At 55.7% G+C, this 56,843-nt stretch carries 53 protein-coding genes and 1 pseudogene (1 of these 54 running past the window's edge); 26 read left to right on the top strand and 28 right to left on the bottom strand.

Annotated features, from left to right (window positions below):
- Positions 1–240 (top strand): annotated as a pseudogene (locus G462_RS24750) (IS4 family transposase); the annotation flags it as partial.
- 149 nt (positions 241–389) lie between these two features.
- Complete coding sequence (locus tag G462_RS23860; protein WP_051326613.1) at positions 390–1,211, top strand: SDR family NAD(P)-dependent oxidoreductase; 822 nt, start codon at positions 390–392, stop codon at positions 1,209–1,211.
- A 61-nt stretch (positions 1,212–1,272) separates the two neighbouring features.
- On the opposite strand, the gene G462_RS0108105 is transcribed toward G462_RS23860, so the two are convergent.
- Positions 1,273–1,866 (bottom strand): NADPH-dependent FMN reductase, encoded by a 594-nt coding sequence (locus tag G462_RS0108105; RefSeq protein WP_026958558.1) that lies wholly within the window; start codon positions 1,864–1,866, stop codon positions 1,273–1,275.
- Positions 1,863–2,780 carry an EamA family transporter gene (locus G462_RS0108110; protein ID WP_026958559.1) on the bottom strand — a complete coding sequence of 306 codons (918 nt, stop codon included), beginning with the start codon at positions 2,778–2,780 and terminating at the stop codon, positions 1,863–1,865. The genes G462_RS0108105 and G462_RS0108110 overlap by 4 nt, the downstream gene beginning before the upstream one ends.
- Before the next feature lie 136 nt (positions 2,781–2,916).
- Here G462_RS0108110 and G462_RS0108115 point away from each other — a divergent pair, with 136 nt between their 5' ends.
- Entirely contained in the window at positions 2,917–3,399 is a 483-nt protein-coding gene (locus G462_RS0108115) for a MarR family winged helix-turn-helix transcriptional regulator (RefSeq protein ID WP_026958560.1), read from the top strand.
- Between the two features lie 87 nt (positions 3,400–3,486).
- Here the strand turns inward: G462_RS0108115 and G462_RS22110 are convergent, their stop codons facing one another.
- The gene (locus G462_RS22110; RefSeq protein ID WP_051326614.1) at positions 3,487–4,800 is read right to left on the bottom strand and encodes an MATE family efflux transporter; all 1,314 of its coding nucleotides are present in this window, start codon (positions 4,798–4,800) and stop codon (positions 3,487–3,489) included.
- 97 nt (positions 4,801–4,897) lie between these two features.
- Between G462_RS22110 and G462_RS0108125 the strand changes: the two genes are divergently transcribed.
- Positions 4,898–5,725 carry a MerR family transcriptional regulator gene (locus G462_RS0108125; protein ID WP_026958561.1) on the top strand — a complete coding sequence of 276 codons (828 nt, stop codon included), beginning with the start codon at positions 4,898–4,900 and terminating at the stop codon, positions 5,723–5,725.
- Positions 5,726–5,826: 101 nt separating this feature from the next.
- A complete protein-coding gene (locus G462_RS0108130; protein ID WP_026958562.1) occupies positions 5,827–6,609 on the top strand; it encodes a GNAT family N-acetyltransferase in 783 nt (260 codons plus the stop codon).
- On the opposite strand, the gene G462_RS0108135 is transcribed toward G462_RS0108130, so the two are convergent.
- Complete coding sequence (locus tag G462_RS0108135; protein ID WP_026958563.1) at positions 6,573–7,523, bottom strand: ankyrin repeat domain-containing protein; 951 nt, start codon at positions 7,521–7,523, stop codon at positions 6,573–6,575. The two genes, G462_RS0108130 and G462_RS0108135, sit on opposite strands and share 37 nt — an antisense overlap.
- 204 nt (positions 7,524–7,727) lie before the next feature.
- On the opposite strand from G462_RS0108135, the gene G462_RS22115 reads away from it, so the two are divergent.
- Together G462_RS22115 and G462_RS0108145 are read left to right on the top strand one after the other, a co-directional pair.
- Positions 7,728–10,058, top strand: a complete 2,331-nt coding sequence (locus tag G462_RS22115) for a marine proteobacterial sortase target protein (protein ID WP_051326615.1) — start codon at positions 7,728–7,730, stop codon at positions 10,056–10,058.
- Positions 10,059–10,069: 11 nt separating this feature from the next.
- Entirely contained in the window at positions 10,070–10,627 is a 558-nt protein-coding gene (locus tag G462_RS0108145) for a class GN sortase (protein ID WP_245579542.1), read from the top strand.
- Between the two features lie 89 nt (positions 10,628–10,716).
- Here the strand turns inward: G462_RS0108145 and G462_RS0108150 are convergent, their stop codons facing one another.
- Complete coding sequence (locus G462_RS0108150; RefSeq protein ID WP_026958565.1) at positions 10,717–11,541, bottom strand: pirin family protein; 825 nt, start codon at positions 11,539–11,541, stop codon at positions 10,717–10,719.
- A 295-nt stretch (positions 11,542–11,836) separates the two neighbouring features.
- On the opposite strand from G462_RS0108150, the gene G462_RS0108155 reads away from it, so the two are divergent.
- The 3 genes from G462_RS0108155 to G462_RS0108165 all read left to right on the top strand — a co-directional run bounded on the left by G462_RS0108155 (position 11,837) and on the right by G462_RS0108165 (position 13,377).
- Positions 11,837–12,244, top strand: coding sequence for a hypothetical protein (locus G462_RS0108155; RefSeq protein ID WP_026958566.1), 408 nt, complete (start codon positions 11,837–11,839; stop codon positions 12,242–12,244).
- Between the two features lie 21 nt (positions 12,245–12,265).
- Positions 12,266–12,937 (top strand): class I SAM-dependent methyltransferase, encoded by a 672-nt coding sequence (locus tag G462_RS0108160; RefSeq protein WP_026958567.1) that lies wholly within the window; start codon positions 12,266–12,268, stop codon positions 12,935–12,937.
- A gap of 116 nt (positions 12,938–13,053) precedes the next feature.
- Positions 13,054–13,377 (top strand): hypothetical protein, encoded by a 324-nt coding sequence (locus G462_RS0108165; protein ID WP_026958568.1) that lies wholly within the window; start codon positions 13,054–13,056, stop codon positions 13,375–13,377.
- 46 nt (positions 13,378–13,423) lie between these two features.
- Here G462_RS0108165 and G462_RS0108170 read toward each other — a convergent pair whose 3' ends face one another.
- Positions 13,424–13,978, bottom strand: a complete 555-nt coding sequence (locus tag G462_RS0108170) for a cytochrome b (RefSeq protein ID WP_026958569.1) — start codon at positions 13,976–13,978, stop codon at positions 13,424–13,426.
- 97 nt (positions 13,979–14,075) lie between these two features.
- Here G462_RS0108170 and G462_RS25110 point away from each other — a divergent pair, with 97 nt between their 5' ends.
- The 4 genes from G462_RS25110 to G462_RS0108185 all read left to right on the top strand — a co-directional run bounded on the left by G462_RS25110 (position 14,076) and on the right by G462_RS0108185 (position 15,686).
- Positions 14,076–14,189, top strand: coding sequence for a DUF2798 domain-containing protein (locus G462_RS25110; protein ID WP_169720152.1), 114 nt, complete (start codon positions 14,076–14,078; stop codon positions 14,187–14,189).
- Between the two features lie 166 nt (positions 14,190–14,355).
- Positions 14,356–14,916 carry a DJ-1/PfpI family protein gene (locus tag G462_RS0108175; protein ID WP_026958570.1) on the top strand — a complete coding sequence of 187 codons (561 nt, stop codon included), beginning with the start codon at positions 14,356–14,358 and terminating at the stop codon, positions 14,914–14,916.
- Between the two features lie 70 nt (positions 14,917–14,986).
- Positions 14,987–15,310, top strand: coding sequence for a ribbon-helix-helix domain-containing protein (locus tag G462_RS0108180; protein ID WP_026958571.1), 324 nt, complete (start codon positions 14,987–14,989; stop codon positions 15,308–15,310).
- 133 nt (positions 15,311–15,443) lie between these two features.
- Complete coding sequence (locus G462_RS0108185; protein WP_026958572.1) at positions 15,444–15,686, top strand: TIGR02647 family protein; 243 nt, start codon at positions 15,444–15,446, stop codon at positions 15,684–15,686.
- Here the strand turns inward: G462_RS0108185 and sfsA are convergent.
- Entirely contained in the window at positions 15,683–16,402 is a 720-nt protein-coding gene (gene sfsA / locus G462_RS0108190; RefSeq protein ID WP_026958573.1) for a DNA/RNA nuclease SfsA, read from the bottom strand. The two genes, G462_RS0108185 and sfsA, sit on opposite strands and share 4 nt — an antisense overlap.
- Before the next feature lie 39 nt (positions 16,403–16,441).
- Entirely contained in the window at positions 16,442–17,017 is a 576-nt protein-coding gene (gene thpR, locus G462_RS0108195) for an RNA 2',3'-cyclic phosphodiesterase (protein ID WP_026958574.1), read from the bottom strand.
- Positions 17,018–17,064: 47 nt separating this feature from the next.
- On the opposite strand from thpR, the gene hrpB reads away from it, so the two are divergent.
- The gene (gene hrpB / locus G462_RS0108200; protein ID WP_026958575.1) at positions 17,065–19,542 is read left to right on the top strand and encodes an ATP-dependent helicase HrpB; all 2,478 of its coding nucleotides are present in this window, start codon (positions 17,065–17,067) and stop codon (positions 19,540–19,542) included.
- Here hrpB and G462_RS0108205 read toward each other — a convergent pair.
- A complete protein-coding gene (locus G462_RS0108205) occupies positions 19,520–20,032 on the bottom strand; it encodes a transglutaminase-like domain-containing protein (protein WP_026958576.1) in 513 nt (170 codons plus the stop codon). The genes hrpB and G462_RS0108205 overlap by 23 nt on opposite strands.
- Positions 20,033–20,108: 76 nt before the next feature.
- Positions 20,109–20,891 carry a glutathione S-transferase family protein gene (locus tag G462_RS22120; protein ID WP_051326616.1) on the bottom strand — a complete coding sequence of 261 codons (783 nt, stop codon included), beginning with the start codon at positions 20,889–20,891 and terminating at the stop codon, positions 20,109–20,111.
- 179 nt (positions 20,892–21,070) lie between these two features.
- Here G462_RS22120 and mrcB point away from each other — a divergent pair, with 179 nt between their 5' ends.
- Complete coding sequence (gene mrcB / locus G462_RS22125) at positions 21,071–23,446, top strand: penicillin-binding protein 1B (RefSeq protein WP_084404984.1); 2,376 nt, start codon at positions 21,071–21,073, stop codon at positions 23,444–23,446.
- A 73-nt stretch (positions 23,447–23,519) separates the two neighbouring features.
- Here the strand turns inward: mrcB and G462_RS0108220 are convergent, their stop codons facing one another.
- Complete coding sequence (locus tag G462_RS0108220) at positions 23,520–23,960, bottom strand: DUF4870 family protein (protein ID WP_342664476.1); 441 nt, start codon at positions 23,958–23,960, stop codon at positions 23,520–23,522.
- A 160-nt stretch (positions 23,961–24,120) separates the two neighbouring features.
- The gene (gene hemL / locus G462_RS0108225; RefSeq protein WP_026958578.1) at positions 24,121–25,410 is read right to left on the bottom strand and encodes a glutamate-1-semialdehyde 2,1-aminomutase; all 1,290 of its coding nucleotides are present in this window, start codon (positions 25,408–25,410) and stop codon (positions 24,121–24,123) included.
- A 140-nt stretch (positions 25,411–25,550) separates the two neighbouring features.
- On the opposite strand from hemL, the gene G462_RS23865 reads away from it, so the two are divergent.
- The 5 genes from G462_RS23865 to G462_RS0108250 all read left to right on the top strand — a co-directional run bounded on the left by G462_RS23865 (position 25,551) and on the right by G462_RS0108250 (position 32,817).
- Positions 25,551–26,570: a DUF6776 family protein gene (locus tag G462_RS23865; protein ID WP_026958579.1), complete on the top strand. Its 1,020-nt coding sequence runs from the start codon at positions 25,551–25,553 to the stop codon at positions 26,568–26,570.
- A gap of 143 nt (positions 26,571–26,713) precedes the next feature.
- Positions 26,714–27,073, top strand: a complete 360-nt coding sequence (erpA, locus tag G462_RS0108235) for an iron-sulfur cluster insertion protein ErpA (protein WP_026958580.1) — start codon at positions 26,714–26,716, stop codon at positions 27,071–27,073.
- A 321-nt stretch (positions 27,074–27,394) separates the two neighbouring features.
- Entirely contained in the window at positions 27,395–28,516 is a 1,122-nt protein-coding gene (locus G462_RS0108240) for an efflux RND transporter periplasmic adaptor subunit (protein ID WP_026958581.1), read from the top strand.
- The gene (locus G462_RS0108245; RefSeq protein WP_026958582.1) at positions 28,513–31,644 is read left to right on the top strand and encodes an efflux RND transporter permease subunit; all 3,132 of its coding nucleotides are present in this window, start codon (positions 28,513–28,515) and stop codon (positions 31,642–31,644) included. The genes G462_RS0108240 and G462_RS0108245 overlap by 4 nt, the downstream gene beginning before the upstream one ends.
- Before the next feature lie 294 nt (positions 31,645–31,938).
- Positions 31,939–32,817, top strand: a complete 879-nt coding sequence (locus G462_RS0108250) for a type 2 periplasmic-binding domain-containing protein (RefSeq protein ID WP_157378580.1) — start codon at positions 31,939–31,941, stop codon at positions 32,815–32,817.
- 232 nt (positions 32,818–33,049) lie between these two features.
- On the opposite strand, the gene G462_RS0108255 is transcribed toward G462_RS0108250, so the two are convergent.
- The 3 genes from G462_RS0108255 to G462_RS23870 form a co-directional block, all read right to left on the bottom strand.
- A complete protein-coding gene (locus G462_RS0108255) occupies positions 33,050–33,472 on the bottom strand; it encodes an organic hydroperoxide resistance protein (protein ID WP_026958584.1) in 423 nt (140 codons plus the stop codon).
- 179 nt (positions 33,473–33,651) lie between these two features.
- Positions 33,652–34,086, bottom strand: a complete 435-nt coding sequence (locus G462_RS0108260; RefSeq protein WP_026958585.1) for a MarR family winged helix-turn-helix transcriptional regulator — start codon at positions 34,084–34,086, stop codon at positions 33,652–33,654.
- Between the two features lie 85 nt (positions 34,087–34,171).
- Positions 34,172–35,971 (bottom strand): peptidoglycan DD-metalloendopeptidase family protein, encoded by a 1,800-nt coding sequence (locus G462_RS23870; protein WP_051326617.1) that lies wholly within the window; start codon positions 35,969–35,971, stop codon positions 34,172–34,174.
- Positions 35,972–36,216: 245 nt separating this feature from the next.
- On the opposite strand from G462_RS23870, the gene G462_RS0108270 reads away from it, so the two are divergent.
- A complete protein-coding gene (locus tag G462_RS0108270; RefSeq protein ID WP_035477239.1) occupies positions 36,217–36,993 on the top strand; it encodes an AAC(3) family N-acetyltransferase in 777 nt (258 codons plus the stop codon).
- Positions 36,994–37,130: 137 nt separating this feature from the next.
- Here G462_RS0108270 and G462_RS0108275 read toward each other — a convergent pair whose 3' ends face one another.
- From G462_RS0108275 to G462_RS0108310, 8 genes are all read right to left on the bottom strand, one after another.
- The gene (locus tag G462_RS0108275; RefSeq protein WP_035477242.1) at positions 37,131–37,940 is read right to left on the bottom strand and encodes a cobalamin-binding protein; all 810 of its coding nucleotides are present in this window, start codon (positions 37,938–37,940) and stop codon (positions 37,131–37,133) included.
- The gene (locus G462_RS0108280; protein ID WP_026958588.1) at positions 37,930–38,865 is read right to left on the bottom strand and encodes a cobalamin biosynthesis protein CobD/CbiB; all 936 of its coding nucleotides are present in this window, start codon (positions 38,863–38,865) and stop codon (positions 37,930–37,932) included. Before G462_RS0108280 ends, G462_RS0108275 begins: the two co-directional genes overlap by 11 nt.
- Before the next feature lies 1 nt (position 38,866).
- Complete coding sequence (mtnN, locus tag G462_RS0108285) at positions 38,867–39,565, bottom strand: 5'-methylthioadenosine/S-adenosylhomocysteine nucleosidase (RefSeq protein ID WP_026958589.1); 699 nt, start codon at positions 39,563–39,565, stop codon at positions 38,867–38,869.
- 9 nt (positions 39,566–39,574) lie between these two features.
- Positions 39,575–40,003 (bottom strand): GNAT family N-acetyltransferase, encoded by a 429-nt coding sequence (locus G462_RS0108290; RefSeq protein ID WP_026958590.1) that lies wholly within the window; start codon positions 40,001–40,003, stop codon positions 39,575–39,577.
- A 197-nt stretch (positions 40,004–40,200) separates the two neighbouring features.
- The gene (tyrS, locus tag G462_RS0108295; protein ID WP_026958591.1) at positions 40,201–41,478 is read right to left on the bottom strand and encodes a tyrosine--tRNA ligase; all 1,278 of its coding nucleotides are present in this window, start codon (positions 41,476–41,478) and stop codon (positions 40,201–40,203) included.
- Positions 41,479–41,595: 117 nt separating this feature from the next.
- Complete coding sequence (locus G462_RS0108300) at positions 41,596–41,973, bottom strand: DUF2750 domain-containing protein (protein ID WP_026958592.1); 378 nt, start codon at positions 41,971–41,973, stop codon at positions 41,596–41,598.
- 43 nt (positions 41,974–42,016) lie between these two features.
- Positions 42,017–42,715: a type 2 periplasmic-binding domain-containing protein gene (locus G462_RS0108305; protein ID WP_157378581.1), complete on the bottom strand. Its 699-nt coding sequence runs from the start codon at positions 42,713–42,715 to the stop codon at positions 42,017–42,019.
- Positions 42,628–42,975 carry a hypothetical protein gene (locus tag G462_RS0108310; RefSeq protein WP_026958594.1) on the bottom strand — a complete coding sequence of 116 codons (348 nt, stop codon included), beginning with the start codon at positions 42,973–42,975 and terminating at the stop codon, positions 42,628–42,630. Before G462_RS0108310 ends, G462_RS0108305 begins: the two co-directional genes overlap by 88 nt.
- Before the next feature lie 297 nt (positions 42,976–43,272).
- Between G462_RS0108310 and G462_RS23875 the strand changes: the two genes are divergently transcribed.
- Complete coding sequence (locus tag G462_RS23875) at positions 43,273–44,955, top strand: glycoside hydrolase family 5 protein (protein WP_051326618.1); 1,683 nt, start codon at positions 43,273–43,275, stop codon at positions 44,953–44,955.
- 83 nt (positions 44,956–45,038) lie between these two features.
- Here the strand turns inward: G462_RS23875 and G462_RS0108320 are convergent, their stop codons facing one another.
- The 4 genes from G462_RS0108320 to gltB form a co-directional block, all read right to left on the bottom strand.
- Positions 45,039–45,503 carry a DUF2846 domain-containing protein gene (locus tag G462_RS0108320; protein ID WP_035477246.1) on the bottom strand — a complete coding sequence of 155 codons (465 nt, stop codon included), beginning with the start codon at positions 45,501–45,503 and terminating at the stop codon, positions 45,039–45,041.
- Positions 45,504–45,665: 162 nt separating this feature from the next.
- Positions 45,666–46,304 (bottom strand): FMN-binding negative transcriptional regulator, encoded by a 639-nt coding sequence (locus tag G462_RS0108325; RefSeq protein WP_026958596.1) that lies wholly within the window; start codon positions 46,302–46,304, stop codon positions 45,666–45,668.
- Positions 46,305–46,497: 193 nt separating this feature from the next.
- Entirely contained in the window at positions 46,498–47,910 is a 1,413-nt protein-coding gene (locus tag G462_RS0108330; RefSeq protein WP_026958597.1) for an FAD-dependent oxidoreductase, read from the bottom strand.
- Between the two features lie 18 nt (positions 47,911–47,928).
- Positions 47,929–52,374: a glutamate synthase large subunit gene (gene gltB / locus G462_RS0108335; RefSeq protein ID WP_026958598.1), complete on the bottom strand. Its 4,446-nt coding sequence runs from the start codon at positions 52,372–52,374 to the stop codon at positions 47,929–47,931.
- A 197-nt stretch (positions 52,375–52,571) separates the two neighbouring features.
- Between gltB and mnmL the strand changes: the two genes are divergently transcribed.
- Complete coding sequence (gene mnmL, locus G462_RS0108340) at positions 52,572–53,486, top strand: tRNA modification radical SAM protein MnmL/YtqA (protein ID WP_026958599.1); 915 nt, start codon at positions 52,572–52,574, stop codon at positions 53,484–53,486.
- 111 nt (positions 53,487–53,597) lie between these two features.
- Positions 53,598–55,427, top strand: a complete 1,830-nt coding sequence (locus tag G462_RS22145) for a sensor domain-containing diguanylate cyclase (protein WP_051326619.1) — start codon at positions 53,598–53,600, stop codon at positions 55,425–55,427.
- 1 nt (position 55,428) lies between these two features.
- On the opposite strand, the gene folE2 is transcribed toward G462_RS22145, so the two are convergent.
- Entirely contained in the window at positions 55,429–56,355 is a 927-nt protein-coding gene (gene folE2 / locus G462_RS0108350) for a GTP cyclohydrolase FolE2 (RefSeq protein ID WP_026958600.1), read from the bottom strand.
- A 152-nt stretch (positions 56,356–56,507) separates the two neighbouring features.
- On the opposite strand from folE2, the gene arcB reads away from it, so the two are divergent.
- Positions 56,508–56,843, top strand: the start of a protein-coding gene (gene arcB / locus G462_RS0108355; protein ID WP_026958601.1) for an aerobic respiration two-component sensor histidine kinase ArcB. Its footprint extends 2,034 nt past the window's final position; 336 of the gene's 2,370 nt are visible here — the first part of the coding sequence; its start codon is at positions 56,508–56,510; the stop codon falls past the right edge of the window.

Below are 56,843 nucleotides of genomic sequence, written 5' to 3' on the forward strand. Positions count from 1 at the left end.
ACCTTCAGAGATTTAAAAAGCCCGGCCTTCGGTTTTGGGTTGCGGCATAGTCGCAGCCGCTGCCCTAAGCGCTTTGACATCATGTTGCTGATCGCATTACTGCTGGAATTGGTCCTGCACTGGGTTGGTCTGTTTGCGTGTAAATCCGGTTGGCATAAACACTTTCAGGCAAACACAGTGCGAGACCGAAATGTGTTGTCACTGCTGCGGCTGGGCAAAGAGGTGCTCAGGCGCGGAGGATGCTATCGGCTAAAAGTTCGAGACATAAAATGGGCGATACTGGCATTTATCCGGCAGCTGAGAAAAAACAGCTATGTTTTCACAGAATTATGAGGGGATCCCTCAGAGCTATGCGGTGAGTGCATTTTAAGGGTTAAGGAATACTAGTGATGAAGCAGGTTATTGTGATCACCGGAGCGACCGGGGGTATTGGTCAGTTGTTGGTGAAGAACCTTTGTGGAGGTCATCGCCATATCGTCTGCGTTGGGCGTAGAGAGGGCGCCTTGCAGCGCCTTGTCGATGACACTTGCGCAGAGAAGGGGCTGAGTGAGGTCGATATCTCTTACGTGGTAGCAGACATGAGCGAGCCGGTTGCGGTGGAATCGGCAGCGATGACGGTGGCAGCGCGCCATGGTCATATCGATATGTGGATCAACAACGTCGGGGTAAACAATCACGCAGCGATGGGGCCGACCTGGGACGTGGATGCCAGCGAGTGGTGGAAGGAGGTTCAGCTAAACCTGTTTACCGCTTATCTGGGCAGTGCGGCGGCAGCGAAGGCGATGAAACCGCAGGCGCGCGGCTACATCGTAAATCTAGGTGGTGGTGGTGCCGACAAGCCGAAGCCCTTTGGCTCTGCCTACGGCAGTGCTAAGGCAGCGATTGTGAAGTTTAGCGAAACCCTCAACCAAGAGTTGATTGAACAAGGGCTGGGGTTGCGCGCATTTTGCTTTAATCCGGGCTTTATTCGTAATCAACGCACCGAGACGCTGGTGGCATCGGAGGTGGCTAAAAAGTACATGCCAAACCTGGAGGAGGTGTTGAACAGCGGGGCGATGTCGGACATTGCCGATTCGGTTGCGCTGCTGGAAGCCATCCTTAGCGGAGATCTCGACAAACTAAGTGGCCGCTACCTGTTAGCAGACTCCTTCCAAGAGGACATCCAGCAGCCGCTAAGTGACCAACTACTCCTGCTGCGTCATCAGCGTTAACTCTCAAACTGGGCAGCTAAGAGCATCAACTAAAAGCACCAGCTGCCCATCTGCCACTTGGCTACATCCCATAACGAAAGGCTTTTCCCACCTCGACCATATCCCGGTGCACTGGCGCAAGGGCACTGGCATAGCTGGCGAGTAGCTGCAGGGTGTAGGCGCTGCGTTGTTGCATCTGTGGGTCGCTGCAATCCAGCTGGTCATTTAGCAGGCTTTCGCAGTAACGAAAGATCAGGTGATCCGGCAAAAAGCACAGATGGTTATTCTTGCTGCCGCTCATGCGCAGCTCGCTGATTGGATACACGCCATTTAGGCTGGCAGATACGCTGACCAGCAGGGCGGGCTTGTGGGCCAGCTCATAGTCAGTGGCCAGCATCAGAAAGTTCTTTAGTGCCGGGGTGGCCATGCCGTGCCACTCTGGGGTGATCAGCACCAAGGCATCTGCTTGCTTAAGCTGCTTGGCGATTTCGCGCCAGCCCTGCCACTCTTCCGTGTCTTGCCATACTCCTTCGTTCCATAAGGGAAGGGCAAGCTGGTGAAGATCCAGCACTTGGCTTTGGCTGAACTGAGCGGTGGACAGCTTCTCCAGGTAGCGGGCAACCCGCAGGCTTTGTGAGTCAGCACGTTGGCTGGCCGAGACGATACAGAGGTTCATAACAACTCCTTTTGTGAAAAGTGATTAAGGGTGGGGTGTTGTGAAGTGTGCTGACGGCGCTCACCTTGGCTGGCGAGCACAATCGATAGCAAGATTGCCGCTGCGCCAAGGCCTTGCAGCAAGGTCAGGCTTTGGTCCAGCAGCAGGTAGCCGAGCACACTGGCCGAAACACTGCTCAAAAAGCCCAGAAAAGACACCGTGACCGGGTCGAGCTTCTCAATACCGCGAAACCACAGGGTATAAGCGAGCAGAGCTCCCACCAGGCTGAGGTAGCCAAAACCAAGGTAGTTTAGCGCACTGAGCGTCGGCGGCAGCGGCTCCACTAACAGCGTTATCGGTAGCAACATCAGGCCACCGAACAGTAGCTGCCAGCCGGTAAAGCCCAGCATACTCATGCCTTTAGGGCGGCCCCATCGCTTGGTTAGCGTGACCCCCACCGCCATACTTAGCGCACCCAATAGCGCCAAAGCGATCCCGGCTGGGTCGAGCTGAGCCTGTTGATTGACGACTAGCAGGCCTATCCCGACCAACCCCACAATGCCTGCCAGCAGCTGCTGGGGCCGAACGCTGCTGCCAAGCAACAAGCGCGAGAGCGCCATCACCAGCAAGGGCTGAATCGCCATCAGCATGGCGGCGATGCCGCCGGGTAAGCGCTCTGCCGAGTAGAACAGGCAGTAGAAGAACAGCCCAATATTGAGCAGGCCCAACAGCGGCAGGCGCAGCCACCATTGGCCTTGCAGCCCTTGCCGGGTCAGCAGCAATAGCAGGGCGCCTGCCGGCAGTGCCCGCAGGGTGGCTGCAAGCAGTGGGCTGTTTGGCGGCAAGGCCTGGGTGGTCACCACATAGCTGCTGCCCCAAATGATCGGTGCCAGTGCTGTTAGTGCCAGCAGTGGGAAAGTGTGTCGCGCTTGCATAGGGTGCTTACCTCCCTTGTAAGTGGAGTATTGTCTTGATGAAATATATCTTTCTAAAAAGATACTTTTTAGAAAATAGTGGGAGTTTAACTTTTGATCAAGTATCTTTTTGAAAAGATATTGATTGGAGGACGGTATGTCCCAAGACAAAGTCGATAGCATCCTTGCCCAGTGGCAACAGGTTAGGCCCGCTCTCGACTGCTCGGCGATGGGCGTGGTGGGGCGTTTGCGGCAAACCAGCAACCTGTGGAAGAGCCAGCTAGATCCAGTATTTAAGCAACATGGCTTAAGCGCGGTGGAGTTCGACATTCTGGCCACCATGCGCCGCTGCGATCAGCCACTCACACCGACTCAGCTCTATCAGACCTTGATGCTCTCCTCGGGGGCGGTGAGTACCCGGATTGAGCAGTTGGTACAACGGGGCTTAGTGGAGCGCTTGGCCAGCCAGCAGGATCGCCGTAGCTGCGAGGTGAAACTCACCGAGGCCGGGGTTGCGCTGGTGGATCAGGCGGTCAATGCCCATGTGGCAAATATGGATCGCATGCTGCAGGTGCTAGATGCCGACGAGCAGCAGCAGCTAGCTGTGCTACTTAAGAAAGTGTTGCTGGCCGCTGACTAGGTCTGCAGCGGCCATTTCCTGATGGATAATGCCTACATTCAGGCAAGCGTGGGTGATGCGTTGAGGCTACGCCAGTTTAGGATCTGCTTACGATAAAGAAGCAAACTGACTACCCAGGTGCTGAGTTCGCATACCGGTGCCACCCACCAGATGGCGCTTGCTCCAAATAACTGTGGCATCAGTGCTAGCATTAACATGGTCAGAACAAAGCCGCGCCTGCATCGATAGCAGGCCTGCTCGCTTGGTTGCCTCTAGCGCGGTAAACAAGCCTGATGTCACCACGTTTATTCCCATAAACAGAAAGCTAAGGCTGAAAACCCGCAAGATGTGGTGGGACTGTTCGACCAGAGAGTGGCCATCGAGAAAGGCTGAGGCGATCACATCGCCAAACAGATAAATCCCCAGATAGCTCACCACACAGATGGCCAAGGCGCTACGTAGGGTCAGCCCGCTGACTTTTTCAATACTGAGAATATCGCCTCGACCACGGGAGTAGGTCACAATGGGCTGCATTCCTTGGGTAAGACCAATCATGGTGATTAACATAAAGTTGTTGATGTAGCCCACCACACTGAAAGCAGATAATTCACTGCTACCGTAGTAGTGCAGGATGGCCGTGTTAAATGCCAGCAATACCACTCCGGCCGACATCTCCGTCAAGCAATCGGGCAGACCAATCTTCACATAGCGCGCAACCAGGCTAAGCTGTGGCATCAGCGCGACAAAACGAATCGTGCCAGAGCGACTGATAAAATGCAGTAGCAGTAGCCCGGCCTGCAACAGCTGTGCACAGCCGGTCGCGATCGCCGCACCGCGTAAGCCCCAATCTAATTGAATCACCAGCAGGTAGTCCAACACCACGTTGGTTACTGCCGCACAACAGATAGCCCCGAGTTCACGCTTGGGAAAGCCGTCAACTTTGGCAAAGACTTCCATGGAATAGCCGACCAAGTAGAAGCTGTTGAACAGCAACAGTGTCGACAGGTATTCCACGACCAATGGCAACAACTCACCGCGCGCACCGAGCAGGTAGGCCAGCTCTTCTATGAACAAGTAGCTTAACGCACATACCGTTAAACCAAACGCCAATAAGGCGTAGAGGGTAGTGGAAAAGGTGCGGCTAGCCGCGTCGTGTTTGCCTTCGCCTTTCTGTTTACCCGCCACGGTGGCGGCGCCAATGGTAATTAGAATGGAAAACGCAAACATAATGCTGATAAAGGGTAGCGACAGATTCACTGCGGCCAGTGCTTCAGGGCCGACACCACGGCCAACAAACATACCATCCACCATGGTGTAGAGTGCGAATACCCAAACCGCCATAGTGGAAGGTAGCGCATAGCGCAGCAGGGTTTTACCAACACCGTCTTTTGTTAAGTCAATGGTGTTGCTTTGAGCTGACATGATAGTTCACCTAATAGATCTAATGCTTGGGTCTTGATTGGAGCGGGGCATGATAAAGTCTTGAGTCGTACTAGAGTCAAGCGCCGGAAGTGAAATAATGAAGCTTTATCGAATTGGCCAGCTAAGCAAGTTGTTTGATGTCAGCGTGGACACCCTGCGCCACTATGAAAAACTAGGCCTGTTGAAACCTGAAGTCGTTAAAGAGAGTGGCTACCGATACTATTCCAATCGGCAAATCTGGCGATTATCGACCATTCGACGCTTTCGCGCGTTAGACGTGAGCCTTGAAGAGATTGCCGGGTATATGTCAGACCAAACCTTGGACAAAACCCTTGATGCATCGGCGATGATTTTGCAGCGTATCGCCCAGAAAAAGCGCGAGCTGGAAGAGCTCGAGGGCCTACTCAAGCGAAAAGTACAAGACGTTAACGAGGCCATCGCCGAGGCTGATAACACTGAGGTGAGGCTTTGCGAGTTTGCAGAGCGGCGCATTTGGCAGGTTAATAAACTGGCAGGTAATTACTGGGATATCGATCGATTTCACCGGGAGATCGAGTCACAGATGAGCTTGAGTACTGAAGGGAACATTACACGTACCGAGCGTTATGGCGCTGCAATCTCCTTGAGGGATTTTGAACGAGGACACTTTGAACGCTATAGCAGCAGTTTCATTATGCATGAGACTGGCCCTGAGGCCTTAGCGGCTGGTCAGTATTTGTGTTTGTCGTATTGGGGCCACGAAAACATAGAGGATATTGCACCAAGGCACCTGCAGCTCAAAAAGTATATGCAGGGGCATGGCTGGCAAGCGAATGGCCCTATTCTGGAGATTTACGTGTTAGATCTCCATGAAACCGACGAGCCCAGTGAATTCTTAACCGAGATACAGGTGCCGGTTAAACTCATTGGCCTTCAAGGCGGCTAACTCGCAAGGTGTCGAAGTTTGCAGGGGTGGGGTTTCATACGATGTACTTTCGCGTAGTATTTGCGCTCGATTGCAATCGAAGTAGTAGGCAATGGAGAGAGATGGACCGACAAGAGATTATGCGCCAGTACAACCAGTATGAGCGCAAGGCACCTTACAGCATGAATGGCCAGCTAAGCGTAAGCCCCCAACTGGTCAAACTGGTCAGCCCCAACGAACAAGGGAGCTATGTGAGTTACTTTGAGCTCACCGCCGCTACGGCCGATGCCGAGATAGCCAAACAGCAGGCTTACTTTCACGCGCGTGGCTTGGGCTTTGAGTGGAAGACCTACGATTGCGACCGCCCTGCCGATATGGGCGAGCGCTTGTTGGCCCATGGCTTTCGCGCCGGTGAGCAAGAGTCGTTTATGGTGCTCGACTTGGCGAAGGTGGAGAGCCCTTTAAGCGATGATGCGGTGGTCACCGAAGTGTGCGATGAAGCCGGGATCCACGACGCGGTTACCATCCAAGAGCAAGTTTGGGGTGGAAGCTTTGAATGGCAGTATCACTACCTACTGAAGCTGAAGCAGCACTCGCCCGAGTTGCTGCGCCTGTATGTGGTGTACTGCGATGGCAAACCGGTATCCGCCGCTTGGCTGACCTTTAATCCCACTAGTCCGTTTGCCGGTATTTGGGGTGGCAGCACCCTTAGCGACTACCGTGGCAAAGGCTACTACTCGGCCCTGCTGCGCCAGCGGATTCGGGTCGCCAAACAGCAGGGCGTGCGCTACTTGATCATCGATGCCTCCGAGATGAGTCGGCCGATTGTCGAGAAATATGGCTTTGAGCTGGTGGCGAAGACCACCGGTTATTTTTCAGCTCCTAGCAACTCGACAAGTTCTTGATATTGGTATTCTTCGGCCAGCTCCAACGGTGTGGTGCCATCGTAAGCGCGCAGCTTGGTATCGGCTCCTGCATCAATCAATGCCTGCGCCGCTTTTAGGTGTCCATGCCAGACGGCATCGTGCCGCGGGGTATAGCCATTATTTGGCCCTTGCGCGTTCAGGGCCTCCTGAAAGCCCGGGTAACCCGCCAACAACTCAATCACCGCCGCATGGCCGTTGTAGGCGGCTTTGTAGAGCGGGATGGCCTGCATATAGTGATCAGGAATCTGCTGATCACCGCCTAGTTCCATCAGCTGGCGAAGGCTGGCAACCAAGCCGTCGCGCGCTGCCACCATTACCGCGGTGTGCTCATCGTTACCTGAGCTGGTAATCGCGCTGGTGGCGTTAAGGGTTTGCAGCTGACTTAACGCGCGCATGCGCGACGCCTTTTCCTGATCGCTGCTGGATGGCGCGGTTACGATGTTAAACGCCTCCATTGCTGCTTGTTGCTTAAGCTGTCGCTTGTGGTGTTGCTCGAACAAGGCGCGGATTTGCTCGGCTTGTTGCTGGCCAAACTGGTCATCGTCGGCGGCGCCAAGATCAATCAACTGTTGCGCCTTTAAGCCAAAGTGCGAGCTGATCTCGACGTTGATGTATTTATCGGCCAACAAGCATGCCACCAACGCGGGTTTGCGATGCCACACCGCCACCATCAACGGCGTTACTCCATGCTTGGGAACTTGCTGGTTGATAAAGGCCCCATGTTCCAAGAGTGCTTGCACAAAGGCGATATCGCTGCGCTGGGCAGCAATATGCAATGGCGCATTACCCATTGTTGGATCGAGTTGGTTGGGATCGGCACCATCTTGTAAGGCTTGGGTAAAGCCGGCAAGGTCGCCCTGAGTAATGAGCTGATGAAGCGCAGGAAGGGTCATAACTGTCTCGTTAGCGGGTTGGCTTACTAGATAATCTAGTTACGCTTGGTGACCAAATAAAGTCTGTTTTTGGCCTATTGCTGTGATTCAGGTAAGCCTGCCCTAATTTCGCCATATTTGGTCGTGATTGATCATCTTTCCTGCCCCTGATTGCCCGCTTGCTTTGGTGTACTTGAGTTATCAAGTGATGACAGGAGTACAGGCATGTTCAGGCGACAGCGGCGTTCTTGGCCAAAGCCGGCACGTAAGCCCAAATGGGGGCAGCGTTTGGTTTGGTTGGTGTTTTTATTGGCGGTGGGTTTTTTCAGCTATCGGGTGTTTGCCGATGAGTTGGCTTATCGTGGCGAGGCAAATGCGCACGGGCTGGATCGGCAGCTGTTTGGCCTAGTGCTGAGTGGTGATAGCGGCTCCCAAGCGGCGCTACAGTTAAGCACTGATGTGAGTATTACGGTGAGCGGGATGCTCAGCCGAGCGGTGGTCAAGCAGCAGTTTGTTAACGATAGCAACCAGTGGCAGCAAGGGCGTTATGTGTTTCCCTTACCGACCAACGCTGCGGTGGATCGCCTCAAGCTGTGGATTGGTGAGCGCTTTATCGAGGGGGAGATCCAAACCAAGCAGCGGGCGCGCGAGCAATATACTCAAGCCCAGCAGCAGGGCAAAAAAGCCAGCTTGGTGGAGCAGCATCGCCCAAATATCTTCTCCACCGAGGTAGCGAACATCGCCCCGGGCGAGACGGTGGTAGTGGAGATTGAGTACCAGCAGATGCTCGATTACCGCGATGGTGAGTTTAGCCTGCGCTTCCCCTCCACCGTGGGGCCTCGTTACATCCCCGGTGTACCGTTAATCTCAGCCGCGCCAGTAACTGCTTTGCAAAGCCATGACCGGGACCAGCCGCAAGATAACCAAGATAACTATGAAGCTAAAGCCAACGCGGAGCTCGCTCGCGAGCCAACCCCGCACAATGCCTTTGGCAAAACCGTGCAGGCCTCCCACTCCACAGTATTCTCTGAACTTGGTTGGGGCCTTGCTACGGATCAAGTGCCTGATGCGCCGCTGATTACCCCATTCTATCGCCGCGATGATGCCAGCGAGCTTGGACTTTCAATCGCGGTACTGCTGGATATGGGGCTGCCATTGGCAAGCATCGACAGCAACTTTGCGATTAACCGCGAGGCACTCAGCGATCATCGTTATCAGGTGAGCTTGGCGCAAAGCGCTATCAGCGACCGTGACTTTGTGCTGCGCTGGCAGCCAAGGCCCAGTGCTGCGCCGCGCGCCGCGCTGTTTCGCGAGGCCCAGCACCCACGGGGCGACTTTGCCTTGGCGATGATTATGCCGCCGCAGCCTCAGCAGCAAGGGGCGGACTCTCAAGCAACTTTGCCGCGTCATTTGACCTTTGTACTGGATATCTCTGGCTCGATGCACGGCGAGTCGATGCGCCAGGCGCGTCTGGCCCTGCTCGATGGTTTGGCGCGCTTAAAACCCGACGACACCTTTAGTTTGATTGTGTTTAACCATCAGGCAGCGCGCTTTGGCTCGGTGGCAATGCCTGCCGACGAGAAACACTTGGCCAGAGCCCATGCCTTTGTGCGCAGTCTTAAGGCCGATGGCGGCACCGAGATCGCCGGCGCACTAGCCCTTACCTTTGCCCAGCCGCAAGATCCCGAGCGGCTGGAGCAGGTGGTGTTTATCACCGATGGCAGCGTGGGCAACGAGCAGCAACTGTTTACAATGATTGAGCGCGACAAGCAGCAGCGGCGGCTGTTTATGGTGGGCATTGGCACAGCGCCCAATGGCTATTTTATGCGCCGGGCCGCGCGCGTGGGGCAGGGTAGCTATACCTTTATCGCCCAGCAATCAGAGGTGCAGCGCCAAATGCAGCGCCTGTTCGCCAAACTCAGTCAGCCGGTGATGCACAACCTTAGCGTGAGTTGGCTTGATGAACAGGGCGTGCGTCAGGCGGCCGATTACTGGCCTCGACCCTTGCCGGATCTGTATCAAAGTGAGCCTTTGTTAGTCAGTGTGAAGGTGCCCGCAAACGTGTCGGCGCTTGAGATCCAAGGGCAGGGGCTGAGTCAGCCTTGGCTGCATCGCATCGAGCTGGTCCAAGCGGCAAGCGGTGAGGGTATCGCGGTGCAGTGGGCCAGAGAGCAGATCGCCAGTATTAAGTTAGATAGTGAGCTGGAGCGCGAGCAAAAGCGCCAGCAGATCCAACAGCTGGGTTTGGATTTCCACCTAGTGACCGACCACACCAGCTTGATCGCGGTGGATAAAACCCCCAGCCGCCCACTCGATACACCGCTGGCCTTTGAGCAAGTGGCGCCGCATATGCCTGCGGGCTGGAACATGAACTCAGCCAAGCTGCTACAAACCGGGCTAGGCAGCCGGACTCAGGTTCTCGCCGGTGTGATCCTCTGCTTGCTGGCTTGGCGGCTCTGGTTGGCGAGTAAGGGGTTGGCTGGAAAGGGGGTGGTGAGTAAGGGGTTAGTCGGTAAAGGGCTAAGCGGACGCGGCGCTAACCGGGAGAGCGCGTGATGGACTGTCCGGTGACACGTACCCTCGCGGTGATCCTGCTGCTCTCCGGCATCGGCTTGTTGGGCCAAGGTGCTTACATCCAACTCAAGGCCCAACTCGCCCAGTGGTTGATCAATGATGCTTGGCGTCAGCAGTTGGCAACAGGCAGCTGGCACAAGCCTTGGTCGTGGGCCGATACCCATCCGGTGGCGAAGTTAAACCTGCCCGGCAGCAACAAGCCTTTGTTGGTGCTAAGTGGGGCCAATGGTCGCAACCTGGCCTTTGGCCCAACCTTGCAGCAGTCTACTTCCGCGCCGGGAGAGCCGGGCAACGTGGTGATCTTTGGCCACAACGATACCCACTTTGCCAATCTGGACCAGCTCGAGCGCGGCCAGCAACTGCTGCTACAAGACGCTCAAGGCAATGAGCTGCGCTACCGGGTCAGCGGCCTGTATGTGGTGAACCAGTACGACACGATTTGGGCGCAGCAGAGCGATGAGTCCTTGCTCACGCTGATCACCTGCTACCCCTTCTCCAGCGCATCTTGGGGAGGCGAGCTGCGTTATGTGGTGCGGGCTAGCAAGGTGTAGTCTGCTATCTATGAGGACTTTCAGGCTATGAAAATTCTTGAGAGCTTAGATAAGCGTCAGATTGACTGACGCTATAGTCGTTAGTCGGTTCAGACTTCAGTTAGCACTCCATCTTGATAGTCTTTAACCGCCTGATCGATCTCTTGTTGGGTGTTCATCACAAACGGCCCCCAGTGAACCACCCGTTCGGCAATCGGCTCTCCGGCGAGCAGCAGTAGGCCGGCGTTTTCCAGGTCGAGGTTAATCTCATCCCCTTCGCCGAAGAACAGCATGTTGCCCCGTGAGTAGCTGACGCCTGCATGGCTTACCTGACCCTGATAGATATACGCCATCGCCTTGAAGCTGGCGTTCACCGGCAATGTCAGTGCGCCATCGCCATGAACATCGGCTAGTAGCATCGGTACGGCCGGGTTCGCCAGTGGCCCTTGTTGTCCGGCGAGCGAGCCAGCGATCAGTTTGGCCTGCAGTTTGTCGCCTAGCGTGATGCTGGGAATCGTCTCGGGCTGGAAGTCTCGGTAGTCCGCCGCTTGCATCTTCTTTGCTGCCGGCAGGTTGATCCACAGCTGAAAGCCATGCATCGCGCCATCGGTGGCGATGGGCAGCTCCGAGTGGATGATCCCACGTCCGGCACTCATCCATTGGGCGCCGCCATCGCGCAACTCGCCAACGTTACCGAGGTGATCCTGATGGCGGAAGTGGCCATGCAGCATATAGGTGAGGGTTTCTATGCCGCGGTGAGGATGCGGGGGAAAGCCGCCAATGTAGTCTTTTGATTCGTCGGCTTTCAGCTCATCAAGCATCAAGAACGGGTCCATAAGATGCTGATGAAAACCGGCGATGCGTTGGATCTTAACGCCATCACCATCACGAGTGGCGTGGGATGCCTTGCTGGAAACAATCGGGCGAACAGTCATGGTGATTCTCCTCTTCTGTTAATCGCTAAGCTCTGTTGATGATTAAGAGCGTCGATGCTGTAAGGCTAGTCTTAGTAAAATCGAAAGAAAATCGCATTAATTAGCCAAAAGAGTTCGCAAAAATAGAATTGTGTAAACAGTGAGCTGTCGCTGAGTTCTGCAGCTTGCGTTTGGTGGCGGCTTTTGTCATCAACCTGCACCTGCTAAGCTGTTGTCTTATATGGATATCTTTTCAAGTTACTGGGTGCAGTAGACGTGCAGAAAGAGTGGCTTTTCGATGTTGGGAGCGGCGTAAGTGATTGAGATGGTCACCACCATTTCACTGTGGGAGCTCGGAAAACATGCGATCTCGTGGGTCAGCAATCTGCGGCGAGCCAAACTCGCGCGGCGCCAGCAGTCCTTAAACGCCTTGCGCCAAGTGGTGGTGGCTGCGCAGAAAACCCAAATCTACCTGCAGCATCTAGATCAGCATGGTGACGAACTAATGGAGCAGCAGCTGGCCTTGGCTGAACAGTGGACCGCGCTTAGCTTCGAGCTGGATGACCTCGGCCTGGGTAAGCTGGCTAGCCGCTGTCGGATGCGTGGTAGCGAGTGGGCCAGCTTCGCTGATGCGCCCGCAGAACAAACGGAAATACTCACCATGGGCTTGGCGCGCTTACAGCGCGATGCCCTGGAGATACTGGATCAACTCAACGGCGAATAGCATTGATTACAGGAGTGAGCAATGAGCACTGCGCAAGAGATACTCGGTGAAGCCCTGCAGGCCTTTTATCTGGGCGATAAGCAAGCGTGTATTGATGTTCATACCCAAGGACAAGCCACAGAGTCGTTGCCGGTCTCCCTGTTTTTTCGCGATGCTGAACACTATCCGATAGACGAAGTGGCGCTCACCCTATGCCGTGGCAGGGTGTTAGATGTGGGGGCCGGAGTAGGCTTACACGCTTTGCACCTACAACGGCAAGGCCTGGAAGTGAGTGCGCTGGATGCCTCGGGCGCGGCCTGCGCCATTATGCGCTTGCGCGGAGTAAACTCGATTATCCGCGGCGATATCTTCAAGCAATCCCTGCCGCACAATTTCGACACTTGGCTGATGCTGGGTCGCAGCGTCGGTCTGGCAGGATCCTTGGTGGGGCTACAGCGGCTGCTGCAGCTGGCCTATATCAACCTCAATGAGAATGGCTTGGTGGTGTTGAACTCCTATCTGGGGCCGGAGCGTCAGCCGCAGATCCGTCAGATGAGCTTTGAGTATGGCGGCCAGTGTAGCGAGCCATTGCCGTGGTTGGATGTGGACTATAGCACCTTGGCCGAGCTGGCCGATCAGCAGGGCTTTGAGTGCGATGTACTGCGCACAGAAGATGACGGTAACTATTTGGCTGTGCTCAACAAGTTGACCTAGTGGCTACCTTCTGTCTGGTTTTGCTTACAGCTTGAAACGCGAGCTGCACCTTTCATCTGAGCCCGAAACCGATCTTTGCGGTTCTTCTCTCGTATCCGGGATGAGGAGGATACGTGATGAAATATTTACTCTCTTTAGCCTTAGTTGGGCTGGTAAGCGCATGCAGTACCGTCAGTGAGCCTCGCTACTCATTGGTCGGTTATGACAACAGCAGTCAATGGATGGTGACTGAAGATCGGAGCTGTAAGGTGAATCGGTTCTACGTTGGCCAAGCGCAGTCGGTGAACTGGACTGGCCCGTGTTTCGACGGCTTTGCCATTGGGAAAGGGCGACTGGATGTCATTAACCAACAGGGCGACGGCTATTATGCCTATGCCTGTTTGCAGCCCGATCATTGGCGCTCAGAGTGCCTGATGGGCGGGGGCGGCCGTGGACATTAACCTTGGCTGCAATAAAACCAAGGGAGGCTTAGCCTCCCCTTTCACATTAGCGCCCGAGCATCCGCTTTAGGGTATTGTCTTTATCGATGACATGATGTTTGAGCGCACCGGCCACATGCAGCACTAAGCTTACCAGCAACACCTTAGCGGCAATGCCATGCACGCTGTGGAACAGCTCGGCCAGCTCCTTGTTGATGGGCATATTGCGCTGCGGGTTGTCGGGCATTGGGTTGTGAGGGAACAGCTCAAGGCCAAACAGCTGCAAGCCGTGTCCTCCCATCGCCGACATCAGCATGCCCGAGAGTGGCATCAATATGGTGGAGATAATCAGCAACCAGTGAACCAGCTTAGACAGTGCGCGTTCCCACTGCTGGTGGCTGGGTAGGGCGCTTGGCCAACCGTTCTTTATTCGCCAGCCGACCCGGACCACGGCAAACAGCACCACCAAGATGCCGAAGGACTTATGCCAGCTATAGAGTGGATAGACCTTGTTGGTGGCCATATACCAGCCGACACCCCAAAGGGCGATAATCGTTAGGGCGATCAGCCAATGTAGACCGCGGGTGGTGTGGCTAAGTTTGTCGCTACTGTCCAATTCCATTTGCTAACTCTCCTGCATCTTGAGGTTGTTTGGGATATATAGTAACTAGCCGGCGCGAAGAATTTATTAACATCGATAACAGATTAGCGACTTTGTCGTGCGTTGGGCTCAGGCCTACCTGGTTGCCTGGCCGATTGCCTTCAGTTTTATGTTGCTGTTTGGCAAGCCGATCCATCGGATGGCTGAGCGACTATGTTCGCGTACGCGGTGATCGGGCTCACAACTTGGTAAACTGGAGCGTAACCATCCTCAGTAAAATCAAACAGATACCCTTGAGCCGTTTAGTCAGCCTTCGATGTAGTACTCCACTACTACCGACCCCGTAACCGGGAGGTTTACAGTGAGTGTGATGTTACACACTTGTTAAGGAGAACCTAATGGCTAAGGTACTGATCATTGCAGGCGACTTTGTTGAAGACTACGAGTTGATGGTGCCGTTTCAGGCGCTACAAGCGATGGGGCACGAGGTATCCGCAGTATGCCCTGACAAACAAGCCGGCGAGCAGATCCGCACGGCAATCCACGATTTTGAGGGCGACCAGACCTACACCGAAAAGCCCGGTCATAACTTCACCTTGAACGCCGGCTTTGCCGATATCCAAGTAGCGGAGTTTGATGCGCTGCTGATCCCCGGCGGCCGTGCGCCGGAGTATCTGCGGCTAAACGCCGAGGTGCTGGAGTGGTTGCAGTACTTTGCTAAGGCCGATAAGCCCATCGCCGCTATCTGCCATGGCGCGCAGTTGCTAACTGCTGCAGGGTTGGTGGAAGGTAAGCGCGTATCCGCCTATCCCGCCTGCGCCGCAGAGGTAACTGCCGCAGGGGGCGACTACGCAGACATTGCCATCGACCAAGCAGTCACCGATGGCAAATTAGTCACCGCACCGGCCTGGCCGGCTCATCCTGCCTGGTTGGCCCAGTTTAATCAGCTGCTCGACTAAAGTTGTAGGGTACTTAACAGGACTTGGCGGCATGCTTAGACATCGGTTTGTCGCCAAGTAAGGCTGCGCTATGTGTGAGATCTACTCCGGGGCCGAGCCCGAACTATTTGAGCTAAAGAGCCGCTCCATCCGCGTCGATGGCGTGGTCACCAGTATTCGATTGGAGGCGATCTTTTGGCAGTTACTAGAAGAGATTGCCGAAGATGCCGATCTGAGCTTGGCGGTGTTTATCACCCGGATCTACCGTGAGGTGCTAGCCAAAGACGGCAAGGTGGGCAACTTTAGCTCATTGCTGCGGGTGGCTTGCACCACGTATCTCAACCAAGGGCGACGCTTGCAATTGCGTCCATCGCTGCGGACCAGCGGCGACGAAGCACAGCCTTTGCTCAGTTAACCGAACAATTGCCGTGCAAATCCTGGGCAAAAAAAGCGCAAAGCCGCAGGGCTTAACAGAACCTGGCTTTGTCACTTGCAAGTGGGTCAGGGCGGTTTACTCTGAATGCAGGCTTAGTTTCGGAGATCCCCTTATGCCCTTCTCTAAAGATGTACTGAACGAACTTAACCTGCTTCTTAAATTCGACGCCAGCAGCCAGCAAACCGGTATCAAGGTGAGCAGCGATGCCGCGCCGGAGATGGTTGCGGCCGCCAAAGGCCTATTCGACAAAGGCCTGTGCACCCGCGATGATGGCGGCTACCTGACCGATCTCGGTAACGAAGTACTCAACCACCTGGCCCATATCGACAGCGTAATGGCGCCGGTGACCAGTTAGCTATCGGCTGGGTCTAGTTTCACCGGCAAGCGCTGCTCGATGCTCAGCTCGGGCAGCGCAAAGCTCGCGGCATAGGCGTAGACCTCAACACCGGCGTCTACCGCCTGAGTCAGTAGCTCGGCGTACTTGGCATCGATATGCGCCGCTGGGCTGACCTGCCGGATGCCGCTGTGCATTACTGCAAACAGCAAGGCTGCTCGGTAGCCTTGCTGTTTCATTTGCATCAACTCACGTAGGTGTTTTTGGCCCCGGGTTGACACCGCATCGGGGAAAAAGCCCGCCCCCTCGCCGAAACGCTCATCCAATAGCGTGCAGCTTTTTACCTCGATATAGCAATCGGCCTGCTCCCCCTCACTCAGCAAGAAATCAATGCGGCTGTTCTCCTCGCCATAGCGCACCTCGGCGCGGATCTGCTGATAGCCGCTAAGCTCGCTGATGACACCTTGTTCCAAAGCCTCTCCCACCAACTGATTGGCGCGCACCGTGTTCACGCAAATCATATGCTCCCCCTGACTCAGCTCCCAGGTGCCCGGATATTTGCGCTTGGGGTTATCCGATAGGCTGTAGTAAACGGTGTTACCTGCTTCGGCGCAGCCGGTCATCGCGCCGGTGTTCGGGCAGTGTAGGGTGAACTCTTGGCCTTGCGAGTCGACCACATCGGCCAAAAAGCGCTTATAGCGTTTAAGTAGGGTTGCGGTGTGTAGCTCTAATTGCATCGTTTGGCATATCGCATGAGTGTTTTGATGGCCAGTAGGCTACCCAACTAGCGGCCAACTGGCTAGTCGCTGATAGACCGAGCCGTGGCTGTTGCGTTGTGAGCGATACAGCTCGAAGCTGTTCACCGGCCAGCTAAGGCCTTGTACGTTGCGTGACAACGAACCATTAAAGCGCCGCAGCAAGCTAATATGCGGCACAAAGGGGTGGGGCTCTGCGGGGCGCAGTACTTGCGCCAGCGCTGTTTGCTCCTTTGGCACCTCGCTGCAGCCCAGCCAGGCGATGCCGGCTTTCTCAAAACAGCCGAGCTGATCTAATGTGAGCTGAAAGCGCACCACTTGCACGCTGGTGGCTAATTGCATCAGTTGCTCTAGCTCGGGCAAGGAGACTGCGGGGTAAAACCCCAAGGTCAGGTGAAAATTACGCGCCGGGATAAGCTTGGTGTGCTGTGCCGTTTCTACTTTTGATGCCGCACACTGCTGATACAGCGCGGCGGCTTGCCGTTCAATGGCTTCGCGCAGTCCTCGCTCGGGGCTGAGTGCGAAGAAGACGCGCTGCCGCTGCGATGGATCCGACGATGACTTAGAGGTTATAGCCTTGCTGGTTGCCTGTGACATGTTTCGGTAGACTAGCCTGCGTGTCTATTTAGTCTAAGAGATCTTTGTTGAGCACCCTACCGATTGAGCAGATTTTTCTTGAGCTGCTGTCATACCTCGCCGAGCAACCCGATGAAGCCCAGCTGATTATTGGCGCCCCGCCGGGGGCCGGTAAGTCCACCGCACTGCCGCTGATGCTGCTGCGTCAAGCTAAGCTCGACGGCCAGATTGTTATGCTGGAGCCGCGCCGCTTGGCCGCGCGCAATATCGCCAGTTATCTGGCCAGTCAGCTCGGTGAGCCGGTGGGTAAGCGGGTCGGATATCAGATGCGCGGGGAGACCAAGGCTAGCGCGGAGACCAAGCTGCTGATCGTCACCGAAGGGGTACTAAACCGCAAGCTGCAGAGCGACCCGGAGCTAAGCGGGGTAGCGATGCTGATCTTCGATGAGTTCCATGAGCGCAGCCTGCAAGCCGACTTAGGACTAGCGCTGAGCCTTGAGGTGCAGCAAGCCTACCGCCCGGACTTGTGTCTGGTATTGATGTCAGCGACCCTCGATCTGGAGCCGCTGCAAGCCCTGCTCCCTCAGGCCAAACAGCTGATTAGCGAAGGCCGCAGTTATCCCATTGAGCACCACTACCATAATCTGCCACGCGACCGCGCGTGGCTGGATAAACTGGCGCAGTTTTGCCTGCAAACCTGCGAGCAAGAGAGTGGCAATATTCTGGTGTTTCTGCCCGGTGCAGGCGAGATCCGCCAGCTGGAGCAGCGCTTGAATGAGCGCTTGGGTCGCGAGTTTGAGGTGCATCCGCTGTATGGCCAGCTTAAGCTGGAGCAGCAGCAAGCGGCCATCGCGCCTCCACCGCAAGGCAAACGCAAGATAGTACTGGCCACCAATGTGGCGGAGACCTCGCTCACCATCGAGGGGATCAGCTGTGTGATTGACAGTGGTTTAGAGCGTCAGGCGTCGTTTCATCCCGCCTCTGCCACCACCCGCTTGCAAACCCGTATGGTCTGCCGCTCTTCGGCCATCCAGCGGGCCGGTCGTGCCGGGCGTTTGCAGGCCGGGCGTTGCTACCACCTCTACAGCGAAGAGGCACTCAACCACCGCCCCTTCGCCAGCGAAGCCGAGATCCTACGCAGCGACTTAAGCGACCTTTGCCTCAACTTAGCCCAATGGGGCGCTCAGGCCAGCGAATTAAGCTGGTTAGATGCACCCCCCAAGGCCTTGCTGGCGCAAGGCTATGCGCTACTGGAGATGCTGGGATTGGCCAAGGATAAGCAACTGACCAAGCTTGGCCAGCAAGTCAGCGAGCTGGGTATGAGCCCGCGTATTGGCGCGATGCTGCTGCAAGCTCGTTCTTGGCAGGAGCGTTTGGGCGAGGAGGTGTTAGTCCGCGCCTGCGAGTTGGCGGCATTGCTAGAAAGTGGCGCGTTGCCGCGCGATGCATTGAGCCCCGACCATGCTCAGCGAGCACTGCAAGGTGCGGCGCGGCAGCGTTATTCGCAGCTGCTGGAGCGCTTAACTAAACGATTCAAGCTAGCCAAACGTGGTACTGGCGCAGATGCCGACAAATGGGATGGATTGCTATTGGCGCAAGCCTTCCCGGATCGCATCGCCACTAAGCGCAGTCAGGGCGCTTATACTCTGGCTGCGGGCTTTGGTGTTAGCGTTGATGGCCAGCACCGCTTGGCCCGAGAAAGCTACTTGGTGGTGGCGGACCTGTTCTGGCGAGAAGGGCAGGCTCAAGGCCAGTTGGCGCTAGGCGCTGCCTTGGATATTACTGAGCTGGAACGGCTCCAACCGGAGCGCTTTAGCTGGCAGCAGCGCTGCCAGTGGTCGAGTGAGAGCCACCGGATTCAGGCGCTGCGTTGCTGGTGCCTGGGCAATTTGGTTCTCAAGCAAGAAGTAGCCGCCCAGCCCAGTGGTGAAGCCTTAATCGAAGGCTGGCGCGAGGTGCTGGCACAAAAAGGCCTTGCCTGGCTGCCACTCAATGAAGCCGCGCAAGCCTGGCTGGTAAGGGCGCGCTGTGCCCAGCAATGGTTTGAGCGCAGCGACTGGCCGGGGCTGGATCAGCAAAGTTTGTTCGAGGAGCTCGATGAGTGGCTGCTGCCCTATTTGGATAGCTGTCGCAGCTGGGGCCAGTTGCAAAAACTCGACTGGCAGGCGCTGCTCAGTCAGCGCTTGAGCTGGGAGCAACAGCAACAGTTAGCCAGCTTGGCACCGACCCACTACCAAGCCCCATCGGGGAGCAAAGTAGCGATCCGCTACAGCGAAGGGCAAGCGCCGGTGATGGCGGTCAAACTGCAAGAGATGTTCGGCGAACCCGGCTCACCGATACTCGGCAACAAGGTAAAGCTCACCTTGGAGCTGCTCTCACCTGCCGGCCGCCCCTTGCAGCTCACTCAAGATTTGGCCAGCTTCTGGCAAAACGCCTATCAAGAGGTGAAAAAAGAGATGAAAGGGCGCTATCCCAAGCACCCTTGGCCAGATGATCCGACAACGGCGGTGGCGACGCGCAAGACTAAGCGAATGCTAGGCCAGTGACTGGGTTCGCTGCCCGCAATAACTTCCCCAGCTCATTGAAGGGTGTTCGATAAGGGATCTCATGGGCATCGAACACCCGATAATACCGGATTGCGTGCCTTCTGGATGTCTGCTGTTCGAGCTGCGCTTTGTCCATAGGACCATACAACTTGCCATTGTCGAAACATATAAAGCGCGCCGTCGACACCGGATAAAAGCAGGTGACATGGGCGGTATTTTGCCGCACTCCCCACTCATCCCATGCCACCATCAACAGCTTGGCTGACGCGATGTTCGACTGCGCAAGGGCCGTCAGTGCAAAGCTCGCCAAGTCATAGCAAAAACCGTATCCATCCCGGTAGGTTTGCTGTGGCTGTTTCCATTGGCAACCATGTGCTTTGCTGTGCTCGCGTTGCTCTGCAGAGGCATAGCTGAGCTTAGTTTGCATAAACTCAGCGAGATGCTCTGCAGAGCGAAAGCGAGCAATGATGGCGTCGAAGTCGGTGGTCACTGAAAGCGCTCCTGAGCTGAGGTTATTTCAGCCTACTTATTTCAATGCCGTAGCGCGATGACTAAGTTCACTACCCTTAGCAGCAGCTCTCTTTGCGCTTGGCTTTGACGGGCTCGTTACAGCAATCAGCGTGCTCAATACAACACTGCTCGATACAACACTGAGCAAGGGTTTCGCTATGGCACTGGCACTTTGAGGGCTGCGCGCAACGGCAGCGCCCGAGCAGGGTTTTGTCGCTGAGGTAATAGCGGCTGAACGCCTGCTCAAATTCCTCCGCCACGCTTTGTTCTGCCAAGCCGGTGGCCAGCAGTGCTTGCTGCCAAGCTTTGACCTTGGGAAAGCCCGCCAGAAACTCATAGCCGCTGCGTTGGCGGATAATCTCGGCGCGATGCAGCACCGGTAGCCAGGCGATATCCACCATACTGAGCTGTTCACTGTTGAAGAAGCGATGATTGCCCAGCACCTTTTCTACCTTGGCGAAGGCGCTGGCCAGTTTGGCGCTGCGCTCTCGTAGTGTGGTGGCATCTTGGCTGCTTTGAGCGCTACATTGCAGCAGGTATTGCTTGGTGCCTAGATAACTCCAGGCCCGGTTCAAGGCTTTTTGTTCAGCGCTGAGTTCGGGCTGCAGCGCCGGATAGGCTTCCTCAAGATACTCGGCGATGGCGTCGGATTCAAACAGCGCCGTGCCTTGTTCGGTGATAAGCAAGGGCACTTGGCCGTTGGGGGATACGTCTAAAAACCATTGTGGCTTTTCGCTTAGGTTGATGTATTCAACCTCATAATCCAGCCCCTTGGCTTCTAACAAGGCAGTGATGCGTTGAACAAAAGGGCAAATGGTGAAGCTGACAACTTTTAACATGGGGTTCTCTCGTGAATTTATTCATGTGTAGTTAAAGACGCGAGAGCGATAGAAAAGATGCAAACTATATCCAAAAAAGTGTGCTCGCCGGCTAACTTCTCCACAGAGCTGCATGCGTCACAAAAGCAGGGTATCCTATGGCCATTCCTTAAGTATTTCGTCGTTGGGATCCCCTGCCAATGAGTGCTGCCAAAAAAGGTCGCAACACTAAAGCCACCACCAAGGCAAAAGCCAAGCCGAGAAAGCCATCCAAAGCCCGTTCAAGCAAAGGGCGTACGCGTAAGACTACCAAGAACGCTAGCTCCTGGTGGCGTAGGGCGTTAGTGCTAGGAGCCAAGCTAGGTATTGGCGTGCTTGCGGTGCTGTTGCTGTGGGGCGTTTACCTCGACAGCAAGATCCAACAGCGCTTCGCTGGCGACAAATGGGAGCTACCCGCTGCAGTGTATGGGCGCGAGCTGCAGCTCTATCCCGGTTTGCGGATGACCCGCCAAGAGCTGCAGGACGAGCTGGCTCAACTGAACTACCGCAAAGTGAAGCGGGCCCAGCGCGCCGGTGAGTATGCCGTGTCCAGCACCCGTATCGAACTGGTGCGGCGCAACTTTGATTTTGCCGATGGCGGCGAGCCTGAGCTGCCGCTGCTGCTGACCTTTAACGGCCAGCGTTTGGCCCAGATCCAACATCGCGACAGCGCCGAAGAGCTGGCGCAAACCCGGCTCGATCCGATGTTGCTTGGGCGGATTAACGTTAGCGATCAGGAAGACCGGATCTTGGTGCGTTTGGAAGATGTGCCCCAGCAACTGATCGATGCCCTGCTATTAACCGAAGATCGTGACTTTTACCAACATGATGGCGTCTCACCGACTGCAATTCTCCGTGCCTTGATGGTTAACCTACGTGCCGGTCGCACCGTACAAGGCGGCAGTACCCTGACACAGCAGCTGGCTAAAAACTTCTTTCTGACTCGCGAGCGCACCCTGTGGCGCAAGGCCCAAGAAGCCTATATCGCGGTACTGATGGAGCTGCGTTTCAGCAAAGACGAGCTGCTGGAAGCCTACCTCAACGAGGTGTATCTGGGGCAGAACGGCAGCAATGGGGTCTATGGCATCGGCTTGGCCAGCTACTTCTACTTTGGGGTGCCGGTCAGTGACCTGCGGGTTGAGCAGATAGCCACCCTGGTGGGCTTGGTCAAGGGGCCTTCCTATTACGATCCGTGGCGACATGGCGAGCGGGCACTCAAGCGCCGCGATCTGATCTTGTGGCTGCTGGTGGAGCACGAGCTGCTCAGCAGCGATGACTACCAGCACGCCACCGCGCAAGGCCTAGGGGTTATCCGCCGTGGCAGCATGGGCTATCAAAAACTTCCCGGCTTTATGACGCTGGTGCAGCGCGAGCTGAAGCAGCATGCCAGTGGTTGGCAGCAGCACAATGGGGTGAAGATCTTCACCACTCTCGACCCGCGCTCACAACGGCATGCCCAGCAAGCCGCCAGTGCGGTGTTGACTGAGCTGGATAAGAGCAAGCCGGAGCTAGAAACCGCCATGGTGGTGAGCGAGCGCTATAGCGGGGCGATCCGCGCCTTGGTGGGCGGACGCAACGAAGCGCTACGCGGCTTTAATCGGGCCTTAGATGCGCGTAGGCCTATCGGCTCCTTGGTAAAACCCTTTGTGTACCTCAGTGCGTTTGAGGAAGGCCACCATTTGGGTGAGCTGCTCGATGACAGTCCGCTGACCTTAACATTGGATGACGGTAATCAATGGCAGCCGAACAACTATGACCGCGAGTTTCGTGGCCCGGTGATGCTCTACCGCGCCCTGGCCGATTCACTCAACGTGCCCACGGTACGCCTTGGGATGGAGGTGGGCCTGAACTCGGTGATCAACACCTTGCACCTAGCCGGGCTTGAGCAAGAGCTTAAACCCTTTCCAGCCCTGCTACTCGGCAGTACCAGCCTGTCGCCCTATCAGGTCGCGCAGATCTACCAAACCCTCGGTGGCGATGGTGAGTTCCGCCGTTTGTACGCGGTGGAGCAGGTACACGATGGCCAAGGCAACAGCTTGTACAAGGCGAAGGTGCAGGCCCAGCGACGTTGGTCAGAGATGGCTAACTACTTGACTCTTTATAGCATGCAAGAGGCGACGCGCAGCGGTACCGCGCAATCCCTGCGCTGGCGGGTGCCCAAGGTGGCTCTTGCGGGGAAAACCGGTACCACTAACGACCTGCGCGACAGCTGGTTTGTCGGCATTGATGAGCGAGAGATTGTCACCACTTGGGTGGGCCGTGATGATAACCAAAGCGCCGGGGTAACCGGTTCGTCGGCGGCTTTGCCAGTCTATGCTGCTTATTTGCAAAAGAGCTACCCACAGTCGCTACGCCCACTGCAACCGGATGCGCTGGCTTGGGTGAATGTATCGCAGAAAACCGGCCGGGTAACGGCGGCGGATTGCGGTAATGTGGTGTTGCTACCGGCGCATCAGCAAATGACTGCTGAGGTTGATAGCTGTTTTAGAGAGCAAACCCGCAAGGCGGGTAACTGGCTGCAGCGGATTTTTAACTGAGCCCAAGCAGGACGCTTATCGGGGGGCAGCAAGAGACGAAGTTGAAACGTCGTCGCTTGCTGCAAAGTGTGGCTTAGTTGTAAGGCTTATCAGAAGTCAAACGTGCCAGACCTTTGATTACACGGTATAGACACCAGATACCGCCAGCGATTAGCACGATAATACCGATGCCCACAAAGCTCAGTACAAAGCCCACAATACCGATGATCAGACCCACCCAGAAGGTCTTGGTGATGTTGTCGTAGTGGTCTTGAAAGAGGGTGCCAGCCGCATCACCTTTTTTCACCATGCCCCAGATGGCGCCCGCCAGCCAGAATACGCCGGTAAATAGACCCAGTACCATCATTACATAGGCAATCAATGCATGGGTTTTCGCGTTGTTGTCTTTTTCGGTAGGGGCTGCGGTAGTTGGTACTTGTTGTACGTCAGACATGTTTACATCCTTGGATGTCTTTCCCGATGTCGTTGTTGTTGCAAGCAGCGTCAGGCCACTTACGGCGAGATATTCTAACAGATTGTTTTTAAAGAAATATGTAAAGAAATGAAAAGTTGGAGCTAGGGCGTATTGGTTTTATCAAGCGCGATGTGGGCTTTGTCGTCTATCGCTAAACGGCTGGCCGAAGGTGGCTGTGATTGGGAAAGAAACTGAGGGGGCAAGCGCCCCCTAACCTTAATTACGCGCTGGCTAGCTTGGCAAAACAACGTTCAGCAGCGGCGATAGTGGCGTCGATATCCTCAATGCTGTGGGCCAGTGAGGTGAAGCCCGCTTCAAAGGCGGAAGGTGCCAGGTAGACTCCTTCGTCCAGCATCAGGTGGAAGAAGCGCTTAAAGCGTTCCAGGTCGCACTCGCACACTTGCGCGAAGTTCGTGACTTGCTCCGCCTCGGTAAAGAACAGGCCAAACATACCGCCCACTTGGTTGGTGGCTAGTGGAATGCCTTGGCGCTCTGCGGCGGCTTTGATGCCGTTAACCAAGCGCTCGGTGGTCGCGCTCAAGTGTTGGTGCAGCCCTGGCTCTTGCAGTGCGGTGAGCGCAGCCAAACCCGCTGCCATGGCTATCGGGTTACCTGATAGTGTGCCAGCTTGATAGACCGGACCGAGTGGCGCCAGCTTTGCCATCACCTCTTTTTTACCGCCGAAGGCGCCAACCGGCATACCGCCGCCGATCACCTTGCCCAGACAGGTAAGGTCGGGGGTAATGCCGTAGTGGCTCTGCGCGCCACCCAAGGCAACCCGGAATCCGGTCATTACCTCGTCGATAATTAGCAGTGCGCCATGCTCATCACAGATGCTGCGCAGCCCCTCTAGAAAGCCCGGCTGTGGTGGAATGCAGTTCATATTGCCAGCCACTGGTTCGAGGATGATGCACGCAATGTCCTCGCCGAACTCTTTGAACAGTGCGCTAACTGAATCAAGGTTGTTGTAGCTGGCGGTCAGGGTGTGTTTGGCGAAATCGGCCGGTACGCCCGGGGAGTTGGGCTCACCGAGGGTTAGTGCGCCAGAGCCGGCTTTTACCAATAGCGAGTCAGCGTGGCCGTGGTAGCAGCCTTCGAACTTGAGGATTTTGCTGCGGCCGGTGTAGCCGCGGGCCAAACGGATGGCGCTCATGGTGGCTTCGGTGCCGGAGTTGACCATGCGTACCTGATCCATCGACGGGACCAGCTTACATACCAGCTCGGCCATTTCGATTTCCACCTCGGTTGGCGCACCAAAGCTTAAGCCTTGTTCGGCAGCATCGATGACCGCTTGGCGGATCGCTGGGTGGTTATGGCCAAGGATCATCGGCCCCCAAGAGCCTACATAGTCGATGTAGGCTTTGCCATCGGCATCATAGATGCGCGCACCATCGGCTTTTTCGATAAACAGCGGGGTACCGCCAACGCCGTTAAAGGCGCGCACCGGGGAGTTAACACCGCCGGGGATGGCTTGTTGGGCTTGGCTGAATAGTGATTCAGAGCGAGACATGTTTAATCCTTTGAACTCAGGCAGAATTTGCCGATCACTATATCAAAATTTAGGTCTAAGTCAGCGCTGATTAGATGATGTGGCGCGTTTCATCCCCTCGCATTTCCACGTAAACTGCGGACAGTAATGGATTAATCTGGATGTATCCCTTGAAACGACTCTCGCTGCTTATCGTTACCTTCGTTGTCAGTTTGGCGCTGTTTATTGTGTGGTTGGCACACAACCTAAATATGGAGCAACAGCATCAGCTTGGGGAAGTTGAACGCGCTAGCGAACTTGCTCATCAGCAGGCGCTGGAGCTACAACAGCAGCTGAAGTTAACCGAGCAGGCCCTGGTTATTGGCCAAGCAGAGGTGGAACAGCTGCAGCAGGTACTGCGTCAAAGCGAGGAGCTCAATGCTGAGCTGCAAGAAGAGCTGAGCCTGTATCGCCGGATTATGGCCCCGGAGCAGAGCGCCGGTGGCGCGGTGATTGAGCGCTTCCAGCTGCAAAAGCAACTGAGTGAGGGCTACTACCGGATGCAGGTCCTGTTGATTCAAGTGGCTCATAAGAAGCGCTGGCTCGATGGCGATGTGGACTTGCTGATCAGCGGTAGCGAACAAGGCGAGCCACGAGAGTACCGCTTATCGGATCTGCGTGATAGCGGCAGTTTGCCCAGCTTTAAGTTCCGCTATTTTCAGGAACTAAGTAGTAACTTTAAGCTACCTCAGGGCTTTTTACCGGAGCAGGTTCAGGTGGTGGTCAGCTTCAAGGCTGATAACGCCAGCAAGGTGAACAGATTGACCCTCAATCAAGAGTGGCAACCGCTGGCCATCGCCGATGACTACCCGGTCGCAGGCATCGAACTGCTGCCAACACCGGAGTTGGTTTCACAAGAAGCGCAGGAAGAGGCGGGGGAAGCAGCGCTGCAACAGAGCGAGCTTACCGAGGCCGAAGCGCCAAGCGTCAGCGAGGCGGCCGTACAAGCAGAGGCCCAGTTAGCGCAGGGGGAGCAGTTAGATCAGGTTGAGAAAGCCACCACGGTTGAGCTGATTGAATCCGATGGCGAGGCGAGTCAAACCGCGCCTTCGGCCACTAGATTGGTGGCGCCTCAAGGCCAAGGCAGCGGGGCGAACACCACCGATTCCCCCCGAAACACCATGCAGCTAGATAGCAATTAGCCATCGGTATGTTTTGGGCTTGGTTGAACTGCCGTGCCTATGCAAACTGATCATGCTCAGCAACTCTCACGGTCGGACGAATACTTGAACTAATTAGTCGGGTATTAGATAATGCGGCCATTATTAATCCGAGGAATCCCATAGTGTCAGAGTCAGTAGTAAGCGAAACCAGTGCCTTTCCTATCCAGTTCACCGACGCCGCTGCGCTGCGGGTTAAAGAGCTGATTGCCGAGGAAGAGAACGACGCGCTGAAGCTGCGAGTGTATGTCACTGGCGGTGGTTGCTCTGGTTTCTCCTATGGCTTCACCTTCGATGAGAAAGTGAATGATGGTGATACTGTAGTGACCAATCAGGGCGTTGAGATGGTGGTTGACTCCATGAGTCTGCAATACTTGGTGGGCGGCATCGTTGACTTTACCTCAGGCTTGGAAGGCTCGCGCTTTTTGGTCAACAACCCCAACGCTAGCACTACCTGTGGTTGTGGCTCTTCGTTCAGTATCTAACTGGTGAGTCGAAAACCTGCTTTGAAAACCCGGCCTTAGCCGGGTTTTTTATTGCCGTAGCAAAGGGGAGTGAGCGCACTACGCTGTTTGGCTGTACTAATAATTGTACGCTTGGTCAAAAACGGGTCAAAAAATAGCAAGATATGACAATTAGAGCGCTTACTTTAGGGGTAAAGTAGCCCGTGGTATGCTGCTTCTTTACCAGTTGCACAAATTGGCGACCAATTAGCGCCGCTCGCAGCGGGTAAAGACTCTCAAATGTAGAAAGATTGGTTTTCACTCTCAGCTTGGCTGTTGGTTTTGGATAAGGATGTTCCACCTATGTTTTCGCGTTTTCGACAATTTGTTGCTGTTCGCCCCTACTTGTTTTCGATTGTGATCGTCTTGGCCGTGTGCCTGTGGATGGCCTCTGGCATGGCGCCGGATGGCAGCAATAATGTGGTTGCAGCAGAGCAAGACGGGAGTGCGAGTGCTCCGCCGCCAACCCGGGTTCAAGTGAGCCAATTCCAAACCGAAACTATCGAAGATCAATTGCTACTGTATGGCCACACTGAGGCGCGTCGGGTTAGCGTGATATCTGCCGAGGTCTCCGGTCGCCTGATTGAGTATCTGGTGGACCCGGGCCGCGAAGTGAAGAAGGGTCAACCGTTGGCGCGTCTCGATGTACAAGATCGCCGTGCGCAATTAGCCCGTGCTCAAGCCTTACTGGCGCAGCGCGAAATTGAATACGAAGGCGTGAAAGCGCTTAACAAACAAGGTTTCCAAGGCAAGGCCAGCCTGGCGCAGGCGCGCGCAGCCTTGGTCGAGGCGCAATCCTCAGTGGAAAACCTGCAGTTGGCGATTACCAACACTCAGGTATTGGCACCCTATGACAGCGTGTTTGATGAGCGGATGGTGGAAGAGGGCGCATTCTTAGGCATTGGCGATCCAATCCTTAAGCTGGCTGAGACCCGCCGCTTAATCGTTCGCACCGATGTGGCCGAGCGCGATATTCAAAAACTGCGCTTAGGCATGCCAGCTCAGGTAACCCTGCTCAATGGTGAAGCGGTAGAGGGCGAAGTGGACTTTATCGCAGCGGTCTCCAATCCCAATACACTGACCTTCCGAGTGGAGGTATTGGTCGAGAACCCCGATGCGGCGCTTAAGGCGGGTCTGAGCGCAGAGGTGCGTATCCCTCTTGGTGAACTGCAAGCGCTTAAAGTCACTCCAGCGGTGCTGGCCTTGGATGAAGATGGCACCTTGGGAGTAAAAACCGTGGTGGACGAGCGGGTCGCCTTTGTGCCGGCGCAGTTGCTGCGCTCCGAGTCTGATGGCGCTTGGCTGGGGGGCTTTGACGGTGAGGTAACCATTATTACCCTCGGCCAAGGCTTTGTGCGCCATGGCGATCCGGTTGATGCGGTGCCTTACCAAGGCGCGGCGGCAGCCGAGGAGCTAAGCCAATGAAGGCGCTAATCGAAGCGGCGCTTTCGCGTAGCCGAACAGTCATCTCGCTGCTGGTGTTTCTGCTGATCGCCGGGGTGAGCACCTTTATCAGTATTCCCAAAGAGGCTGAGCCAGATATTGAAATCCCGGTTATCTATGTGTCGATGGCCCACGATGGGATCTCGCCGCAAGATGCTGAGCGCCTGCTGATCCGCCCCATGGAGCAGGCACTTCAATCGCTGGAAGGCCTCAAAGAGATGACGGCAACCGCCGCCGAAGGCCATGGCTCGGTAGTGCTGGAGTTTGAAGTCGGCGTACCGCTGAGTGAGGCGATGGCCGATGTGCGCGCCAAAGTTGACGAAGCCAAGCCCAAGCTGCCAGATGGCGGTGAAGAGCCGGAGGTGCATCAAGTCACCTTAGCCAGCGAACAGCCGGCGATTACCGTGCTGCTATATGGTGAGCTGCCACTGCGCGCCTTACTGACCGCAGCCCGTGAGCTGCGTGATGAGATTGAGACCATGCCCGAGGTGCTGGAGGTGGAGATCGGCGGTGACCGCGATGATTATCTGGAGATCCTGGTCGACCCGATGCTGATGGAGAGCTACGGCCTCGACCAGTACGATATCGCCTCATTGATCAGCCGTAACAACCGTTTGGTTACTGCCGGCACCATGGACAGCGGCAGCGGTCGCTACGCCATCAAGGTTCCGGCGGTGTTCGAGACGGTCAAGGATGTGGTGGACTTGCCGGTGAAAGTGGATGGCGACCGGGTGGTGACCTTTGGTGATGTTGCTACCATTCGCCGCAGCTTCAAAGATCCCAATACCTACGCGCGGGTAAACGGCCAGCCGACCATCTCCTTGGAGGTGAGTAAGCGCCCCGGCGAGAACTTGATTAACACTATTGCTCAGGTCAAAGAGCTGGTGAGTCAGGCCAAGACCTTCTGGCCCGAGAGCCTGCAGGTGGGCTATGCCGGTGATACCTCGAAAGATGTGAAGACCATGCTCTCCGAGCTGCAAAACAACATCCTATCGGCGGTGCTGCTGGTGGTGATCGTGATCATCGCAGTGATGGGCGTACGCTCATCCTTGCTGGTGGGCATTGCCATCCCGGGCTCGTTTCTGGCGGGGATTGTGCTGCTGGCGGTATCCGGGCTGACCATCAATATGGTGGTGCTGTTCGCGCTGATCATGGCGGTGGGCATGCTGGTGGATGGCGCCATTGTGGTAACCGAGTTCGCCGACCGACAGATGAGCGAGGGCGTGCCGCGTCACCAAGCCTATGCCAATGCGGCCACCCGCATGGCTTGGCCGATTATCGCCTCAACCGCCACCACCTTGGCAGCCTTTGCGCCTTTGCTGGCGTGGCCGGGTATTGTGGGGCAGTTTATGGGCTACTTGCCACTGACCTTGATTGCGACCTTGAGTGCCTCGCTGGTGATGGCGCTGATCTTTGTGCCAACTCTTGGCAAAGTGTTTGGCCGCCAGCGTAAGCTAAGCGACAAGCAGCAGCGACGTTTGGATTTGGCCGAAGAGGGGCGTTGGCAGGAACTTGATGGCTTTACCGGCTTTTATCTGCGCTCATTAAAGCGTGCGGTGCGCATGCCCTTAGCCGTGTTGCTGTTGGCCATTGTGGGGGCAGTTGGGGTGATCTTCGCCTACGGTACGGCGGGCAAGGGGGTTGAATTCTTCCCCGAGGTTGAGCCCAACGGCTTTACCATTGTAATGCGCTCCTACGGCGATTTCTCCATTGAAGAGCAGTTGGCGGTGGTTAAGCGAGCCGAAGATCAGATCCTCGACCTGGACGATTATGAAACGCTGTACACCGTGGTGGGCGGCGATCAGCTAGGGAGTATTCGGGTCAACCTCAAGGATTGGGACCTGCGTCGTCCGGCCAATGAGATCATTGAGGAGATGCGTGAGCGCCTGTCGGTCATCGCCGGCTTGGAGATCGAGTTCCGTAAAGATAAAGCGGGCCCTCCCGGTGGCAAAGATCTGCAAATCGAGCTCAGCTCGCGCTTCTCTGAACGGCTGCCTGAGATGACCAAAAAGCTGCGGCAGCTGGTGGAGCAAAGCCCGGCCTTTGTGAATATCGAAGACAGCACCGCCAAACCGGGCATCGAGTGGCAGGTGAAGGTGGATCGCGGCAATGCGTCGCGCTACGGGGCAGATGTTTCGCTGCTGGGTAACTCGCTGCAGTTTATGACCAATGGCCTGAAGATTGGCGGCTATCGCCCCGATGATGCCGATGACGAGCTGGACATTCAGGTGCGTTATCCCGAGCAGTACCGCAGCATTGCCCGGCTCAGCGACTTGCGGGTGAAGACCGCCTACGGCATGGTGCCGATCACCAGCTTTGTGCGCCTTGAGCCACACCAGAAGCAGGACGTGATCAATAAGGTCGATGGCAAGCAGGTGCTGACGGTCGGCGCAGATATGGCGCCGGGCTTTAACCTCAGCGTTGAGCTGCCCAAGCTGGAGCAGCAGGCAATGGCCTTGGAGCTAGACCCATTGGTGAACATTCGGATCCGCGGTGAAAATGAGGATCAGCAAGAGAGCGAGGTGTTCCTTGAGCAGGCTTTCTTAGTGGCGCTGTTCGCCATGGGGCTGATCTTGGTGACCCAATTTAACAGCTTCTATCAGGCGGGGCTTATCCTGTCGGCGGTGCTGTTCTCCACCGTTGGGGTATTGCTTGGCCTGCTGATCGCGCAGCAGCCGTTCGGCTTGATCATGAGTGGAATCGGGGTGATCACCTTGGCGGGGATTGTGGTGAACAACAATATCGTACTTATCGATACCTACAACGTGTTCCGCAAGCAAGGGATGGACTGTATCGATGCGGTCATGCGCACTGGTGCCCAGCGTTTGCGCCCGGTGATGCTGACCACGGTCACTACGATCTTGGGCTTGTTGCCGATGGTGCTGGAGCTGAACATCGACCTGTTTAATCGCCTCGTCAGTGTTGGTGCGCCCTCTAGCCAGTGGTGGTCGCAGCTGGCGACTGCGGTGGCTGGCGGACTAGCGTTTGCCTCGGTGTTAACTTTGATCCTCACGCCCTGCTTATTGGTTCTGGGCAATCGTATGCATCACTTCGGTGAACGGCGCAGGCGAGGGGCGATAAAGCATCAGGCTTCGCCTGAGTCGGCCTAAGCGCGAGTGACTGTCGCAATACTTGGTTAGCCACCATTCTGGTGACAGAACAAGGCAAGCGTCACGCGTGTTTGATTTGGTGGATGGCTGCCCTTTCGCTGTTAGTTGCGCGAAGGGCAATGCCGATTGTGGCCAGCTAAACAGGGCAAAATTATAGAACAGTCTGGAGATTATTCCGCTAAGGAGGCGTTTTTATTACCTTACAAGTAAGCCCCATCACACCTTGTCTTTTTTGTCGCTGTCTGCGCGCAATGTTGTACTAAGCTTTTCTCCAGCCCAGAAGGAGAACTATTTATGACATTGATATCAATAAGAAATTTTGTCTTCCTATTAGTGTGCTGTATCTCCTTCTCTTCTCTGGCGTTGGACGTTGTCCGATACAATCCCCCCCACTCTGAGAAAGATAAACGTAATGATTATCCGCTGTCGCTGCTTACCGCTGCGCTGGAGGTGACCAAAAGCGAGTATGGTGACTACCGGATAGATTTCGCCCCGTTTTTGCTGCAGCGCGAGCGTGCGCTCAAAGAGCTACTGCGCGGTGAAATCATCAATGTTTACAACGCTCCCTTTCAAAAGCATTGGGAGGAGACGCTGCCCCCCATCTACTTTCCAATCTTGCGGGGGCTGCTTAACTATCGTTTGCTATTGATTACTCGGCAAAACGAGTCCCGTTTCTCGGCGTTATCAGATGTCACGCAGTTAAAGAGCTTACGCGCAGGCTTAGGCTCCCAATGGAGCACCACCAAAGTGTTTCGCGAACTGGAGTACACAGTAGTAACCAGTAACAACTACGACGGGTTGTTTGGCATGTTGCACTACGGGCGCTTTGATTACTTTGTAAGAGGCATTAATGAAGTGTTCCCTGAGTACCAAGCTTACCGAACTAAGTACCCAAGTATTGTGGTAGAGCAGACCAAAGCACTGTATGTGCCATTACCGATGTTCTTTTTTGTGTCTCCCCAAGAAGCGAGATTGAAAGAGAGAATCGAAAAAGGGCTCTGGTCGCTCCATGAAAGTGGTGAGCTCAAGCTGCTGTTTGACCAATTCTATGGCGATGATATTCGTCAAGCAGGGCTCAAGCACAGGCTACTGTTAACGGTGGGAAACCCTTTTTTAAGCCCTCACCCCATCTACCAGGATAAGTCGTTATGGGTGGTGCCCGATGAGTACTGACGAAGGATTTGTGATGGCGCGATGATATCAAGAGCGGGAGTGGTGACACAGCCTGCAGCGACTAAGAATGTGGCGTGAAACCCGACACCCCCCACTCCAGATGAGCGCCGTGCCCCCTCTATCTATGCCCCCCGCGCGGCAGGTATCACCAGCAGAGTGCTAGCTGGGTGTTAGGTTTGAATTGATTCGCAGGAAAACAGACTTAAGCCGCTTTTCCTGCGAGTGTGGTCCGCTAGACAATGCTCAGTTTCACATCAACGTTGTTACGGGTGGCGTTGGAGTAGGGGCATACCTGGTGGGCGGTTTCAACCAGTTGCTGCGCGGCTTCACCTTCCAAGCCTGGCAATTTGATGGCCAGGCTCACATCAATGGCGAAGCCAATACCTTTGTCGTTCTCGCCGATACCCACTTCAGCGGTCACTTCTGGCTCGTTGCTAAAGCTGATTTTTTGCTGGGCCGCGACAAACTTTAATGCACCGATAAAGCAGGCTGAGTAACCCGCTGCGAATAGCTGCTCTGGGTTGGTGCCGTCGCCGCCTGCACCACCGAGTTCTTTGGGGGTGCTCAGTTTTACTTGTAGACGCTGATCGTCAGAGGCTGAGTTGCCTTCACGGCCACCGATCGAGGTGGCTTTGGTGCTGTAGATGGCTTGCATGATCATTCTCCTGAATTTCAATAAAGTGGTTATTGCGATAACTATATCTCGATAAAAAAGCGGTCTTTGCTGACCGTTGGATATAAAGTTATCGCGATAACTAAATTTGTGCAAGCCAAAAATTGTGTTTTTTTTGCTCGCTTATTCTTTGGCTTGACTGCAGAGCTCTGGGCTAGGAACTAGCGCTGCAGATTGTGGCGCAGCTTGATCAGGGTTTCTCTAAGTTGAATCAGCTCTTGCAGCGGCATACCGCAGGCCTCGGCGACGCATTCTCCTACTTTTGCTGCAGGCAGCCTAAGTGCTTTGCCCTTATCGCTGAGAAAGATGGCCAGAGCCCGCTCATCGTCGGGGCGGCGCGAGCGAATTACCACGCCGTCTTGCTCTAAGCGCTTGATAACGGGGGTGAGCGCACCGGGCTTTTGACCGAGTTGCTGGGCGATATCTTTAAGCCCTACGCCATCTTGCTGCCACAGAATCAGCATTACCAAGTACTGCGGGTAGGTCAGGCCTAAGGGTTCGAGCAGCGGCTTGTACAATTGGGTCATTGCCAAAGAGGTGGAGTATAGAGAGAAGCAAAGCTGTTGCTCCAGTTTTAGCGGGTGTTCAAGGTCCATAATACAGCCAGTGGTCGTCGGTAGCTTTATGGTACAGCGCGCAGAGAAGGCAGGGAAGCGGCAAAATCTTTGCTTCCCATTCTTCTTAGCGCATCGCCAGTAATACTCGCTTGGTGTTGTTGAGCTGCTCCAGCAGTGGGGTCGAGTTTGCGCGGAAGCTTGCCAGGTCTTGGCCGGTCAGCGGCTTGGACTCGGGCAATTTCACGGTTCTGGGGTTCTTGTGTACCCCATTGACCAAGAACTCGTAGTGCAGGTGTGGGCCGGTGACCCGACCGGTTGCGCCCACAGTGCCGATGGTTTTGCCTTGGCGTACCCGCTGGCCAGTTTTTACATGGCGTTTGTGCAGGTGCAGGTATTTAGTCACGTAGGTTGCGCTGTGCTGAATAAACACGTAGTTGCCATTGAACTTGTTGTAGCCTGCCTCGATAACTCGACCATCGCCCGCTGCAACCACTGGCGTGCCCACTTTGGCGGCATAGTCGATGCCGTTGTGCGGGCGCACTCTGCCAGTTACTGGATGCAAACGTCGCGGGTTAAAGTTGGAGCTGATATAGCGGAAGTTGACTGGAGCACGCAAGAAGGCTTTGCGCATTGGCTTACCTTCTGGCCCGTAGTAGTTCTCATCGCTGTGGCGTAGTGCCTGAAAGGTGTCGCCTTGGTTGGTAAACTCGGCAGCGACGATGTTGCCATAGCCGACGAACTCACCGTTGATGTATTGCTCTTCGAATAGCACCACGAAGTGGTCGCCAGAGCGGATATCTTGGGCAAAATCGACGTCCCAGCCGAAGATCCCCGCCAGCGACATGATCTGCCCTTGGCTAAGACCTGCTTTGATCCCGGCATTCCAGAACGAGCTGGTGATAGTGCCCTCGGCAAAGCCATAGCGCAGCTCAACGGCTTGCTCTTCGATATCGGCAACAAAGCTGCCTTGCTGCTGGCGTTGAATACTTAAGGTGCGGCGGCTATCCAGTGGGTAGCGCAGTTCAGCCAGTTGCTGCTGATCATCAAGGTAGAACTCAACGTTGTCGCCCGGATGGATCTTGCGCAGTTGCTTGGCATCGCCACCCAAGGTGTCAATTTTATGCAGGGTGGCGGCACTTAGGCCGACTCGGGAAAATAGTAGCGCCAAGCTGTCGCCGTTCTTAACCGTTTGCACCTGCTTGCTATAGAGCTCGCGCTTGTTCTCCGGAGCCGGGGTTGAGCTCACCGCCAGCGGCAGCTGATAGCGCATCCCTTGTCGCAGCTCGCTCTCTTCGTTGAACACCATAAGGACTGGCTCTTGCTCGGCCAGTAGTTGTTCGGCGGCCAGTGTTTGCTTACTAGGCTCAGAAGAAGCGGGGGGGGTTGGCACCTGTTCGGCGATTTCAAGTGGCGGGTCTTGCGCTTCGGCTGTCGCATTTTCTGGTGCTTCGCTAGGGGTATCCGTTGGCTTGCTGGCAAGCTGAGGCGCCTCGGCTTCTTGCTCTGCTGGCTCACTGGCTTGGGCGGCGCTTGCGCTTACGGGTTCATCACGGGTTTCAGTCGTCGCGGGTTGCTCTGTGTGTTTGGCTATCGCATCTGCCACGGTAGGCGCTGGGGCCTGCGGAGCGGCTTTGGGGGCGAGCTTAACCGGCGCTGAGTCAGTCACTGTGGCGGAGGAGCCGTTGCGTTGACTAACCGCTAAGGTGCTTCCTGATGCACTTGAATTTAGGCTTGGCGGCTGGCTGCTGGCGTTGCTTGCAGCAGTCGCGCTGATGGTTTCGCCAATCACCAGATCGGTGCGCTGACCATCGATGCTATGGCTTGATTTTGACTTGCTGGGGATAAAGCCTGCGATGGCAACCAGTGCAAGACTGAGTACCAGTAAGCGTTTATGCAAGGGCGGTAAAAGATTGATCAAGCCCATTTTGAATCCATTCCGGTTTTACAATCTGTTCAGGTGACCTAAATCGCGATTTTATCCAGCAACGGGTGCTTTGACCAGAGCCAGATACCAGTCTAGTCCCTCAAATGAGAACTGAATAGCTTTGCAGTAGTAATTTTACGGAAATCGTGGGTTGAAACACGCTAATCCCGCTTGGTATTTGTGCTCAGCCCCTGCATCATGGAAGGCATCCTTGTGGTAGTGGATCAAAAAAATCAGGATAGATTATGCATACTCGTCAAAGCTTGCTGAATGATTTGGAGCGCTCGGGGATTGTGCGCTCAGGAACGCTGATGGTACATGCCTCGATGAAAGCCATCGGTCATGTGGAAGGTGGCGCCGACACGGTACTGGATGCCTTGTGTGAGTATATGCAGCCGGGGCTGCTGCTATTAGCCTGTCACACTTGGGATAAACACAATAACCCGGGAGGCGTCTTTGACCCGCGCAAAGAACCCTCGTGTGTGGGGATCTTGGGCGAGCGCTTGCGCCAGCGCCCACAGGTCTGTCGCTCACTGCACCCCACTCATTCGGTCGTGGCGGTGGGCCAGGGGGCGGCCAGCTATATCGCCAACGATGCGCACGCTAGCACGCCATGCCCGCGCGATGGTTCGATGGGTAAGTTGGTCGATGTCGGTGGGCAGATCTTGTTCTTGGGCTGCCCACTTACCAAGAACACCTTCATTCACGGGGTGGAGGAGTGGAATAACATTCCCAAGCGACTTACCGCCGAGCCAGAAGCGATGACCGTGAAGGTGGATGACGCGCTGATCCCACGTAAGATGCACCGCCATGAAGCGGCGTGTGGCGATATCTCTCTGAACTACGACAAACTGGAACCGGCATTTATCGAGCTGGGCGCAGCCCACTACTGCGATATTGGCGATGCGCGCTCGGTGGTGGCATCGGCCTCGCGGATGATGGAAGTTACCAGCCGCTTTTTGGCCATCAATCCTGACTTTCTGGCGGATAAGTTACCGGTGCCGGGGATTTGGTATCGCTAGCGAGAGCCGTTCAGCGAGTCATCTGTTAGCGTTTTCACTAACATGCTATAAAGTGGCACGCTTATTTCATATACAACAATGAAGCGATGGCTTCACTCTTCTATGCTCTCGCCCATCTGGTAACAGGTGGGCTTTTTTTATCGATACGCATCGGTCATTTCGCATAGCTGCTCGATACCATCGAGGGTGCGTGGGGTGAGCCGGTGTAGCCGGTCTACCTCTAGCTCAAGCAGCGCCCCGTCTTGTACGGCGCGCATTTGCGGCCACTGATTCCAGCCCGCATCTGGGCCCGCCAGCAAGATAAGCTGTGGGTCGGCCGCGACCACCGTTTCCACATCGACCAAGGGATAGGCCGCTTTGGCGTCGCTAAGAATATTCTCCAGTGCGCACAGTTTTAGCCCTTCATTGATCCAAGAACTGGCAGAGATGCTCATCAGCGGTTGATCGCTCAGCTGGTAAAACACGCTTATAGACTTGCGCGAGGTGGCCTGCCGCTTGAGAGCGGCAAAGCGCTGCTCCAGCTCACCGGCCAGTTCGTCGCCTTGCGCGCTAACTCCCAGTGCCTGAGAGAGCGCGCGTAGGTTATCGGGTAGCGCGTACAAGTCCTTAGCTTCGCTCAGGTAGGTGGCGATCCCAAAGCTGGCGAGCTGTTCAGCCAGGTTGAGCTGCACGCCTTGTGGCCAAATCAGCACTAGATCCGGCTCAAACGCGAGTATTGCTTCAAGGTTGATGTATTGGGCGTTACCCAAGCGGGGAAGGGCCTTTGCCGCTTCCGGGTAGTCGCTGTATTCGACAGCGGCGACCAGCTTGTCGCCTGCTCCCAGGGCGTATACCTGTTCGGTGAGGTGAGGGGCTAGGGCGATAACGCGTTGCGCTGGAGGATTGGCGGCAAACACTGTTTGGCTGAGCAACAGCGTCAGCAGCAGGTAGCAACATCTAGAGAGCATGACGAAGTAGATAGACCGGAACGATGATTAGACTAAATAGCAGTGAGGCCAGGCGTAGCTGGGTGATCAGATTCTGCATCTGCGGCACGCTGGGGTAGCACTTGGTTGGGCCAAAATAGGCCTGCTCGATGCGCTGCCCTTGGTAATGACGAGGGCCGCCCAGCTCCAGCTTGAGGTTGTTGGCCGTGACGCTAAGCAAGCTGCCACTGCCGCTAAACGGCCAGCGAAAACCTTGTTTAACTGCCTGCAGGTTGCTACGAAAATCCCCCTGGCTGGCCAGCACTAGCGCCAGTAGCTTAAATGGCAGCCAGCTTAATAGCTTGTAGCCGCGGCTAAGGGCTGCGCCAAACTGGCGGTACTCGCTTTGCTTGGGGTTCCAGCTCAGGTGCAGTTGGTAGACCATCACATACAACACGCACATCTCGATGCCCGCCAAGGCATACCAGAACACCGGGGCAAACCATTGCGCTGCCAAGCGTAGCAGCAACATCTCGATACCGGCTTTGGCCACGCCAACCGAGGTGAGGCTTTGGCATTCGCGCAGTAGCCAAGGCTTGAGGGCGATACGGGCTTGTTGGTGTTGCTCCAGTTGCAGGGCGGTCAGCTGGAAGCTGTTCATTGGCCCTTGCCAATTGAGCAGTAATACGAGTAGCAGGGCGTCGAAGGGGCTAGAGAGCGGGTTGATGCTGTTAAACAGCGCCAAGCCTAAACAGCAGGGGATTATCAGCACCAGCGCGGCGAGTAAACCCGCGATGCGTTGTTGATGGGGGCCATTGTTGGCGCGGTTGACTTTGGCGGCCAAGCGCCTGCCCAGCCAAGGCAGAAACCCACCCACGCCATGAATGGCAAAGCCGGGTATCAACACAATGGCAAAGATTGCCAGCCATGGAAGGCTCAGGCTAATCCATTGCAGCCCCTGTTGCATATTAGCTGTCGAAGCGTTTCAGCATTGCCAGTACCAAGGCGGTGGAGTGCTTGGCGGCGGTTTCCAGGAAGGCATCGAAGGAGACGGGGGATTCAGTTCCTGCAATGTCAGACAGCGAACGGATCACCACAAACGGTACGTTTGCCAAGTGACAGACTTGGGCAATCGCTGCCCCTTCCATCTCAACGGCGGCCATGGTCGGGAAGTCGGCCCGGGCCTTGGCTACGCGCTCTGGTGCAGCCATAAAGATATCGCCGGTGCAGATAAGACCGCTGATAATCTTGTGGCCGCTTTGCTCGGCGGCGGCTTGCTTGGCCACATCCACCAGTTTGCCATCGGCGATATAGGCGGCGGGGTTACCCGGCAATTGGCCCATCTCGTAGTTAAAGGCGGTGAGGTCCACGTCGTGATAGCGAACCTCGCTGGAGATCACCACATCGCCCACTTTCAGGCTCGGGTCGAAGCCACCGGCAGAGCCGGTGTTGATCACGCGGGTGGGCTGGTAACGCTCAATCAATACGCTGGTGGCAATCGCTGCTGCCACTTTGCCGATACCGGAGCGGGTGACCACCACTTGTTGGCCTTCGATGGTGCCGCTGTAGAGTTCGCAGCCGGCAAATTTATAGGTTTCGCAGTCTTGAATTAGCTCGCGCAGTGCAACAACTTCTTGCTCCATTGCGCCGATAATCGCTGTAGTCATAGTTTTCTCTTATAACTCACGTACATACACGTGTTGGTCTTTTCTTAGTTTAAAGCCAATGTGCTCATAAAATCCGTTGGCCTGCTCACGTTCAACGTCACAACGTACTCGAAGATGGGCAACACCACGGCTACGAGCCCAGTGCTTACAATGTTTTACCAGAGCCCGGCCGATACCTTGCTCTTGAGTCTCGCCGTCTACCACCACGCCGCTGATTTCTGCGAAGGGCAGCGAACCGAGGCGCAGCGCCACGAATACGTGCACCCAGCCAATCACTTGATCCTGCTCGTCCAAATAGACAAAGGCCTGATGGGCGGAGTTTTCCAGAATCGCGTTGATGTTCGGTTTGACGGTTTGTGCGGTAGGTTTATAACCAAGCTGGGTTGCCAGCTCAGCAACACGGGTAGCGTCTTGTTCTTGAATTGGGCGAATTTGCATAGTCTTTCTTCATCCTTTTATTATCGTGCCGACTATCGCACGCCGTTGCGGCGCAATTATGACAATTGGGTAAATAGCCCTTGTGTCACCAGTGTATGTCGACAGCAATCGCGGAGCAAGGAAAGACGAGGGCACCCTTATGTGAGTGCCCACTATTGCTCAGTAACTACTGTTGGTTGGCTTGGTTTAAGAGGCGATTAGCCCCATTTTACCAAGCTAAACAGTTTCTTACCGCGCTTGATGATGCTGTACTTGCCGTACAGGGCATCGTCTTCGCTGAAGTTAGCCATTGGATCGGTGACCTTCTCACCGTTCACTTGTACTGCACCGTTCCCGATGAACTCACGCGCCATCTTGTTCGATTTGGCCAGCTCAGTGGTGGTCAGCAGTTCAACCAGGCTCATTTCAGCTTGCTCAACGCTCACGCTTGGCAGGCCGTCTTGGGCCAGCTGGGCCAGGTCGCTTTCGCTTAGCTGGCTCAGATCGCCAGAGAACAGCGCCTGAGTAATGCGCTCGGCAGCTTGCAGACCTTCTTCGCCATGTACCAAGCGGGTTACTTCGCGGGCCAGAATGCTTTGCGCTTCTGGACGGCCTTGGCGCTCGGCGTCGGCTTTGCGTACTGCTTCAATCTCATCTTGCGCCATAAAGGTGAAGAAGCTCATAAAGCGATACACATCGGCATCGGCGGTGTTAATCCAGAACTGGTAGAAGGCGTATTGCGAGGTCTTGCGTGGGTCTAGCCATACTGCGCCGCCTTCGGTTTTACCGAACTTGGTGCCGTCTGACTTGGTGATCAGCGGTACGGTCAGGCCAAAGGTGCGGGCTTGGTTGCTGCGGCGTGACAGGTCGATACCACCGACGATGTTACCCCATTGGTCAGAACCACCCACTTGCAGGGTACAGTCGTAGCGCTTGTTCAGCTCGGCAAAGTCCATACCTTGAAGCAGGGCGTAAGAGAACTCGGTGAAGGAGATGCCCGAGCCTTCGCGGTTCAGACGCTGCTGTACCGATTCTTTGTTGATCATGGCATTCACTGAGAAGTGCTTACCCACGTCACGCAGAAAATCCAGCGCGCTCATCTCGCCGGTCCAGTCCAAGTTATTCGCGACGATGGCAGCATTCTCGCCACAGTCGAAGTCGATAAACTGGCTGACTTGGCCTTTGATTTTATCTACCCATCCGGCTACCACGTCGGGGGTGTTAAGCTGGCGTTCAGCCGCTTTAAAGCTTGGGTCACCGATAAGGCCGGTAGCGCCGCCCACTAGAGCGATAGGCTTGTGGCCCGCCATTTGGAAGCGCTTAAGTACCAGCAGTGGTACCAAGTGGCCCAAGTGTAGGCTGTCGGCGGTTGGATCGAAGCCACAATACAAGGTGCGATAACCGCTTGAAAGGTGCTCCGCCAACTCCTCATCGGCCGTGCATTGAGCGATCAGGCCCCTTGCCTTCAAATCTTCGATTAACGCATTCGTAGTCATGACTTTTCCTGTTTGATTTACAACATTCGCCCCTGCGTGGGGCTCAATAAATAAGCCGCAAATCATACACTGAGTTGCGGCTTAAAAAAATACTCGCGGCGGCTGCGGACAACAAACTTAGCCGATTTTACCGGTGCTCAGCTCTTCGGCCAGTTGGCCCGGGCTAACGATAGTGCCTTCACCCGCCATTGACGGAGCAACTGCCACATCGAAGCCATCATTGCTCATGCCCGGTGCCCACTTCTCGATGAACATCTCTACTGGAATACTGAGTGGGGCAAAGCTTGGGTGATCTTGTTCGGCCCAGGCCTTGGCCAGCTGCTCACTCGCGAACACCAACAGCACCTTTTCTTTCTCGGTATCGACGATTAGGCAGCCTTGCTCATCGCTTAGGGTCCAAAGCGCGCCTGCTTTACGGGTCTGTTCGATTAGCTGCTCGTAGCGTTGCTTGGCGGTCAGGCGTGCATAGCCTGCCAACATCTCGGTATCACTCATAGTTTTCGCTTAGTCTGAAATTTGCCGCGCAGTATAGCACGGGCTAATCACTTTCCTGATTGACGTGTCGGTCGAGGCGGGTGCTAGGGGCGCTGTCGAGATGGCCCGACAGAGTAAGTAGCTGCTCGTCACTCACATCTTCATTGGTGCGTTGGGCATTCAGCAGCAAGGTGCAGTGGGTCAGCAAGTCCGGTAAGTCGGGATATTGCAGGTGGGTTAGCAGGCCATCTTCCTCGCTATGCTCAATCATGATCTGCTGTAGACGGCCATCGAGGCACATCTCACGAAACGAGCGGTTGTAATCGGCTATTAGGCGTTTTTGGCGAACCGGGCGTTCGCTGTTATTCGGGATCAACGGCCCCACCGGTTGCCCACCAAAGCCGGGTTGTAGCACCTTGTAAGCAGGGCGGTCGTCGCGCGGTAAGGTGTCATAGACATCGAGGAAGGTATCGAGCGGGCTGTAGATCACATCGATGCGGCCTTTTAGCAGCATCTTAATGCTCAGCACTTGGGTGTTTTGATACTTGATGCTGGAGAACAGCGGTACGTACTCTTTGCGAATTCGATCGGGAAGGCTGTTGATGGCCGGGCTGCCAAAGCGTAGACCTTGCAGCGACTCAGGCTCAGAATCTTGAATACTCGTGTTAGTGGTGATTAGGTGATTCTGGGCGATATAGCCAGATAGCCAGATAGCAAGACCGGTGGATAGTGCATGTTCTGGGTGTTTTCCGGGGTTAACCAAGCGGCGGCCACCATATCGATAAGCTCTGCCTCGGTGCTTTTTAGGCAGCGCTTCCATGGCAGCACATAGGTTTCCACCTTATAACCGGCGTTGACGAAGATGGATTCGGCAAGGTGCAGGTAGAAGCCCTTGTCCTTGAGGTAGTCGCCGGTTGAGCGTCCCCACTCCAAGTGACAGATCTTCACCACGTCCCAGTCATCACGGTGCTCGGCCATCGAGCCAAAGGAGAGCAGTAGTGACAACAACAAGACAAGGCGCATAGCGTATTACCTGCTTTTTAACCGATGAGCGTGCTATCGATTCACTCTCACTAACGATGGTTAGAGCGGCACAACCGAAAACACAGCATCTAATCACTGTAGCACAGCCAGCTATTGACCAAAGTAAGCCTTAGGGTTGCTTTCTCTTTCACCCACTTGCGGCATAGCTCACCGTTCTAAACTCTTTTTAAAACAGATAGATAGTTTTTCGATGGCATCACGTTTTTTTATCGGAAAGGTCTGGTGTACTGGGCGTTGTTGTTCTGTTCAATGCACAAGGAAAGCAGGAGTGGTGTGATGCGACTGATTTGGCAAGGATTATTCGGATTAAGTGCGGTGTTGTTGGTTTCCGCCTGTGGCAGCTCCGGTGGGGCACTGGAACAGCCTGATCAATCGCTTCCGCCCTTGGATGTGCCGGTTTACCGCGCCTTTGATGAGTACGATCATAGCCAGCGCCTACGGGTTGATGGAGCGAAGATTGTTGATGGCGCTGGGCAAGAGCACACCTTACGGGGCGTCGCCTTTGGTAACGAGATTTGGTCTAACCCTAATGCGCCTACTCAGCACCACGACGAACGTGATTATGTCCGCCTCAAAGAGATGGGGCTGAATAGCATCCGTTTCTACCTTAACTATCAGTTGTTTGAAAGAGACAGCCAGCCCTATGTTTATCGTCAGGCGGGCTGGGATTGGCTGGACAAGAATCTTGAGTGGGCGGAGAAACATGGCATCTATCTGGTGCTAAACATGCACGCCCCGCAAGGGGGCTATCAGTCCAACGGTGCTGGAGATGCGTTGTGGGAAGTGCGCAGCAACCAACAGCGTTTGACCCGACTTTGGCAAGCCATCGCGATGCGCTACCGGGGGCACCCGAACATTGCCGCCTTTGATCTGCTCAACGAGCCACGGCCCACCCGCAGTAATAGTCAGTGGCAGCAATTAGCCAATGAAATCGTCGCGGCTATCCGCGAGGTCAATCCCGAGCATATTGTTTCGGTGGAGCGGATCTTGGGCACCCAGATCAGCTGGGAAGTGGATGAGCAGCAAAACTTCTTCCGACTCGACGACCTTAACATTCTCTACCAGTACCACTTTTATGAGCCGATGGCCTTGACCCATCAGCAAGCCGATTGGCTGGATGGCTATAGCGCCGCTCGCGAATATCCTGATCCCTACCGCTATGAGATTGTTGGCAACTCCCGCTGGATCGGGGGAACATTTGGTAATCCAACACTGGCTCAAGACCACAGCGAATGGCAGCAGATGGAAGGGGAGATCTGGTGGGCAAACGATCTAGAGGTCGAGGTGCTTTATCCGGTGTTAGCGGCCAAGGCGGTGAGCGGTTACGTTGAGTTTGCCGATGCGGTGGTACTGGAATATGCCCCCGGCTCCAGCCGGGGTAATGTGCTGATGGAGGTGGACCTTAGCAACCAAGAGAACTGGTACTTTTGGAGTCAGAATGGCAGCGGTAGCGGCCGGGTGTATCAAGAGTCGGGGCTCGCGGTGCGCCGCGCCGAGGGAACCACTGCTGGTGCCGACTGGACCAGCCGCTCGCAGCTGATTGTGCCCAAGCCGGGCTATGGCTATCAGATTTCTGGCTTGATGCGAGGCCAAGGGCTAGCTGGGTCTACGAGTCGCTTGCGACTAGATTTTCTAGGGGACGTCGATCAGGTACTAGCTTGGGATCGCCCCTTGTTGGAAGCGAAGATCGAATTGATTGAGTCTTGGGCCCGCGCCCAAGGCGTGCCGCTGTATCTGGGGGAGTTCGGTTGTATCCGCCACTGCTTCGAGGACGACCAAGGCGGCGAGCGCTGGGTGGAGGATATGCTCGATATTCTGGAGCAGCGCGGCACCCACTTTAACTACCACGCTTACCACGAGTACAACTTTGGCATCTACCACAACGGCGAGGGCCTACCCTCGGATGATTCGGTGAATCAGGCCTTGGTTGAACTGTTCCAGAGCCGTTTTGTGGATTAGTGTTGGCAGACAAGCGCTAATGGTGTGAAGCTCATCGAACGAAACAGGCATAGCACTGCGCTATGCCTTTATTAGAGGTGTGCTTAGTTGTTGCCGCAAGTGCCTTTGGCGGCCATTTTTAGTTTAGCTAGTTGGGTTTTACCCTCGTCGCTCTCGACTTGCTTGAGTCCCGCGCCACCAACGAATACGCCCATCTTGATGTACTGTTCAATGAAGTAGAGCTCGCCTGCATCGGTATAGAGAACGATATCGTTATTAGAGAACTCTGACTCGGTAGAAAGTGTATGCTCTTGGTCGCCTTCTACCTCGTGATAGAAGAATACACCTTTAGCTGTTTCGCCAATACACTCACCATCGACCAACACATCTTTTTTCAATGCGGCTCCACCGAATGAGTCTTTGCGGAAGATATAAAGACCTGCCATTGAGTCGGAGGGGGCGCTAAATGCTTTCGCCTGCTCTTCTTGTGCATTCGACTCAGTAGGTACTGATGCACAACCTGAGGGTAGTGAAGATACAATAACTGAAGCGAAAATCAGTTTATTCATCTTACATCCTTGTTGCTGATTATTGTTTTTTTATTAACCTTTACAATAGGTTAGGTATTTCAGCATGAAAGACTACACTGTGAGTGTGGATTTGTGAACTGGTGTGTTTGGTTCACTAAAGTTGAACTGCGGATCGTAGAAAGCGGCCTTATCAGCTGCGGCTTAGTGCTTTGAGTGGCTCTTACTCACCCATTCAGCTACCTGCTTTGCGCGGTTATCACCGGACTTTTTCAGCCCCTCGATAACGCCAGCAATGTTCTCTGGCGGCTGATTCTGGCTAAGCTTCCATTGCCCCTCTATCTGTTCTACCTCGATTTCAACCCCGACTATCGCGTTCAGTAGCTTGTCGATATAGCTGTCTGGGGCATCGTTCACCGACCAAGGTTTGGCTTCTTTCGACTCGTGCTCTTGAGTTAAGCCATCTACCAGTTCAAGCAGCCAAGTTTTGTCGTGTTTGAAGGCCAAGCTACCTTTTACATGCACCGCCACATAGTTCCAGGTAGGCACCGCCTTCCCATGTACCGCTTTGCTTGGGTAGTGGTTGGGTGAGATGTAACAGTTGGGGCCGTGGAAGATGCCAAGGACTTGCGCAGATTCCCCTGCGGTTTTCCATAGCGGGTTTGCCTTGGCGATATGCCCTTTAAGCAACAGTTTATCTGGTTGTTGCTCGAGCAACATAGGGAGGTGCATCGCATCGGGACCAGCCTGCGAATGGGTAACTAGCGTGGCAAAGGGATGGCTGCGAACAAGCGTCAGCAGCGCTTCGATATCGTCTTGCTGAAAGTGCTTTGGAATGTACACCGGCGCTCCTTTTTAGGGTTAATAAACTGAATGGCTTCAAGCATAACTCGTCGCTAGCATGTTGTGCAAAGCCTAGATTGCGCAATAGCGCAAGTGTCTTATCAATAGCGCTTGGCGTTTGACGCTAATGAACAACAGACCGGCAACTTTGAACTTGGTATGTAAGCTGCGGGGTCGGGAAGGAAAGGGGCAACTACACCCCCAAGTAATCCATCATCCCCTCAGCAGCTGTGCGTCCCTCATAGATGGCGGTAACCACCAAGTCAGAGCCGCGTACTGCATCGCCGCCGGCGAAGATCTTGGGGTTGGAGGTTTGGAAGGCGAACTCGCTTTGCTCAGGCGCAACCACCCGTTGCCACTGGTCCAGCACAACCCCATGGGCGGCCAGCCAAGGCTGTTCGGCGGCCTGAAAGCCAAAGGCTTGGATCACTGCATCGCATTCCAGCGCATACTCGCTGCCGGGCACTGGCTCTGGGCGTCTGCGGCCGCGTTCATCGGGCTCGCCCAGTTGGGTTTTCACCAGCTTTACGCCACAGGCCTGCCCTTGGGCGTTCACTACCACATCGAGTGGTTGCACGTTCCATAGGAACTCCACCCCCTCTTCTTGGGCATTGTAGACCTCGCGGGCGGAGCCGGGCATGTTGTCTTGGTCGCGTCGGTAGGCACAGGTGACCGAGCTGGCGCCTTGGCGTACCGAGGTGCGTACGCAGTCCATGGCGGTATCGCCACCGCCGAGCACCACCACTCGTTTGCCCTGCATGGAGATGGGGGCCGGTGGGTTAGCGAAGTCCTGCACATAGTAGGTATTGGCAATCAAAAACGGCAGGGCGTCGACCACGCCGTCGGCATCGCCGTGCTCGAAGTTGCCGCTGATATAGCGATAGGTGCCGTGGGCGAGGAATACCGCATCGTAGTCACTGAGTAGCTGCTCGAAGGCCACGTCACTGCCCACCTCGCAGTTGAGTCTAAATTCGATGCCCATGCCCTCGAAGATCTCGCGGCGCTTCTGCATTACCGATTTTTCCAGCTTGAAGGCGGGGATGCCAAAGGTGAGTAGCCCGCCGATCTGTGGATAGCGATCAAACACCGTGGCTTTCACACCGTTGCGCGCCAGTATATCCGCGCAGGCCAGTCCGGCCGGTCCGGCGCCGACGATGGCGACCGTCTTATCGGTTTGCTCGACGGCGCTAAGATCGGGTTTCCAGCCCATCTCAAAGGCCTTATCGGTGATAAACTTCTCGATATTGCCAATGGTTACCGCGCCGAACTGATCGTTCAGGGTGCAGGCGCCTTCGCATAATCGGTCCTGCGGGCAGACCCGGCCACACACCTCAGGCAGGCTGTTGGTTTCGTGGCATAGCTCGACCGCCTCTAAGATCCGCCCTTCATTGGCCAGCTTCAGCCAGTTGGGAATGTAGTTGTGTACCGGACACTTCCACTGGCAATAGGGATTCCCGCAGTCTAAGCAGCGATCGGCCTGTTGCTCGGCTTGGGTGGCCGAGAAGGGCTGATAAATCTCGATAAACTCGCTGCGACGCCGGGCGATGGACTTCTTGCTAGGGTCGACCCGCTGCACGTCTACAAACTGGAAGACATTCTTACTCATAGTGACCTCCTTGCGCCCTTACTGGGCATGCACCCGCAGCTCGGCGGCAGAATTACGTTTATGCCCCAGCAGCGAGCTAAGCTCGGCAGACTTGGGCTTAATCAGATGGAAGTGGCCAACCTGGCTTTCGAAGTCGTTAAGCAGCTCTTGAGCGCGTGGGCTGCCAGTAGCATCGAGGTGATCGTTGATAAGGCCACGCAGGTGCTCTTGATGGATTGGCAGCTCGGCAACGCTCAGCAGCTCAACCATCTCGCCATTGCAGCGTTGGGCGAACTGGCCGTCTTGGTCATAGACATAGGCGAAGCCGCCGGTCATGCCCGCGGCGAAGTTGATCCCGGTCTGGCCCAACACCGTCACGATGCCGCCGGTCATGTACTCGCAGCCGTTGTCGCCAATCCCTTCCACCACTGCGATGGCCCCGGAGTTGCGCACCGCAAAGCGCTCGCCCGCCTTGCCCGAGGCAAACAGTTTGCCGCCGGTGGCGCCATACAGGCAGGTGTTGCCAATAATGCTGGCCTCGTGGGCGGCAAAGGCGACCCCAAGGTGGGGTTTGATCACCAGCTTGCCGCCGGTCATGCCCTTGCCGACATAGTCGTTGGCATCGCCGGTGAGCTCCATCTCAACGCCGCCGACATTCCATACCCCAAAGCTTTGTCCGGCAGTGCCGTTGAACTTCAAGGTCAGTGGGGTGGCGGCAAGCCCTTGGTTGCCATAACGCTGGGCAATCTCGCCGCTCAGTAGCGCACCGACGCTGCGATCGGTGTTGCGAATACCAAAGCTTAGACTGGCGGCTTTACCCAATAATGGCTCGGCCGCTTGCCACAGCTGCAGGTTTAGCTCGCCCTTGTCAAAAGGCGCGTTGGTCTGCTGGTTAAACTGTGGATGGGGGCTGTCTTGGCGAACCAGCAGCTCGCCCAGCTGCAGTTTTTGCTGCTTGGCGGTGATGCCGGGCAGCAGCTCCAGTAGATCGGTACGGCCAATCAGCTGAGTCAGCTCGGCCACGCCAAGGCTGGCCATCAGCTCGCGCACCTCGCGCACCAGTAGCCGGAAGTAGTTCATGACTGCTTCTGCTTGGCCGAGGAAGTACTTGCTGCGCAGGGTCTCGTCTTGGGTGGCGACACCGGTGGCGCAGTTGTTTAGATGGCAGATCCGCAGGTATTTGCAGCCCATCACCACCATCGGTCCGGTGCCAAAGCCAAAGCTCTCGGCGCCAAGAATGGCGGCTTTGACCACATCCAGCCCGCTTTTCAGCCCGCCGTCGACTTGCAGTCTCACCTTATGACGCAGGCCGTTATCGACCAGCGCTTGGTGGGTTTCGACCAGCCCTAGCTCCCAAGGGCTACCCGCATATTTGACCGAGGTGAGTGGGCTTGCGCCGGTTCCACCGTCGTAACCGGAGATGGTAATCAGGTCGGCATAGGCCTTGGCCACCCCGGTGGCAATGGTGCCGACTCCGGGCTCGGAGACCAGCTTGACCGAGACCAGCACCTGCGGGTTGATCTGCTTAATGTCAAAGATCAGCTGGGCCAAGTCCTCAATCGAGTAGATATCGTGGTGTGGCGGCGGCGATATCAGGGTTACCCCGGGTACCGAGTAGCGCAGCTTGGCGATCTCAACGCTGACCTTATGACCGGGCAGCTGACCGCCTTCTCCGGGCTTGGCCCCTTGCGCCATCTTGATCTGCACCACCTCGGCATTGCGCAGGTAGTGGGCGGTGACGCCAAAGCGGCCCGAGGCGATCTGCTTGATCTTGGAGTTGCGCTCGCTGTTAAAGCGACTGGGATCCTCGCCCCCTTCGCCGGAGTTACTTTGGCCACCCAAGCGGTTCATGGCGACCGCCAGAGTTTCGTGGGCCTCTTTACCCAGCGCGCCAATCGACATGGCGGCGGTATCGAAGCGGCGGAAAAACTGTTGCTCTTCTTCCACCTGCTCGATGGGCAGCGGCTGCTCGGCGCTCTTGAGCGCCAGCATATCGCGCAGGCTGGAGATGGGGCGTTGATTGACCGCATCGGCAAAGCGCTGGTAGGTGGCATAATCGCCACTTTGGCTAGCCTGCTGAAGCAGTTGCACCACATCCGGGTTATAGGCGTGGTATTCCCCACCGTGTTGGTACTTCAGCAGGCCGCCGGGTTCGAGGGGGCGGCGTTTGATCCAGGCGCGGGTCGCCAGATTGCGTTGGTCGGCTTGCAGGTCGCTAAAATCGGCCCCCTCGATACGTGAGGCAATGCCAGTAAAGCAGCGCTCGACCACCTTGGAAGAGAGCCCAACCGCCTCAAACAGCTGGCTACAGCGGTAGCTGGCAATGGTGGAGATCCCCATCTTCGACATGATCTTCAGCAGCCCCTTACCAATGCCCTTAAGGTAGTTGCCTTGTACCTCGCGTACGCTCAGTGGGATCTTGCCATCGCTCACCATGGCGTTAAGGCTTTGCAGCGCCAGATAGGGGTAGATGGCGGTGGCGCCGAAGCCGAGTAGCACCGCAAAGTGGTGGGGATCGCGCGCCGAGCCGGTCTCGACAATGATATTGCTGTCGCAGCGTAGCTGCTGTTCAACCAAGCGCTGTTGGATTGCCCCGACCGCCATCGCCGCGGGGATCGGCAGATGATCCGCCTGTAGGCTACGATCGCTCAGCACCAACAGTACGGCGCCTGCGCGCACTGCCTCCAAAGCCCGCTCACACAGCTGCTCTAGGGCGACCTCTAAGCCTTGCGATTCTGGGTAGTTCAACTCCAAGCGTTGGTGCTGGTAGTGTTTGGCATCCAGCTCCAGCAGCTGGCTAAAGTCGCTGGGGCTTAAGATGGGCGATTCAAAGCCACAGCGGTTGGCGTGGCCAGTGGTCTCTCTAAAGACATTTTGCTCGCGGCCAATCAAGGTGGCCAGCGACATCACATGGCGCTCGCGCAGTGGGTCGATGGGTGGGTTGGTAACCTGAGCAAAGCACTGGCGGAAGTAGTCGTAGAGCGAGCGGCTGCGCGAGCTGAGCACCGCCATCGGCGCATCATCGCCCATCGAGCCGGTGGCCTCCTGGCCTTGCTCGCCCAGTACTCGGACGACCTGTTCTAACTCTTCGCGGCTGTAGCCGAACATCTTTTGCTGTACCAATAGCTCTGCGGCGTCCATGGGTGCGTCTTGGATCTGCTCGTCACTGAGCTGATCTGCTGGGGTCAGGCGGCTGCAGTTGTTATGTAGCCATTCACGATAGGGGTGGCGGCACTTGAGCTGCTGATCAATCTCAAACGACGACCACAGGGTATGTTCTTGGGTGTCGATCACCAGCAGCTCGCCCGGGCCAACCCGGCCCTTCTCCAGCACTTCGTCAGGCTGGTAGTCCCAGATGCCGATCTCGGAGGCCAGAGTGATAAAGCCTTCGCTGGTGCGCACGTAACGGGCCGGGCGCAGGCCGTTACGATCGAGTCCGCAGGCGGCATAGCGACCGTTACACATCACGATCCCAGCCGGACCGTCCCAGGGCTCCATATGCATGGAGTTAAAGTCGTAGAAGGCGCGCAGGTCCTCATCCATATTCGGGTGGTTTTGCCAGGCGGGCGGGATCAGCAAGCGGAAGGCGCGGAACAGGTCCATGCCGCCGGCCAGAAACAAGTCCAGCATATTGTCTAAGGAGGAGGAGTCAGAGCCGCTTTCGTTAACAAAGGGGGCGGCGTCTTGCAGATCCGGCAGCAGTGGCGAGGCGAACTTATAGCCGCGCGCCTTGGCCCACTGACGGTTACCGACGATGGTGTTGATCTCGCCATTGTGGGCCAGCAGACGAAACGGCTGTGCCAGCTCCCAGCGTGGTGAGGTGTTGGTAGAAAAGCGCTGGTGGAACAGGCACGCGGTGCTGGCCAGGCGGATATCCGCCAAGTCGGGATAGAACAGCGGCAGGTCGGCGGGCATACACAGCCCTTTGTACACCACCGTTTGCGCTGACAGTGAGGCGATATAGCAGGCTAGCTTGTCGAGCTTTTTCTCCAACCGGCGGCGCGCCATATACAGGCGACGTTCCAAGTCATCGCCGCTCCAGCCAGCTGGGGCGTTGATCAGCACCTGTTCAATCCGTGGCAGGGTTTGCCGGGCCAGCTCGCCGAGGATGTCGGCTTCTACCGGCACTTCTCGCCAGGCCACTACGTCCAGCGCCTCTTGTTCCAGTTGTTGGTTAATCAGCTGGCGGGCGGCCTGAGCGCTGATTGGATCGGTGGGCAGAAAACACACCCCCACCGCGTAGCTGGGGGCGAGTTGCCAGCCATGTTGCTCGGCCAGCATCTGGAAAAAGCCATCGGGCTTGGCCATTAGCAGGCCGCAGCCGTCGCCGGTTTTACCGTCGGCGGAGATACCGCCGCGATGCTGCATACGTTGCAAGCCTTGGATGGCGGTGCGCACCAGTTTATGGCTGGGCTTGCCTTCGACATTGGCGATCAGGCCAAAGCCGCAGTTATCTTTGACCAGTTGAGGATCATAGATTGCCATGGTTCTCCTCCTTGATTGGCGCGGATATCTCAGCTTATTCTTTTATTTTCAATGAGATATTCTTACAGTGCGATTCAGTATCCGTTACGCTGAGGGGCACGCCAGTGCCTTCTTGAAAAAATAGCTGACTCTTGCTCGGGCTTCCTCTAAAATCGCCCAACTTTTATTCAGCAGCCATTGTTAAGCGGTAATCTACGGTGCAACTCGATCTTTACGTCAATACCCTCGGTCGTCATCTAAAACAGCGTTTCCCCCACCGGGTGCGTAAGTTGAGCGTTGATGGTGCATTTACCTGCCCCAACCGCGATGGCACCATCGGCCGTGGCGGCTGCACCTTCTGCAACGTTGACTCCTTTGTAAAGCCGCACCAGCAAAGCCTGGGCGTGGCAGAGCAGCTAGAGCAGCGCAAGGCGGAAATGAAACATAAAGACATCGGCTATCTCGCCTACTTCCAGGCCTACACCTCCACCTATGCTGAAATCGAGTATCTGCAAGGCATGTACCAGCAAGCGTTGGAAGACCCTTCAGTGGTGGGGCTATGTATTGGCACTCGCCCCGATTGTGTACCCGAGCAAGTCTTGAACTTGCTGGCCGACTACCAGCAGCAAGGCAAAGAAGTGTGGCTTGAGCTGGGGCTGCAAACCGCCCACGACGACACCCTAAAGCGCATCAACCGTGGCCATGGCTTGGCCGAATTTTCTGATACCGTGGCCAAGGCTAAAGCCCTGAATTTGCAGGTGTGCGCTCACCTGATCTTAGGCCTGCCGGGTGAGGGGCCTGAGCACTACATGCAAACCTTGCAACAAGTACTGGCGCTGGATGTGGATGGCATTAAGCTGCATCCACTGCATGTGGTAGAAGGCAGTATTATGGCCAAAGCCTATCGTGCCGGTCGCATCCAGCTGATGAGCCAAGACGAGTATGTGGAACAGGCGATACGTTTGATTCAGCACACCCCGCCGGAGGTGGTCTATCACCGGGTAGCGGCCGAGGCGCGTAAACCGCTGTTGGTGGCACCGGATTGGTGTGAGCAGCGCTGGCCGCCGATTACCGCCATTGCCAAGGGCTTGGCGGCGACAGGCGTGCAGGGCTCGCGCTACTGCAGTGAGTAAGTGCTTGATCGCAGTTTGTTAGATAGAGCAATTATTGATCACATTAGCCCTTTATCTTTGAGGCGTTTACTGTAAATTAGAGAGCTGTACACGGAATGATTATACAGTTCAATGTCTTACACACTCCCCACTGATTCTTGGCTACAGCTGAGTCTGTTTCTTTTTTTAGCCGTCGTGCTCGGCCTGACCACGGTTTTGGTTCGGGTTAGCGTGCGGTATAACCGGGTGCGCTCCATCAGTGGGCTGTGCCCCAGCGCGCAATTGGTGTTCTGCGCCAGCAGTCAAAAGATCCTCTACTGCAACGAGCAAGCCTGCGAGCTGTTTCAGCTCAAGAATAAAGGTAGCCATTGGCGTTTTCCCCAAAGCGGTATGGCCGGGCAACTGCTAAGCCGCCTGTCTGAGAGTCAGGTGCGCGGCCAGGTGCTCGGGGTGCACTGGAACTTCCGCTTAGACGGCCAACGCTCGGTTGCGATTTTGTACGCCAATCATCGCCGCTACCGTGGCCGCAAGAGCTGGTTTATCAACGCCTATGAAGACGCGGCCGGTTACGACTACCTTAAATCGGTGGAGCAAGAGCGTACGTTGTTTGGTGATGTGTTGAACTCGATCCCCGAGTTTATCTACTTCCGCGATGCCGGAGGTCGATTGCTGGGCTGTAACAGCGCTTGGGCCAGCTTCCACGGCCAGTCGCCCAGTGGCCTGTCGGGCAAGAACATGGCCGACTTTATGACTAAGGAAGAGCTTGAGCAGAGCCAGCAGTTTGACGAAAAGGTGCTCAGTGGTGAACGTTGCCAAAGCACTGAGTGGTTTAGCGCACCGGACGATCAACAGATCCTGCTGCAGCATAATGTCTATCCACTGCGTAATCCGCAGCGCTTGGTAACCGGGGTGCTGAGTGTCTCCTACGATGTTACCAAATGGCACCAGCTGAACCGTAAGTTAGAGCAAGAAAACCAACACCGCTTGAGCTCGGAGCGCAAGCTAGGTCGCCAGAACAGCTTGATTCGTACTGTGTTTAACTCCACTCCCGATCCGTTGGGCTTTTTCGATGACCAAGGGGTTATCGTGGGGGCCAATGAGCCCTTTGCCGCTATCTTTGGTGGCACCAGCAGTGAGGTGATCTCCAAACACCTTAGCGAAGTGGTGGAAGGCGAGGCGCTGGAAATCCACCTTCAGCAGAACCAACAGATCCTCGATGAGGGTGAGCCGCTGCGCTATGAAGAACTGGTTTATTTCAACGATGGTCAACAGCGCTGGTACGAGGTGATTAAAGGCCCCTATCTGGATGATGTGAGTGGCGAGAAAGGGGTGATCTACATTACCCGCGACGTGACCGAGCGCAAAGAGACCCAGCAGCAGCTGGCCGATGCAATTATGCAGCTCGAAGAGCTGAGCTTTATGGACAGCCTAACCCAGGTGGCTAACCGTCGCAGCTTCGATGAGCGGCTAAGCGAGCTGTGGGTGACCCATACCCGCGAAGAACTGCCGCTGAGCTTGTTGCTACTGGATATCGACTGCTTCAAGCAGTTCAACGATAACTATGGTCACCAAAAAGGTGATGAAGCTTTAAAAGTTACAGCGGGTCTGGTCAGTTCGGTGATCAAGCGCGGCTCGGACTTAGTCGCGCGCTATGGTGGTGAAGAATTTGCCGTGTTGCTGCCCAACACGGAGCAGCAGGGCGCGGAGAAAGTGGCGGGCGATCTGGTGCAAGCCTTTGAGAAGCGCTGTTTTGAGCACCAGTTCTCGAAGGTGAAGCCACATCTAACGGTGAGTGTTGGCGTGGCCACCATCCAACCGGCGGCTAATCGCGACTACGGTGAGCTGGTGGCGATGGCCGATGAGCTGCTCTACAAGGCCAAGAACAGCGGACGAGCGCGCTATTGTTCAAACGCCAGTGAAAGCCTGACCGAGGTAGGACAGGCTTGCACCAACGGCGCGTGAATTAGGCGGTGTAGCCGCCGGAGATACCTTTGGTGGCAACCGCCACCGCATTGTGGGCGTGCAGGCTTTCCAGGTGGTGTACCTTCAACCAGAAGTCTTGCGCGTCAGCGCGCTGCTCCAGGCAGTGCTTGACGCGACGCGCAGCGTCTTCACAGAACATCAGGTTTTGGCCATTTAGCAGGGCAAACTGCTGCTCATCTTCGCGCTTCACTGCTGCCTGTACCGGGGTTTTCAGACAATCTTCCACAGCATCGATGACCGACACAAAGGGCATGTCGCCAGCGCCTTGCTGCAGTTTAATCTTCAACTCGGCAATACTGCGCTGGCTGTGCGGGGTAGCCACAATCCCTTGGGTGCTGCCCAGCCATTGGTAAACCGTGTCGGCATCTAGCTGTGATTGCTCGGCGAACTGTTCGCTGAAGGCCTTTTGGATCAGCTGACGGGCCAGCGCCGCAGAGCATGGGCAGGTGGATGAGTAGGGGATTTCAAGGCCCAGCTCAACATCCAGGCCTTGCGGGCTCAGCTCGGCGGTGATGGTTAGCGGGTAGCTTTTCCAGCCTTCTTTTTTGGAAATCAGTGAGTGACGACGCAGCTGATAGTCGAACTGGAAGGTGACCTTGGCGCGATCACTAAGTTCATGATGACTTTCAATAAATCCTTCGAGCAGGCTGCTGATGCTGGCATAATCGAGTACACCGCTGGTGGACAGCTCATCTAATAGCAGGTACAAGCGCGACATATGGATCCCCTTTGCTTTGGGATCAGCCAGGTTTACAAAGGCGTCGATCTTGGTGCTGACCCGCGTTGGCGCCTGTCCATCGAATGCAGCCATCATGGGCATTTCGATGTGACCCATCCCGACCCAGTTGAGGGTGCCCTCAGTGTTGGCTCGAGAGGTGTTCGCGATGTCAGGCATTGTCTTAGGCATGCACCAAGTACTCCAATTAGTGTGCGAAAAGCTGGGATGAACAGCGGAGAGGGAAAAAAGTTGGCTAGTTATACCATAAAAGCCAAGTCAAAATTAACCAACTTTCTATGGGGGTATTATTCGGCCCTCCAGATAGCTAACGGAAGATAAGCATGCATCCATTTAAGAAGCTCGCTACTTACTACGTATTCCTGTTGTCGCGCCTTGGCGTGGTGAGGTTTAGTGCGACCTTAGCGGTGCTGATTATCTTGGTGGCGCTAACCATTCAGGTGAGCGTAACCTTTGCGCTGACCGGCGATGTATCCTCGGTGGATCTGGTGCGCTCGGTGTTCTTCGGCCTGATCATCACCCCGTGGGCGGTGTTCTTTATGTCGGTGATCGTCGAGCAGTTGGAAGAGTCGCGTCAGCGTTTGACCGGGATGATCCGCAAACTCGAGCAGATGCGTGCCAAAGACCTGCAGATGACCAACCGCCTGCAGGCTAACATC

Source organism: Aliagarivorans taiwanensis DSM 22990, from assembly GCF_000429505.1.
Classification (GTDB): Bacteria; Pseudomonadota; Gammaproteobacteria; order Enterobacterales; family Celerinatantimonadaceae; genus Aliagarivorans; species Aliagarivorans taiwanensis.

What these genes read in the sequence shown, in the direction of transcription:
- G462_RS23860 (WP_051326613.1), top strand. Translation starts at nt 390, where the DNA reads ATGAAGCAGGTTATTGTGATCACCGGAGCGACCGGGGGTATTGGTCAG.
- G462_RS0108105 (WP_026958558.1), bottom strand. Translation starts at nt 1,866, where the DNA reads ATGAACCTCTGTATCGTCTCGGCCAGCCAACGTGCTGACTCACAAAGC.
- G462_RS0108110 (WP_026958559.1), bottom strand. Translation starts at nt 2,780, where the DNA reads ATGCAAGCGCGACACACTTTCCCACTGCTGGCACTAACAGCACTGGCA.
- G462_RS0108115 (WP_026958560.1), top strand. Translation starts at nt 2,917, where the DNA reads ATGTCCCAAGACAAAGTCGATAGCATCCTTGCCCAGTGGCAACAGGTT.
- G462_RS22110 (WP_051326614.1), bottom strand. Translation starts at nt 4,800, where the DNA reads ATGTCAGCTCAAAGCAACACCATTGACTTAACAAAAGACGGTGTTGGT.
- G462_RS0108125 (WP_026958561.1), top strand. Translation starts at nt 4,898, where the DNA reads ATGAAGCTTTATCGAATTGGCCAGCTAAGCAAGTTGTTTGATGTCAGC.
- G462_RS0108130 (WP_026958562.1), top strand. Translation starts at nt 5,827, where the DNA reads ATGGACCGACAAGAGATTATGCGCCAGTACAACCAGTATGAGCGCAAG.
- G462_RS0108135 (WP_026958563.1), bottom strand. Translation starts at nt 7,523, where the DNA reads ATGACCCTTCCTGCGCTTCATCAGCTCATTACTCAGGGCGACCTTGCC.
- G462_RS22115 (WP_051326615.1), top strand. Translation starts at nt 7,728, where the DNA reads ATGTTCAGGCGACAGCGGCGTTCTTGGCCAAAGCCGGCACGTAAGCCC.
- G462_RS0108150 (WP_026958565.1), bottom strand. Translation starts at nt 11,541, where the DNA reads ATGACTGTTCGCCCGATTGTTTCCAGCAAGGCATCCCACGCCACTCGT.
- G462_RS0108160 (WP_026958567.1), top strand. Translation starts at nt 12,266, where the DNA reads ATGAGCACTGCGCAAGAGATACTCGGTGAAGCCCTGCAGGCCTTTTAT.
- G462_RS0108165 (WP_026958568.1), top strand. Translation starts at nt 13,054, where the DNA reads ATGAAATATTTACTCTCTTTAGCCTTAGTTGGGCTGGTAAGCGCATGC.
- G462_RS0108170 (WP_026958569.1), bottom strand. Translation starts at nt 13,978, where the DNA reads ATGGAATTGGACAGTAGCGACAAACTTAGCCACACCACCCGCGGTCTA.
- G462_RS0108175 (WP_026958570.1), top strand. Translation starts at nt 14,356, where the DNA reads ATGGCTAAGGTACTGATCATTGCAGGCGACTTTGTTGAAGACTACGAG.
- G462_RS0108180 (WP_026958571.1), top strand. Translation starts at nt 14,987, where the DNA reads ATGTGTGAGATCTACTCCGGGGCCGAGCCCGAACTATTTGAGCTAAAG.
- G462_RS0108185 (WP_026958572.1), top strand. Translation starts at nt 15,444, where the DNA reads ATGCCCTTCTCTAAAGATGTACTGAACGAACTTAACCTGCTTCTTAAA.
- sfsA (WP_026958573.1), bottom strand. Translation starts at nt 16,402, where the DNA reads ATGCAATTAGAGCTACACACCGCAACCCTACTTAAACGCTATAAGCGC.
- thpR (WP_026958574.1), bottom strand. Translation starts at nt 17,017, where the DNA reads ATGTCACAGGCAACCAGCAAGGCTATAACCTCTAAGTCATCGTCGGAT.
- G462_RS22120 (WP_051326616.1), bottom strand. Translation starts at nt 20,891, where the DNA reads ATGTTAAAAGTTGTCAGCTTCACCATTTGCCCTTTTGTTCAACGCATC.
- mrcB (WP_084404984.1), top strand. Translation starts at nt 21,071, where the DNA reads ATGAGTGCTGCCAAAAAAGGTCGCAACACTAAAGCCACCACCAAGGCA.
- hemL (WP_026958578.1), bottom strand. Translation starts at nt 25,410, where the DNA reads ATGTCTCGCTCTGAATCACTATTCAGCCAAGCCCAACAAGCCATCCCC.
- G462_RS23865 (WP_026958579.1), top strand. Translation starts at nt 25,551, where the DNA reads ATGTATCCCTTGAAACGACTCTCGCTGCTTATCGTTACCTTCGTTGTC.
- G462_RS0108240 (WP_026958581.1), top strand. Translation starts at nt 27,395, where the DNA reads ATGTTTTCGCGTTTTCGACAATTTGTTGCTGTTCGCCCCTACTTGTTT.
- G462_RS0108245 (WP_026958582.1), top strand. Translation starts at nt 28,513, where the DNA reads ATGAAGGCGCTAATCGAAGCGGCGCTTTCGCGTAGCCGAACAGTCATC.
- G462_RS0108250 (WP_157378580.1), top strand. Translation starts at nt 31,939, where the DNA reads ATGACATTGATATCAATAAGAAATTTTGTCTTCCTATTAGTGTGCTGT.
- G462_RS0108255 (WP_026958584.1), bottom strand. Translation starts at nt 33,472, where the DNA reads ATGCAAGCCATCTACAGCACCAAAGCCACCTCGATCGGTGGCCGTGAA.
- G462_RS0108260 (WP_026958585.1), bottom strand. Translation starts at nt 34,086, where the DNA reads ATGGACCTTGAACACCCGCTAAAACTGGAGCAACAGCTTTGCTTCTCT.
- G462_RS23870 (WP_051326617.1), bottom strand. Translation starts at nt 35,971, where the DNA reads ATGGGCTTGATCAATCTTTTACCGCCCTTGCATAAACGCTTACTGGTA.
- G462_RS0108270 (WP_035477239.1), top strand. Translation starts at nt 36,217, where the DNA reads ATGCATACTCGTCAAAGCTTGCTGAATGATTTGGAGCGCTCGGGGATT.
- G462_RS0108275 (WP_035477242.1), bottom strand. Translation starts at nt 37,940, where the DNA reads ATGCTCTCTAGATGTTGCTACCTGCTGCTGACGCTGTTGCTCAGCCAA.
- G462_RS0108280 (WP_026958588.1), bottom strand. Translation starts at nt 38,865, where the DNA reads ATGCAACAGGGGCTGCAATGGATTAGCCTGAGCCTTCCATGGCTGGCA.
- mtnN (WP_026958589.1), bottom strand. Translation starts at nt 39,565, where the DNA reads ATGACTACAGCGATTATCGGCGCAATGGAGCAAGAAGTTGTTGCACTG.
- G462_RS0108290 (WP_026958590.1), bottom strand. Translation starts at nt 40,003, where the DNA reads ATGCAAATTCGCCCAATTCAAGAACAAGACGCTACCCGTGTTGCTGAG.
- tyrS (WP_026958591.1), bottom strand. Translation starts at nt 41,478, where the DNA reads ATGACTACGAATGCGTTAATCGAAGATTTGAAGGCAAGGGGCCTGATC.
- G462_RS0108300 (WP_026958592.1), bottom strand. Translation starts at nt 41,973, where the DNA reads ATGAGTGATACCGAGATGTTGGCAGGCTATGCACGCCTGACCGCCAAG.
- G462_RS0108310 (WP_026958594.1), bottom strand. Translation starts at nt 42,975, where the DNA reads ATGCGCCTTGTCTTGTTGTTGTCACTACTGCTCTCCTTTGGCTCGATG.
- G462_RS23875 (WP_051326618.1), top strand. Translation starts at nt 43,273, where the DNA reads ATGCGACTGATTTGGCAAGGATTATTCGGATTAAGTGCGGTGTTGTTG.
- G462_RS0108320 (WP_035477246.1), bottom strand. Translation starts at nt 45,503, where the DNA reads ATGAATAAACTGATTTTCGCTTCAGTTATTGTATCTTCACTACCCTCA.
- G462_RS0108330 (WP_026958597.1), bottom strand. Translation starts at nt 47,910, where the DNA reads ATGAGTAAGAATGTCTTCCAGTTTGTAGACGTGCAGCGGGTCGACCCT.
- gltB (WP_026958598.1), bottom strand. Translation starts at nt 52,374, where the DNA reads ATGGCAATCTATGATCCTCAACTGGTCAAAGATAACTGCGGCTTTGGC.
- G462_RS22145 (WP_051326619.1), top strand. Translation starts at nt 53,598, where the DNA reads ATGTCTTACACACTCCCCACTGATTCTTGGCTACAGCTGAGTCTGTTT.
- folE2 (WP_026958600.1), bottom strand. Translation starts at nt 56,355, where the DNA reads ATGCCTAAGACAATGCCTGACATCGCGAACACCTCTCGAGCCAACACT.